We start from the raw sequence: 57,671 nt of genomic DNA, 5'->3' as shown, positions 1-57,671 counted from the left end.
AAACGTTTATAAAAGAGTGGATTCATTCTAACGCTATTCCTTATACTTTTGACGTTATCTGGAACTTACGCGAACAGTGTATTGCAAACCTTTCAGCATAAAAAAATCGGAAGCCTATATAACTTCCGATTTTTTCTATTAATCAATCTTTATCTATTCTATCGTAAACTAAATTCTGAAGTAGATATTAAGTCGTTTTTATTAAAAACATTAACCACATAACGTCCTTTTTCAAACTTTTCATCTTCATTTGGTGATACAAACTCGCAGATATTTAAGTTTCTGTTTTCGTAGTTAAACTTACTCACTAAGCTGTAGTTTAATACTTTTTGTTCAAATTGTATTTGCTCATTAGCACCCAACACATTATTGTTAGGATCTATTACTTGCACGTATAATTCTTTATCGCCAGATTGTACCAAACTATTTTTTGCAATAGTAAAGCATACTCTTATTTTATCACTTCTACTAGCACGTTCTGTAGGTATAAGTTTACCTGAACGTCTTTCTATAACACCAAAACCTTTTAAATCTACAGTCTGCAAAACAGCTGCATTTTCCATGACTTCGGCTAGTTCAGAATTCTGAACTAATAAAGAATCTGTAAACATAGTACGTTCTGCTAATTGTACTTGCGTACTATCCAATGACGTAGCTAGCAATTTATTCTCAACTTTTAAACTATCATTTTCTGCTAACAACACATCCATTTCTTCTTGTAATGCTAAAAATTTCTTTTTGTATCTCCATAGGCTATTAACACTGTTTTGAGATATTTTTAAAGAATCCATTAAACCTTGTATACGTTCTCTCGCTTCTACTAATTTACCATTAGCAACTTCGTTTTCGCCTATGGCTAAATCGTATTGTTTTGCCATATTACTGAGATCAGTCATCACTTCTTTCTTCTCACTAATTAATGTGGCTTCGTTCTCTTTTTTCTCTTTGTATAATTTTGATGTGTAAAATGCTGTACCTAGAAATAATACTAGTAAAATTCCTAAACCAACTTTTAGTCCTGTGTTATTACTGCTTGAATTTTCCATAAATTTGTTTTTAAGTAGTTGAACCGTTAATTCTTATTGTTTGAGTTAATTTGTTTTAATTTTAATTATTCTCAGTAAATGAACAACCTAAAATTATTAACGCATTCTGACGTCAAAAATACGATTAATAAACGAGCAGGTGAATCCAAATTTGGTGAACATATTAAACTTTGCTCTAATCTCAATTCTATATACGATGAATTATTAAATTTAGATGTTGACTATGTTATTTTTGGTATTTCTGAAGATGTTGGAGTGCTTGCAAACCACGGAAAACCAGGTACTTCAAAAGCTTGGAACGCAGTAATAAAAATTTTATTAAATATTCAAGCTAATGCATTTACCAAGGCAGAGCGTGTTGCAATACTTGGTCAACTACATTATCCAGCGTTCCAAGAGAAAGTAAACTTACTTAATCTAAGCAGAAAAAAAGATATTGCATTATCTAGACAATTAGTGCAAGATATTGATAAAGATGTTAGTTACTTGGTTAGCTTAATTATTAAATCTGGAAAAACACCAATAATAATTGGAGGTGGACATAACAACGCTTATGGCAATATTAAAGGAACTTCATTAGGATTAAGTAAACCTATAAACTGTATTAATTTTGATGCGCATTCCGATTTTAGAAAGGAAGAAGGTAGACATAGTGGAAATGGCTTTAGTTATGCTTATGCAGAAGGGTTTTTAAAAAAGTATTATGTGTTTGGACTGCATGAGAATTATACCTCTCAATTTATTTTTGATAGAATGAATAAGTTAAAAACTATAGATTATTGTACTTATGAATCTCTAGACGTTAGAAAAGATCAGAAATATAAATCTGCTTTAAAACATGCACTCAATCATGTAGATAGTGATCCTTTTGGTATTGAAATAGATTGTGATGCTATAGAAAATATTCAAAGCAGTGCACTAACACCTAGTGGTTTCTCTGCTGAAAAAGCTAGGCAATTTGTTCATTATTTTGGTATGCAACCAAATGCTAGCTATTTACATATTTGCGAGGCAGCACCAAAAAAGAAACAAGAAGTTAAGATTGGTAAACTCATAACTTATCTTATCACTGATTTTATTAGAGCTCATGATCGTTAATATTATAAACTATCACAAAGATTATAAGCAATATTTCTACGATTTTAACAAAGAATGGTTGCAAACTTATTTCTATGTAGAACCATTTGACGAAGAGGTTTTAAGTAAGCCAGAGACCTATATCATTAATAAAGGTGGTTATATTTTCTTTGCTAAGTTAAATGATCAAATCGTTGGTACAGTGGCTTTAATGCCTCTAGAAAAACCTAATGAATTTGAACTTACAAAAATGGCAGTACATACTGAATATAGAGGGAGACATATTGGACAACAATTACTTGAGCATTGTATAGAATTTGCTAAAAATAAAGGCTTACCAAAACTTTTACTCTACTCTAGCACTAAATTAAAAAACGCCATTTATATATACAGGAAATACGGTTTTGTAGAGTTACCACTAGAAACTAATTGTAAATATAAACGCAGCGATATTAAGATGGAATTAGTTTTTTAGTAAAAAAATAAATCTATTATTAATAACAACTTTATTTTCTTCTGGATTAAATACGAAACGATTACCACTTTCTAAATCGATAAAAATGTTTGGTTCTATTGGATAGAGCTTAGATTTAGAGTTTTCGTTAGGATCCTCTACAATTATCATCCCATCCTTTATGGTAAAACTTATGTCATAATTTCCAATACCAGGAATTTTATAATCTAATCTATAATCACCAACTAGTTTCTTTAAATCTTCTAATGAAACATCAATTGTTTTAATTAATCTTGGTTTCATTAAATTCCAGTTATAATACTCAGAAATACTGAGCATGACTTCATTAATTAATTCATTACCTCTATCTGCACTTGTCATTACAATTACAGCTCTTCCTAAATTGGCATAAGCTCTTAAATTATTTGTAAAACCATTATTCTTCCCTCCATGTTGAAATATTAATGAATCGCCCTCTTTTTCCAGAGAAGGTCCTAAACCCCATTCATTTAAATGCTTGGTTAACATGGTTTTTATAGTAGATGATTTTAATACTCCATCAACGTTTTGATTATAACCTTTTTGAACTTCGATACAGTACTTAGCAAGATCAGTTGGTGTTGTCCATAGACCGGCTGCTGCTTGCTCTGGATAATTATTCCACAACCCTTCTACTATTTCGCCATTACCATCATAGGCTGCACTTATATTATGATACTCATTAGTATCTATAGGTTGATCATAAGTACTTCTGGTCATGCTCAGAGGTTTAAATAAATTATCCATCATATAATCTTCAAGATACATATTAGAGACATCCTCAACAACTTTTTCCATTATAGTATAACCACCACCAGAATAACGCCATTTTGTTCCAGGAATAGTATCTAAAACAACTTTGTCTGTATTTCCTTTACCCTGAAGAACCTTAATTATTGAAGGGAACCTATCTTCTTGCTTATATCCAGGAAACCCATGAACTGTTGTTCCTGCAGAATGTGTAAGCAATAGTCTTAAAGTAACTTTTTGATCAACATCCCATTTATTTTTAGGAATTGACCAATCTTTTAAATAGGTATTAACGTCTTCATCTAAGTCTATTTTACCCTCTTCATAGAGTTTCATAACCGCAAGTGCAGCAACAGGTTTACTGATAGATCCTGCCTGAAATAATGTATTCTCATCTACCTTATCTCCTGTTTTGCTGTTTGCAATGCCATAACCTTTTGCCCAACGTAACTCACCATCTTCAACAACAGCAATACTCATTCCTGGAACATTATAGAGCTTCATACGTTCTTCTATGCTAAAAGTTTGTTTTGGTTGCCCAACTATTTGTAAAGTTCTTTCAAGGTTATTCTCAACCGATTTAATTTCATCTTTAATAGATCTATTGTTCTGAGCTAAAATAGTATACGTTGACAACAGAAAGGCTGTCATCATAAAATATTGCAGTAACTTCATATTTTAAAGAGTAAAAAATTAGTTTTCAAGCGCTTTGAGTGAATCTATCTGTCGTTGTAGTCGATAAATTACCTTCTGTTTATTATCTTTATCTATAATAGCTTTTAAAGAATCCATAACTCTATAAGCCTCGCTCACTCCAGATTTTGGTAAATCGTTTACAGGTTTAATCTCATTTATATAGTACTCACCTATACCTTCACTAGCACGCCAAGCTTCGTTTAATTGATTATAAATAGTCTTATCCCATTGACTTGGGTGTTTTACATCTATCCAAACCACATCTCTGTATTCGCTATCAATAAGTGCTAAGTCTGGTGTGGCAGAACCATCAAACTGACCTTGTTTATTTTTAGCAGAAACAGTCCCTAAAAAGAACAATCGTTTTCTACCTGCTATATCTTTTATATAAGGTCTAAACTCTACTGGTTTATTGGCATCCCAATCAAACTCTTTTCGAGATTCTATCATCTTTAATGGCATTGCAGTGACACCAGCATAACCTTGCTTTCTAGATGCATGATCGTAATAATACACTTTATCTGTTCCGTCCGCAGGTATAAAAACACTGAAGGTTAAACTTGTGCGCTCCTCACCTACTGGTTCTAAACCAAACCAATGATAAAGTCCACTAAACGTATCTATAGTTGTACCTTCAAAATCAAAGTCTGTAACAAAAGGTTGTTGATTACCATCGTTTGGCATATCTGGTATTTTTACAGCAGTTTCCATATTCCAAGGTAAAGGATCACTAAATCCACCTAGAAACTTTAAAGATTCTGCTTGTAAACGTGATACTTTTTCACTCAAAGTATTCTGTCGTTGAAGAAATGGGTAATTTTTCATTTCTTCAGGACTCACATAAGTACCTTTACCAATGGCAATACGCTCAAAATAGTCTTTAACATCGTGTTCTCCATTTTCAATGATCATAACACCACCAAAAGTTGGATACGGAAAAAAGAACCCTTTATAACGCGTTAAACTTACTACCTGTACCCATTGACCAGTATCATTTTTTAAATAGAATACATCGCCTGGTTCATAATTAATCAACATCCAAGGATTAAATCGCTGTACAACAGCATTGTAGGTATTTCTACTAAACTTTAACGACTCTCCTATAGAAAATGTTACAGGTATTCTATTTTCATTAGAAAACCTTGGAAATGGTGAGGTGCTTGATACTGAAAACACTTCTTCTGTATTATCACTAATACGTTGCCAAACGTAATTTTCTGAAGGCTGTATTGCCATAGTCCATTTATTCTCATCATCTACTCTAACGAGGTGAGGTATAGATACGTCTTTAGTTTCGCCAACACTTTCGTTGGCCATAGAGTGTATGTTTTTTAATGGTTGAATACGTTCGTTTTGTGTTAGTGGTAACTCGCTAATTTCTACCTTATTAAGATCTTTAAAGACATTGTATGTTCTCATATAGTCATACATTTTAAAATGCCAGCCAACGATATATAATATTCCAAAAAACAACACTAAAAGTGCCAAAATACCTAATCGTTTACCTGAAGATGCTGAATTCCTAAAACGCTTTAATCCAAAGATTAATACGATAACACTTAAAAGAATGGGGAAAATAAATTTCCTGATGAATAATAATGCAGGTTGATAATCGTCTCTAAGAAAAAATAACAAGGCTATTAGTACAATGACTAATAGTATTGTTATTACTTTTTGTTTTCGACCTTTTTGCCAATATGATTTTATCATTTTAATATTTTATTATTATTAATGGAGCTATAATTTACAGGAGACCTTTATCTTTTAATCGCTCTCTAGCGGTTTTTCCATCGTCTTCTTTTGCTTCTGGTTTATCTTCAACTACTTCATCTTCTATAGTTTCAGATTCTCCTTTAACATCGTCTACCAAATCACTAGCTTTTTCCTTGACATCTTCAACAATTTCTTTTCCTTTTTCAACAACATCCTTCACGATGCCTCCTAAATCTCCTGTTTTATCTTCAATAACTTCACCAGATTTTATCACAAAAGAAGCTATATAACTACCAATAAGTGTTCCGACAATCATAGAGGCAAAAGCAGATGTACCATTATAGCTGCCAAATATTTTAAAAGGTGTGAAAAATTGAACTACTACAGCCAATATGATAAAAAAAGCTGTGATGTAAACGATTCTGAGTAAGAGTTTTTGCTGATAAATAAACCCAGTTTTATCACCTGGTTTCATCTGTAACTCTTTTGAGTTTACAATTTTATTTAAAAAACGGTATACTCCATTACCATTGGATTCTCTCCAATATAAAAGAATACCAAATAAAATTGCTCCAACAAAAATGATAATTTCTAAGCCCATAATATAAGTATTACTGTTATAATGTTAGTCTAAATAAACTCGTATTTGTTACGTTATCTTCAAATATAAAAAAACTCTATCCTAATAAGAATAGAGTTTTAAGTTTATTACAATATTATCTTTTAATAATCTGAAATATTAAATACTTGGTATTCCATAATTCTGTCTACATCAGAAAATCCTTCATCATAATTTTCTGTATGAAATGAGGAATAAAACACAGCGCCTTCACCATGCAAAAATGTAAACATTAAGTCTTTGTTTTCCGTTACATCTCCATCATCTGTTCCATAAGTTACTTCACCATTAAACCATGGCAGTACTGTGTTTTCATCACTTGAATCTACGACTTGCCAAGCAGGTAAAAACTCATCAATTAGTACTGTACCATCAATAGAAATACCATAATTTTCCTCTAACCACTCTGTTAATACATTATCTAAAATAGTAGCTTCGGTTTGAAGAGATACACCAGATTTATAAGGTTCTAAAAATGTTATGTAATCTTCACCGTTATTAGTAACATCAAATAAATACTCATAAGCATAATCAGTAGCATATAAGATTCCTCCATTAGCCACATAATTAGTTAAATTACTACTTTGCTCTAAATGGTTAGTAGATAAGCCACAGTTTAAGAAGAGAATATCGTATTGTGCCATTAACTCTGGATTAGACATTAATTCTTCAAAACTAAAATCTACATTAGGCTCAAGAATACCGTCTCTTCTAGAATTTTCTACAGATACATTATGATTATGTCCATGAGGACTAGCTCCCAATCGATCTAAAGTTGAGAAACCATCTATTATATCAAAAAGTGGCTCTCCTGTTTCATCATCCACCAGACCAATATCAAATAATACTGATTCTATATTATCAAAACTACCTGTGACAACTCCTATATTAGGTAAATTGTCTAGTATGAAATTGATTAACTCTTCAATAGCATCACCATCAAAGGTTCTTTGTGTAGAAAATAATCCTTTTTCAATAGTGATGGTATGTTCTCCTTCAGTAATTCCGGTAATTGTAAATGTACCATCTATTTCTGTTAAGGTCTCAGATACCATGACATTACCTTTTGATAAGGCAACTCTGGCATTTGGAATAGGGTCTACTCCATTTGGAGCAAAAAGACGACTTGTTAAGGATTCGCCTTCATTAATTAGTTCTTCAGATTGGTTAGAATCTGAACATGTCCATAAGATTGCACATAGTGCAAAACAGGTGATTAATTTTTTCATGAGTTCAATTTTTTCTTAAAGTTAAGAAATTTTGTTTAACCCAAGCTAAATCTAAATATTACTCTTTATCGTTTCAATAACCCAGTCTCTAAAGGAATCATCCCAATTTTCGTATTGTTCATAGAACTCTTGCTTATCGTACCAATACATAAACAAAACGTCTTTAGCTGAAACGTTAACTAAGAGTTTCCAAATAAGATCTTGGTGTTTAGCTTCTAATGATGAGTGTGGTTGATGCAAAGCATGATACATTGATGTGTCTACCAAATCTGCAACTTTAAACGCATTACTACGCTCCATACGTTCTAAATAAATTTCTACACCATTAACACGTTTAAGAGCATTGACATCTATTTTATTAATATATCGTCTATACAATACTTTATCGGAGAGTATTGCAGCAATAGGATGCTCTGGCTTTTGGAGCTCGTTATAGAACATAAAACTTTTAATTCGCTGGTATTGCTTAGTTTTTACTACTTTTTCTAGATCTACATCTATAATTAAATGATCTTTTAACTTAGTCATTAACTCAGTCTGAGAAATATGGTAAATAAGCACATCGTGCATAGTGTCTTTAATAGCTTCCTTGTGTGCGTCTTCATCTTCAAAGACAACAATTGGTGTAATAAAATCTCTAAGAATATAAACACCACCAAAGGCTCTTGTGTAAAAAGAATCCGTTTTAAATTGAAGTGGTTTTAATACTAAATCTCTATGTCTTAAATCGCCATAAGTTTTAGCAGAATCTAGTAACTGATTATGAATAGTTTCATCGATGAAATTATTACCAGATCTAAAGGTGTCTATAAGCTCTAACTGTTGTTGCTGCTTTTTTTCTAAGTCATTAATTAATCTGAAATTAATAGAAATAGCATCATATTTAAGCAAATCTAAAGGTGCATAAAACATGTCTATATCTTGATCGAAATCTAAACATATAGCGCTATCTCTAGTGATATCATTTATCTTAGTTTCATAGGTTTTGAACACATACTTCATCATTTCTCTATCAAAAGTATGGTATGGAATATAAACAGGTTTTCCTTTTTGAAGTGGTGATATGATTATGCCATGCGGATTAGCATCACCATGATTTAGATAGTTGATGTTTTTCTTTTCTTCTGCAACCTCAGGACTCCAACCAATACCATCAATAGAAAACGTTTTTAGTTTAGTTTTCTTAAAGCCTAAGGTATCTAAACATGCGTTATAACGCTCCACGAGTTTTCCACTCACAGGAATTAGCTCACTTCTGTATAAATTTGCTGCTTTTAGTTTGTTCATTATCTATTCAGCTAATTTCTGAATTTTCATCACATTACCTTCAATTGGAGAAATGGAAACCGTCTTATCACCCTTTTGAATATAAAAAATATTAAGGCTATTTTTTCCAATAAGTTTCACATCTTTTGTTTCTCCATTAATATATTCCACTTTAATGTTATGTTCAATAGTATCGTTGGCAATGCTATCTTTTATTTTTCCACCATGACCAATTCCAAATCCAATAAAGTATCCAAAAATAAATAATGCCATCATTGTAAACAATGCATAATTACTTTTAGCCATACTCTCCAAAGTATTAATACTTTTTAATTTTTTACCCTCCTGATATTTTGGATTTTTCCGTCTCCATTTTACGACTAATGGAACAATAACTTTGGTGTATAAAATTGCTAAAACAATAATAAATATAAAGGCTAATAACGATTTCATATTAGATGTTATAACACTAACGGGACTAATTAAAACATCTAAAACTGAAGCATACTCTAAATAATTTACATCAATAAGATTAAAGTAAATAGCATTATGTATTATACCTAAAATAAGTATGTATATGTAGCCAATCGATAAAATCTCTTGTATAGAAGGTGAATTAGTATTTTTGGTTTTCTCTTCCATTGCTTGGTATTTAATCTCTACTTTTAAATTGTTCCCTAGCTTCAGTCTCAATATTTAACTGATTTATTCTAGCATCTACTTTACGTTTAAAGTCAGTGTCAGCAATAGTTGCTACATTATCCAAATATCTAATAACTTCTTGTTTTCTTATGTCTGCAAAATCTAAACCTTTCATATTTGCTCGCATCAACTCTTGGAGCATTCCAAATTTGGTGTCGTAATCTTTTTTGAAATACACCTCAGGATTTTCAAACCAATCTTGTTCTAAATCAAAATCTGTTAATCTCAAGGAAACGGCTTTTTGGATGTTTCTTACATCTCTAGATGAAAAGAATGGAAATACGTTTTGAATCTCTGTATATAAATGCGCATAGAACATATGCTCGTTGCCTTTATAGGTCTTAGACACTTTATCAAAGGTTTCTAAAACGCGTTCTTCTGTTGGCTTATTAAATTTATCTAAAATTTCGCCTAAACTTTTTACTGTTTTCTGATCGTCTAAATAGTTGTAATCTTTGGGATCACTCATATTTACAAAATCTGGCATCGTTTCATCAAGTTTTCGCCACCATAAATGATCCTGATCTACAAAATCGTGTTCATTACGTGCTCCATCAATTTTAAAGCGTCCTTGCACTCTAGAAATCACAGCTTTATCTAACATTTCTGGGAGGTTTGTAAACAAACCAACTGAGCTATTTCCGTAGTTAACCGCATAAGCACCTTCAGTGTATCTTAAAAATACTCCTATGACTTCTTTAACACCAGCAGAAACACCTTGTGCAGTACGCTCTTGTAAATTATTTTCTGCATCATCAATAGGCGCAAAAATGAGTCGTGTTGGGTCCTGTAAAGGTTTCATCCATTCTACCATTTTTTCAGCAGAGCCACCTTGAAATGTACTTACAATAGTATCTGGCATTGGGTGAAATAAAAATGGTATTTCTAAGTTCTCACTATGTTCTTTTAATCGTGTTGCTATAGCTGCAATCAACATACTTTTACCAGTTCCTGGAATACCATAACCCATAAAAACTGGCATAAATCCACCTAGTTCTTGAAATGGATTCATTTTAGCTTCAAAATCGTAACTTAATAATCGTTCTGTTAAACGTCTAGCAAAGTGCTTTGCATCCTTATTACCTACAATTTGTTCAAACTGAATTTTATTAAACTCCACACTAACTGCAGATCCTGAAAACACATTATTCCAGCCATCAACAGCAAAATCGGAGTTTTCAAGTTTATAGGCTCTATCTGTAATGGTATCAGTATATTCTAAAGAATTTTTTCGCAATTGAATTTCGTCTAAAAGCCCTTCAAAATAAACCACTGTAAAATCGATAACATCCTTGTCTTTTGTAATAATTTGCGGATGATCTAAGTATTTATCATAATAAAACAAGGCACAAGAAATTCCTTTTAAAGGTGATAAAAATGACACTTCAGGAATACCTGCAAACTTTTGCTTCATGACACTTAAATCGTCTGAGGCATGAGGTTTTAAATCATGTAAAACTTTATATGCTATTGCAAACAACATAAAAGCTGTAGCTGTAAGCATTTTACTTTCATATTCTTGCTTGCCTGAACTATCTAGAGCTGACTTATTTTCATTTAGTGTAGATAAACCAGAAGAATCATAATAACTATCCTTAATCCAAATGCCTAAAGTCAAAGCTTCCTGAACATAAAATAAGGTTTCATTTAAATAAGGCGGTAAGGCGACTGATTCTGGTAGTAAACGTTTTTTTAATCCTAAAACCGTTTTAGATACCGAAACCACATCTGATGCACCATTACCTTTAGCTCTTGATAGGTATAAAAGAATAGACTCATCTTTAACATCTTTGTCTCTATTTTTAGCGCGTTGGCCTTGCTCCCATTGCACGCTTTTAAGATAAGAGGTAGCTTCGTCTCTGAGCATGTCGAGCTCATTTTGTTTTATTGGAAATGTTGAGTTATGTTGCATGTCTTAGTATTCAATTAACAGTATTCAGTTAGCAGTATAGTTTAGTTTTGTAATAAAAATTAGTTCATTCGGTAATGATATAATTTAGCCTTTTCTTCTAATTCATCGTCTATGTTACCATCATACTGAAAACTTTGAATACGCCAAGTATCGTTTGGTCTATAAAACTGAAAAGTAAACCTAATAGGCTGCCTATTGTATTTAACAAGATAACTCATAAGCTTGTAAGAATTGTTTATATTCTTTTCTAGAATTAATTCGTATCCATAGTATTCACCTACAAAATCCTTATTAAGTCCTTCCATTTGACTTTTTAATTGGATAATTGCATCTGATGAGCGACTTATCCATTTATTTTGTTCATATAAATTATCTAAAGCAATTGCGATACTCTTCTCTTCGAATTCTTTAAAAAATTTTTCCACAATTTCCTTAGGCTCTTGTTGAGCAAATAAAGACGCATTAAACATCAGAATAACTATTGTAAATATTAGATTTATATTTTTCATAATAGAAATTTATTTCATTTTAAAATCAGCAACCTGAAATGGAGGTTTGGCTAATTTGTTCATTATTTCTGGTGCTTTATTATAAAGCATTTGTATAATTCTATGTGGTGCAAAAACATATTTTTGTTGAAATGGTGTACTCCAATTCTGTAACGTTTTTTTTGTAAAAAAGCCACCTTCTTTAAATTCACTTCCTGAGAATACTTCGTCTATAGTCATAGAAAACGCAAACGATTCTAAAGGCACTTCTTTTTTTGCAATGCTATCTAATATATTGTGCGTAATTGTATTTTCATCTTTGGCAAATACATTATGAAGTGGACCTACATCTATTCTTTTTATATGCTTTGGCAATACATCCTCAATTTTTCTGTCTATTGCATACGCCATAGCATCCATTTGCATATCTCTATCTGCTGACTGCTTTAATGCTTCGTAAATTTTGAGTCTGTCTTTATTAGGATCTTTACCATCGTAATCAAAATACATAAAGCAGAAAAATGGTCTGTTGTGTGCCACATCATAAAAACTCCAGCTGATCATATGTTCTCCTTGTGAATCTTCTGGAGCTTCAACTATCTTACCTTGTACAAAACGATTAAATATAAATTGTTGTTCTACTGAAGTATAATAGACTATAGATGCTGCTTGAAAAAGTTTACGTCTAGAAATTGGTACTTTCCTTCGCATTAGTGTATCCAAAAACTCATTTTGCAGCGCTTCTACATCTGTTAATTTGTTTTTATACTCTTCTCGCAATGCTAAATCATTAAACAAATACCTAAACTCTAAATAATTAGGAAAGCCAGATTCAGTGAGATCAATTTTCATATTATCTTCTTCGTCATACATGTATTTTACACGCATAGCTTCTATAGAATACAATAATAAATCGCAATATTGTTTAAAAAATACTAACTCAATCTCATTACAAAGTTGTTGTTTTTGTGTACTTACAATTAACTCCTTAAGTGCAAAGTCTACCATTTTATGATAGAATACATATTGCTCTTTAGAGTCTAATTGTGCTGAGTCTAATGGCGTTACAATCATATAATTATATGATAATGTCTAAATATTAGCGTTAAAAACCTGACGAGGTTATCGCCAGGTTATATGTTCAATATTGTAAATATATTATCCTAGTAAGTCATCATCTGAAGCCTCTGGTTCAGAATTTCCTTCAGGTTCTGCTCCTCCATCACCACTTGGTGCTGTAGCATCTGCTTTATAATATTCTTCAAATATCTCTTTCATGTCAATACCATAACGGTCTGCAAAATTCTTCTGAATTTCAACATCCTTATTCCTAATTTCTTGTAATGCTTCAGCATACGTACTGTAAACACCTTGCATTACTTTTTCGTGCACTGGAATATTATCCATCATTTCTTGACGTGCTTTAGCGCTGGCAGTATGCATTGCTGCTAAAGTTTCTCCGATATGCTCATCTGTTTTAACACCTAAATGCTCAAGTATTGCAGCGAATTCTTGATCTGTACGTGCTTTTAAAGCTACAACATAACCATCATAGTACTTAAGACGCTCATCTGTATCACTCTTTAATTTAGCACGATGTGTTTGTAAATTACTTCTTAGTGAGGTTAATACCTTTATAGTAAGATTATGCTTATGAACAAAACTATCTTTACTTGCAGCTAAAGTTGTATAAGCATTCTTTAAACCTTCTAACTCTTCTACAGCCTGTTCTAATTTTGTAACCTTTGATAATGCTTCTGAATACTCAGTGGATTGCTTATCAGCAACATCTTCAAGGGCTTGCCTAGCTTGTTTTAAAAGCGCATATTGCTCTTCTAATTTAGCTTCTACTTCATCTTTCTTTTCTAGAGCTTTTGTATGGTTTTTACTGGCTTCTACAATGGCATCTTGTAAACGATCTTCGACCTCTTTAATTTCTAGTTCACGATCTTTAAGACGTTTAATTGCTGCTTGACTTTTATATGATAATTCATTTAAAAGTGTTTGCACATCTGCCGTTTCAATACGTTGCTGAAACATTGCTTTAGCTTTATTATCTGCTGAAGCTCTTTGCTTTTCAGCATCTTTCAACTCTTGTTCAGCACTTCTAATTTTACCCTTTCTTCCCCAAAGGTTATTCCACCAAGTATCTGGTTTATTTTTTGCATCTTCAAGTTCAACCTTTGCACGCTCTAAACGTTTTATGGCATCATCAATAATTTTTTGTTCACTAGCATTTAATGCAGAAAACCCTTCAAACATTATCCCAACTTCATCTTGATAATCTGTTAGGTCTTTAATAGCATCTAATAAAGTAGTTCTATCTTTCTCAGCCATATGAACAACATCATCTAACGTAGCGTTTAGGATTTTCTGACGCATTTCTGGATCATCCTCCTGTGCTAATTTAGACTTCATTTGATCAATGGCTTTTCCCCAATTGACGTCTACTTTTTCTTGTTTTTCTTGTGAGTTCGTTTCTAGTAAATCAAAATCATCTGACATATATGATACAGTTAATAGTTATACAAATTATTAGGATAAGCAATTTCGGTAAAAAAAACCATTCCTTAAAATGATTTCTCAAATTATTAGTAGTGTTTTTGTTGAATTTGTTACAAGGTCTATTTTTACTTCAAAATCGAATAAAATGAAGTAGCTTTCTTACAAATTTGTGTGAATCTGATAAATTTTGTTTTTTTTAACAAAGTCTGACAATCAGTTAATTACTGAATTTATTGATATCTCAACGCATTGGTTGAGAATAGCCTTAATAAAATACGTAACAATAACTAAGTAACATAGTTACCAATTCAAATTAAATTGTATATTAGCCTCATAATCCAAATCTATTATGACAAAGCTTTTACCTAACATAAGCCTACTTGTTACGACTAAACAACTCACTATAATTCTTATTGTTACAGCTTCTGTATTTGCTGTTTTTATTGCTGCTGCAGTGATAAAAATGTACAAATTAAAAGCTGAAAACAGAAAGTTATTAGACTCTAACCCTTTTGAGGTTGATAGTGATAGTTCAGACTTCCAAGAAGGTCATCTTTACGAAAACTAAATACTAGAATATTTTTACTTCATCATTGAGCTAGTTTGCTACTCAAGTACTTTGTTGTGCACATACTATTCTAACCATTGTTATTAAAATCATTATTATTTTAATACTCTTTTAATTAATTAAACACACTATTCTAATACTTTGTGTTTAACAACTGAAATTTTATTTGTAATTTGAATTTTCAATTACAACTAAAATGGGCAAATCCTTATCACCATTCACCAAAGAGCAACTTCTACCACAAGAAGAAACCCTTGAAATTTTAAAGAAAAAAGGAGAGTTATTTATAGGTATTCCTAAAGAAACTCATTTTCAAGAAAAACGAGTTTGTTTAACACCAGATGCAGTTTCGGCTTTAGTTGCCAATGGTCATCGTGTTATGATAGAGTCTGGCGCAGGAAAAGGTGCTAACTTTAAAGATAAAAATTATAGTGAAGCTGGTGCAGAAGTTACAAAGGATACTGCAAAAGTATTTTCTTGTCCAATTATATTGAAAGTTGAACCACCATCGTTAGATGAGGTTAAACTTATAAATCCACAGACTATTCTGATCTCTGCGTTACAATTAAAAACACAGGATAAATCTTATTTTGAAGCCTTAGCATCAAAACGAATAACAGCTTTAGCTTTTGAATTTATTAGAGATGAAGATGGTGCGTATCCTGCAGTAAGGTCTTTAAGTGAAATTGCTGGCACTTCTGCCATACTAATTGCTTCAGAACTTTTGTCTAATGTTAATGGAGGTAATGGCCTAATGTTAGGTAATATAACTGGTGTGCCTCCTACTGAGGTTGTTATTATGGGAGCAGGAACTGTTGGAGAGTTTGCAGCGCGTTCTGCAATTGGTTTAGGTGCTAATGTTAAAGTTTTTGACAACTCTTTAACCAAGTTAAGATGCCTTCAAACTAACTTAGGAAAAACCATTTTTACATCTACGATGCAGCCAAAAAATTTAGTTAAAGCACTAAAACGATGTGATGTTGCTATTGGAGCAGTTAGAGGCAATAACAGAGCACCAATTATTGTTACTGAAGCTATGGTAGATGATATGAAAAGTGGTGCTGTAATTATTGATGTTAGTATTGATATGGGAGGATGTTTTGAAACTAGTGAAGTTACTACTCATGATAATCCAACATTTGAGCACAATGGTGTTATTCATTATTGCGTTCCTAATATTCCTGCTCGATATTCTCGAACTGCCTCTGTATCAATAAGTAATATCTTCACACCTTACCTACTAAAAATTGCAGAAGATGGTGGTATAGAAAATGCCTTACGATTTGATAAAGGTTTAAAAAACGGATTGTATTTTTACCACGGAATCTTAACAAGCAAATCTGTTGGTGAATGGTTCGATTTAAAACACAGTGATGTAAATCTTCTAATTTTTTAGACCTTAAATGAAATTTATACAAAAACTTGGCTACTACTTGGGTGGAGTTTCTATAGGAATCGTAATACTAATGTTTTTTTTAGGTGGAAAAAAAGCATCTTGTGATTATGGACCTAATGCCAGAACTGTAAAACACTTAGCAGGATTGAAAAAAGAATATTCTCAAGATGCTAAAAAAGTTATGTCCATTAAGGAATTAGATAGCACAATTGTTAAAAATATTATTCGATATGGAAATGTAGATTTCTCAGAAAGTGAAACCAGAACTGAACCCTGTAAATCTTACGTCATTGATAATACCTACAAAGAACAACCTGTTAAAATAACACTAAAAAAGTGTGATTCTTTGGTAACCATATTAACTATTAAATTATAACAAATACAACTTAAAACGTATTACAATGTCAGTAGCAAAAAAAGAATATAAGCGAATTACTACCAAATCATTAGTTGAAATGAAAAGCAATGGTGAAAAAATATCTATGCTTACTGCTTACGATTACACTATGGCTAAAATCGTTGATGGTTCTGGAATTGATGTTATTTTAGTTGGTGATTCTGCAAGTAACGTCATGGCTGGTCATGAAACTACATTACCTATTACTTTAGATCAAATGATTTACCATGCTTCTTCTGTAATTAGAGCTGTAGAACGAGCTTTAGTAGTTGTTGATTTGCCATTCGGATCATATCAAAGCGATCCAAAAGAAGCCTTACGCTCTGCCATTAGAATTATGAAAGAAAGTGGTGGTCATGCTGTTAAATTAGAAGGTGGTAAAGAAATCAAAGAATCTATTAAGCGTATTTTAAATGCAGGAATACCTGTTATGGGTCATTTAGGATTAACACCACAATCTATATATAAGTTTGGAACTTATACGGTTAGAGCAAAAGAAGAACAAGAAGCTTTACAACTTATAGAAGATGCTAAAATGTTAGAACGCATTGGATGTTTTGGAATCGTATTAGAAAAGATTCCTGCAAAGCTTGCTAAACAAGTAGCGCAAAGCGTAAGTATTCCTATCATTGGAATTGGAGCTGGAAATAGTGTTGATGGTCAGGTTTTAGTTTTACATGATATGATTGGTATGACTCATGAATTTAATCCAAGATTTCTTCGTCGTTATATGAATCTCTATGAAGAGATGACTGCTGCAATCTCAAAATATGTTGCTGACGTAAAAGCAGTTGATTTTCCTAATGACAAAGAGCAATATTAGTGTCTCAGAATACTAAAATCGTATCCAATAAAAAGAACCTTCAAGTCGTATACGAAGACAATCATATCATCGTAATAAACAAACGTGCTGGAGATATAGTTCAAGGTGATAGAACTGGAGATAAACCTTTAAGTGAAGTTGTTAAATCTTATATTAAGGATAAATATAATAAACCTAGAAATGTTTATTTGGGTGTTGTTCATCGTTTAGACAGACCAACCTCTGGTATTGTTTTATTTGCCAAAACTAGTAAAGCTTTACCAAGATTAAATAAACTCTTTGCAGAACAAAAAACTACTAAAACCTATTGGGCTATAGTTAAAAACAAACCTTCAAAAACTAAAGATCAATTAATTAATTGGCTAAAGAAAAATCCTAAAAACAATAAATCTTCTGTTTACTCTAAAGAAATTGAAGGGAGTAAAAAAGCAATTCTAAATTATGAGCTAATTAAGTCGTTAGATAATTACCATTTGCTAGAAATTAACCTAGAAACTGGACGCCATCACCAAATAAGAACACAATTATCACACATTGGTTCACCAATAAAAGGTGACCTAAAATATGGTTTTGATCGCAGTAATAAAGATGCAAGCATTCATTTACATGCCAGAAAACTTGAGTTTACTCATCCTGTAAAAAAAGAGCCTATTTCTATAGTAGCTCCATTACCAAATGATCCTACATGGAAAGCGTGTTTAGATTGATTTGAAAGGGTAATTTAAACTTAAAGAAGTACCTTCATTTAATTTTGATCTTATGTCTATCTCAGCTCCTATAAGTTCTGCTCTACTTTTCATATTAATCAGTCCTGATCCTATTTCTATAGACTCAAAATTGAAACCTTTTCCATTATCCAAAACTTCAATATTCAAACTATCTTTATTATAATTAAGACTAATTGAAATGGTTTCGGCTTCACTATATTTTATAGTATTAGAAAAAAACTCTTGAAGTATTCTGTAAATAAAAATTTCATCGTTCTGATTATTAATAGATTGTTGATTTCCAGATGACGTAAACTTAGCCTTGATTGAATTTAACCTGTTAATTCTATTCACTTCGTTTTTTAGAGAATCTACGAGCCCTAACTTTAATGAAACATCACTATTTAAAGTTTTTGAAAGCCCTCTTACTTCTTCAATACTTTCTTTTATAACAGATTGAATACTCTCAATATTTGGTTTAATTTCTTCATTAACAGTTGCGCCTAAAGCATTTAATTGCATATTAGAATAGGCTAACATTTGCCCAACATTATCATGTAATTCTCGTCCAACATTTTTAAGTGTTTGCTCCTGAATTTCTAATTGTGTTTTAGTGAGCTCTTCTTCAAAGGCACGTTGTTGCTCAAACTTACTCAAAAGAATCTTGTTTTTTCTTTTTTGAAAAACAACAAAAAAGGCTATAACCATAACAGTGATTATCATCATTGCAGAAATCATATACACAAGCATATAACGTTCTGCCTCGCTTGAAACTATTTGTTCTGTGGTTTGCAACATAGTAAAGCTATTGAGAAAGAGAGATACATAAACATATTTGCAATTAAATAAATTTGCCACTTTAAGAATACAAAATTCCAATCGGCTTTATCAAAATAGATTTCATAAAACACTAAAGAAGTCGTGGATAAATACCAAATAAATAAAATTGATGATATATAAAAATTAATGTCTTTAAAAAAAATCAGTATTTTATCACTCAACAAGAAGTCTAAAAACAATAAAAATGCTGAAAATACTACAACTATTGAACCAGTTACTCCAATAAAACTTGAATCTGGATAAAAAATGGCAGTCCAATCTTTAAACAAATATATTATAGTTACAACTATGAATACATAACGAATATATTTAATAACGTTCTTGTAGTAAGCTATTGAATTAACTTGCTGTAAATACCAAGATAAAAATATTGTGGCACCTAAAGACCATAATAACTCAAACCACCAATAATTCTCTTCAATTAGTGTGTTTTCAATTATATGATATAAATCCCATTTTATAAAATATTTAGGATAACTTCCAATAAGTTCAATTAAAGCTACTGCACATAAAAACCAAATAAAGTATTTTACATAACTACCTCTGAACTTTTTATACATAGAAAGTCCAACAATAGCAGATGTTAATTCAACACCATGAGTTAGTAAACCATAATTAGCTCTTAGAAATTCTTCCAATTTTATTGTGGGTAATTAGCTCCAGGTGGTACTCCTCCACTTCCTTTATTTAAACCATCACCTCCAGGGATATCCCCTACACCTTGCCTTGTGCTAAAAGGCAACAAATTACCTTCGGCTGTTGTTCTATAACCTGTTGGTATAAAAAACATAGTTGTAAGACCAACCTCTTTAGGAGTACTAGCATGAGCTCCAGCATAAATCCTTAAACCATCTAAGGTGTAACCTAGGCTAGTCGCTTGACTGTCTGCATACTTAATATAGTTATTAATGTCTTCTAAAGCATACCAAGACGATCTATTGTCTCCATTTGTCTTTTTAACAATAGAGTCACTTATTAATTGATGTCGAGTATTAAAAGCTTGATCTAAAGTTTTAGCTTCTTTTGGTGTGATAAGACCTTTTGGTTTAACTAAGGATTCTAAACTTTCAGTATTATCTGTTTTACAGCAATAAAAATACATAGCGAGTGCTCCTATTACTAAGCCTAGTAATAATGTTCCGAAATTTTTCATAAGAATTTAAGTTAGTTGAATTAATTAATGTTTACCTCTAAAGTATTGAATATAAAACTTAGAAAAAAAAGAATTTAACAAAAAGACCATATTTTTCTTACATCATTGCGCTTTTAGTCTAAATTTTATGCTATTCCCTGCACTTCTTTGTGAAAGTTTATTTATACTTTCTTCAGAAAGTTGTAAAACTCTAGGATAACCACCTGTTACTTGGCAATCTCTCATTAGAATAATTAACTGACCTGAAGGTGTTAATTGCACAGTTCCTGGTATTACAACTGAGGTTAATATTGAATTTAGTGAATTCTCAATGCTTTCATTTAGGCTGTAAGCCATTCTATTACTTGAGTTTGATATTTTAAACTCCTTTTCTAGCAATTTTTTAATTGTAGAAATATTAAGCAAATCGAACTCAGGACCTTTAAAAACATTTATGACTTTACTCTCATAATCTATATTAGGAACTTTGAGCTTTGCTAAGTTAGGTTCTAATAACACATCACAGTCAGCAATTGGTAAATAATCTCCTCGCTTAATTGTTGATTCTTTCGTGATTTTAGAATACATACTCCTACTACCTAAAACCGCTTTAGTTTTAAATCCACCTTTAACTGCAATATAACTTCTCAGACCATAAACTCGTTTACCAAAAGATAATATATCATTACCCTTAATATTTATAACAGAATCATTTAAAACTGAATTATCATTGATCATTGGCAACATATTTGCTCCAGTAATCACAATGTTGGTATTTGACGTAAATTCTAATTTTGGACCATTACCTGTTAATTCTAAAACTGCACAATTTGCATCATTAGCTAATAATAAATTTGCCATACGTGCTGAGTGTTGGTCCATAACACCTGAACAAGGAACTCCAAGGTGTTGAAATCCAAATCTTCCAAGATCTTGAATTGTTGAATATAATCCAGACTGTAAAACTTTAACCATTATATAAATGGTTTTTAATTTTATAACTACCAGATGCTATTTGCTTAGTAATAAGCTCGTGTTCATTATGATCTATAGCTACAAATTTTATTTTATCTCCAGCAGATACAAAACAAGGACTGTCCTTTGTTACATCAAAAAAAAGAATAGGTGTATTACCAATAATATTCCATCCACCTGGACTTGAAGTTGGGTAAACTCCAGTTTGCATTCCACCTATAGCAACAGAACCTTTAGCTATATATTGTCTTGGTGATGCTTTTCTAGGAAAATAAAGATCGCTATTAAGTCCTCCCAAATACATAAATCCAGGAAGAAAACCTATAAAATAAACAGTATATAAACTAGACGTATGCTTTGAAACCATATCATTAATAGACATTTGTTTTTCTCTAGAAAGTAGTTCTAAATCAACTCCAAATGAAACATCATAGCACACAGGAATTTCCCATAATTTATATTGAAAATTACTTAAATTTAAAGATGAAGAATATAATGACTCCATGCTTTTAATTTCTTCTTTAAAATTAAATTCACATTCTTTATAAACAATTAATAATGAATTGTATGCATTATTAATGTAAAGTATTTTTTTAAATAAATTATCTCGAAGTATTTGATTAAAATTTAGTATATCTGATAGTATATTCTCATCAATTAAAGAAGGCCATTGAATTAGAATAGAATTCTCGTTATAGGGTTTATATTGAAGTTGATATTTCAAATGATATTATTGTATTCTAATGTTAGCATTTAATGCTCTAGAATGAATATATTTTAAAATTTCTAGAGCATTATTAGTATCTCCATGAATACAGTACGTTTCAGCATTAATTACTTGTTCTAATCCTAATATTGTTTTTACTTTATTCGCTTTAACCATTCTAAGCAAATGATTAAACGAGTCTTCTTTATTTGTAATAACTGCATTAATATTAGACCGTTCTACCAATGACAAATCATCATTATATGTTCTATCTATAAATGCTTCATAAGTTACAGAAATGTTCTCCTTTAAGGCTAATTTGGAAATCTCTGAATTGTAAGGTGCATATAGCTTTATTGGCATGGCAATACTCTTAATAACTTCAATAATCACAAGAGCAATTTTTTCATCTTTAGCTGCTAAATTATAAAGTGCACCATGAGGTTTTATATGATGAAGATTCAAATTTTCATCGTTTAGAATCTTAATTAAATTTCTAGTTTGTTGTTTTAAACTTGTGTATAAATTTGCACAAGATATATCCATAATAACCCTTCCAAAATTAGCTTTGTCAGGAAATGAAGGATGTGCACCAATTTTTACATGATGACGTTTTGCTAACTCTACAGTCTCTCGCATAGACTCTTCATTCCCTGCGTGTCCACCACAAGCAATATTACATGATGAAATTAATGGTATTAGCAAAGCATCGTCACCTACACCTTCACCAACATCAGCATTAATATCTATAATTTTCATATTAAGCTCAACACCTTTAAAATTCCTTTTAATCCTACAAAAACAGTCATAATTACAATAATAAAGCTAATACTATTATTAAATAGTGTGTTCTTATGTTTTCCTAATATTGACGATTTATTCATAATCCATAGTAACAGAATAGCAACTATTGGCAATAATAGTCCATTGGCTATCTGTGCAAATTTTATAATCAAAATTGGTTTTATACTTGTGCTAGAGAATATGACACCCAATAATAAAACGACGATCCAAATTAGTCTAAAACGTTTCGTATTTAAATTTGTAGACCATCCTAAACATCCTGTAGCTACATAAGCTGCAGCTAGAGGTGCAGTAACAGCACTTGTAATTCCTGCAGAAAACAATCCAATAGATAATAAGTACTTTGCGTTATCGCCAAATAAAGGTTCTAAGGCTAAGGCTAAATCAGATGCTGAATTAAGTTCGTTAACATTAATCGTAGCTGCACATATAATAATAGACATAGATACAAAGCCTCCTAAAACAATAGCAATAATAGTATCGCGTCGAGCTAATTTAAGATCTTTTGCATTTTTCCATTTCTCTTTTACCAATGCAGAATGCAAGAAAATATTATATGGTACAACTGTTGTGCCTATTAACGCAATAATGGTTAACAAGCTACCTTTTGGTGCTTTAAAACTAAAGATACCTTTAGCTATAGATGTCAAATCTGGTTTAGTTATGATGGCAGTAGATACAAAAGCAATACTCATTAAAATAACTAAGCTAATCAGTACTTTTTCGAGCATTTTATAATTTCCAAAATACAAAAGTAAAAAGGCCAAAAAACCTATGAATACTGAAAAATAATTTAATGACACTGAACCTAACTCAAAAATATGATTACCAAAAATAGATTCTAAGCCTAAAACAGCACCTGTAATATTACCAGCTTCATAAGCAGCATTACCAATAACAATAGCAGATATAATTAGGAGTATTGTTATTCGCTTAAAAAACGTATTTTTTATTTCAGATTTAATGACTTCTGAAAGTCCTCTTTGAGATACAATACCTAATCGTGCAGACATTTCTTGCAATACAACAGTAGCTACCACAGAAATTAACATAGCCCAAATTAAGGCATATCCAAAATCGGCTCCTGCCAATGTGCAAACTGTTACTGTTCCTGGACCAATAAAAGCCGCTGCAATTAAAGGACCTGGACCTATGGATTGCATCCACTTTTTAATCATGGTTAACGGAGTTTAACGCATATATAGCAAAACTTCCAAGCCAATGACCACCTTCATAATTATCATCTACAATACTTGGTAACGAGTAGTTAATATGAAGATTTGCAATATCTCTAAGATGCTCATATTCTGGTAAATTTTTGGTTATAATATTAAGACTCCATGCTCTAGAAAAATTAACTCCATCTAAATGCACTAATTTACCATCTTTACGATCAGACACTTTACCAGTATCTAAATTAAAGTCTGGATTAATCGCATTTGGCAGGAAATCTTTAAACCACTTTTTAAATTCAGATGTAGACAATACTCGTTTCATTATTGCTGCTTCTTCCATACAAGGCGATAAAAAATCAAAACCACTTGGCTCGTAATTTAAAGGACAATTACGATCATTACTATAAAATTCTTTGGCTCGTTTTTCTATTAAACTCTGTAGCTCTTTATGTCCAACAGCTATAGCATAATCATGAGCAAAGGTAAGCCCAAAAGCTGTGTTAGGATGCTCTCCTACTCTAATTGGGTAATTTAATTTTGGTAAAAATTCTATGTATTTACCAACAATTAAATCTGTTAATGGCTGAAGGTTGGTTTCTAATTCTCTTGCAGTGTCGTCATTCCAAGTATGCAATTCTTCAGCGAGTTTTAACAACCAAGCCCAACCATAAGTACGCTCAAAAGTACTATTATGTTTATCATCAAAATATGCAATTTCTAGCTCAATATTCTCTTTAGAAATATTGGTTAAAAGTCTAGTTCTTATATTTTCAGAATCATCAAGTTTTGGAAACTGCTTCAATAAACTTACTAAACTCCAATGACCATGAACGGCAGAATGCCAATCAAAACATCCATAAAAGGCAGGATGCAAAGCCTTGGGCGATTTTAAGTATGAAGAATCTCCTAGGGTTTGCCCTAAACGGTTAGGATATTCGGTATCCATACAGTGCAAAGGTAATTTAGCTAAACGATTAGCTTCAGTTAAATCTAATTTTGGAACTTCGGCTAATGTTCTTGTTACTATATGTTTTTCCTTATTACAAGAAATAATTGTAAGTAGTAAAAAGCAGATAACAGATAATTTCTTCATGGTTTTGTAAAAGTTAGTGTCATAAAAATACAATTAATATCACTTTAACATATAACTTTAATAGCATAACTATAACAAATCACAAATTGTCATTATATTCGTAATGAATTCAGCTTAATTAAAATGAATAAGAAAAAGTGGTTTAATACTTTTAAGTTTTTAGCAGCTTATCTGGTCGCTGCTTGGACTTTTTTACAGTTTGTAGACTGGACACTAAACAGATATAGTATTTCACCATATTGGGTAGATGTTCTTTTATGGATATTCATTGGTATTATACCTTCCTTACTAATTTATTTTTTCCACAGAGAACGCATAAATAATCGTATCTTAAAATTAAGGGAGAAGATAATTTTTCCACTCAATATTTTCATCGTTGCAGTTGGATTATACTTTGGTTTTGGAAGTACTGATTTAGGTGCCACCACAAAAGAAATTAATTACACTGATGATCAAGGAAGTGCTCAAAAAGCCATCATTACAAAAGAAGAATTTAGAATAGGCATTCCTATCTATGGCTTTAAAAACGATACCAAAATAGACTCCTTAGATTGGATGCGTTATGGTATTGGTCAGTTATTAGTTGAAGATTTAAAGCAAAATAAAAGTATAAGTCCAGACTTTGCATTCTATACAGATACATCCACAAAAATTGAAGAATCATCACTCTTTAACGATTTCTATATTGATGGCACTTATAAGAAGGAAGATGATATCTATACTATAAAAGCGTATAAACGAAAAGCAACTAACGGAAAAATACTTAAAGAGAAAGTTGTCTCAGGAGATAACTTCTTAGCACTTATAGACGAACTTACTGTATTTATTATTGAGAACTCAGGTTTTGTAGAAACTAAGACCTTGCGTTATTTAGATTACCCTATCAATGAATTTATGAGTAACTCCCTTAATGCTGTTAGTGAGTATATTGAAGGAAATTATTCCAAAGCAATAGAATTAGACAACCAATTTGCCTTAGCTTATCTAGAATTTGCAAAGAGAAGGTTGCGTTTTAGTCAAGGCAAACTAGAAGTCCAAGATTTAACTGATAAAGCTTTTGAATATAGACAACGTCTTCCATTACAAAAACAGTTAGAAGTCAATATTCAACGTAACCTTGCTTATGAGAATTTTGAGGATGCCGAAGAACAAGTACAATTGCAATTAGAGGTTGATCCTCACAACGCATTTTACAACGATGTATTATTTAGTATCTATGGAGAAACACGAGAAACTGAGAAGTTTTTTGGCTCTTCTGAGCGTTTATTTGATATAGATCCAAAGCCAGAGACTGGAACCAATTTAGCTGTAGCAGCCATGGTAAGTGGTCATGATGATATGCTTATAAATGAGATTAAAAAGTATGAACTTATTAGCCCTAATTTAAAAATATTTAGAATACAGCCTTTGTTATTTAAAGGTGAAATTGAAGAAGTAAAAGAACTTCTTGAGGATGTAAAAACACTCTATCCTAGCTACAATAACAAGCGACATGTTTATGACTCTGCTGTAGCTTATATAAAAGAAAATGGTTATGATATTTCTAAATTTAAGCATTTTGAAGGTCGTTATCGATCTGGTTTTAACGAACAAGTTTTTACCTTTTGGATCGATAATAACCGATTAATTAAGCATGTAAAAAATCAAGCTATGGATGCACTGCTTCCAGCAGGTCCTAATACAGTAGTAAATGGTTTTTTAAATAATGTAACTTATAAATATAATCTTGCATTAAACGATAATGGAAAAGTCATTGGTATAAAAAGTACTGTATTTAATTATAAAGAATCATCATCTTTTTGGTACTGGAAAGAAGATGAAACTATACAAAAAGCTCATGAGGCCTTTGATAAAAAAGACTTTGCTAGTGCCGAAGAACTCTACAAGACTGCTATTGAAGAAAACCCTAAACATGATTATTTAAAAAATTATTTAAAGCATATTCAATATCTAAAAGAAAGAGATATTGATTCCTTAGTACAACAGCATCAAAAATATGTTGGTACCTATGGTCCAAGAGAATTTTGGATTGAAAACAACGCCTTTTTTTACAAGCGTAAAAGTGAAACAACAGAGTTACCAAAATACGAGTTACTTCCAATAGATGATAATCGTTATATGGATATATCTAGAGCCGGAACCATTATGGCTTTTGAAATTAATGATAAAGGACAATTAGCCTCCGCATCTTACTCATTCAATACAGAAACCTTTAAATGGGAGCTTACTGCTGTCGGCGAGAATTATTTTTTGAAAGATTAATAATATTAACCCAACCAACCTTCTCTATCCAAACTTCTATATTGTATTGCCTCACTAATATGATTGCCTGTAATATCATTGGAATGTTCTAAATCAGCGATCGTACGTGCTACTTTAAGAATACGATCATAGGCTCTTGCTGATAAGTTGAGTCGTTCCATAGCTGATTTAAGTAGTTCTAAGGATGAAGGTTCTAACTTACAATACGCTCTAATTTGTTTAGTGTTCATCTGTGCATTGTAATGTACATTCTCTAAATCTGAAAACCGTTCAGTTTGTAGTTCCCTTGCTTTGGTAACACGTTTCCTAATATCTACTGAAGATTCACCTTTGCGCTCATCAGATAGTTTTTCAAAAGGTACAGGAGTTACTTCTATATGTATGTCTATACGATCTAATAATGGTCCTGAAATTTTACTTAAATAACGTTGCATTTCAGCTGGACTAGATGTTACAGGAGCATCAGGGTCATTAAAATAACCACCTGGACTCGGATTCATACTAGCTACTAGCATAAACGAACTTGGATAGGTTACTGTAAACTTAGCTCTAGAAATGGTGACTTCCCTATCCTCTAATGGTTGACGCATCACTTCTAAAACACTACGTTTAAACTCTGGTAGTTCATCTAAAAATAAAACGCCGTTATGAGATAAAGAGATTTCTCCTGGCTGAGGATAGGCTCCTCCTCCAACTAAAGCCACATCACTAATGGTATGGTGTGGACTGCGAAATGGTCGTTGCGCCATAAGTCCTGCATGTTCTTTAATTCTCCCAACTACAGAATGAATTTTTGTAGTCTCTAAGGCTTCATGCAAGGTCATTGGTGGCAAAATACTAGGCAATCGTTTTGCTAACATCGTTTTACCAGATCCTGGAGGACCAATTAAAATAATGTTATGTCCACCAGCTGCTGCAATTTCCATACAGCGTTTAATACTTTCCTGTCCTTTTACATCCGAAAAATCAAACTCAGGAAAATCTAAGCTTTTATAAAATTCTTTCCGAGTATCTATAATGGTTTGTTCTAAAGCATCACCTTTATCAAAATAATTAATGACTTGCTTAATATTATCAACACCATAAACTTTTAAATCACTAACTATAGCAGCTTCTTTAGCATTCTGACTTGGCAGAATAAAACCTTTAAAGCCCTCTTCTCTGGCTTTGATAGCTATTGGTAAAGCACCTTTAATGGGTTGCAAGCTTCCATCAAGAGATAACTCTCCCATGATAAGATAATCTTCTAAGTTTTCAGCTTGTATTTGTTTAGATGCTGTAAGAATACCAATTGCAAGAGTAAGATCATAAGCACTACCTTCTTTACGTAAATCAGCTGGAGCCATATTTATCGTAATCTTTTTGCCAGGAATTTTATAGCCATTATTCTGTAGCGCAGCAGCAATACGATAGTTGCTTTCTTTGATAGCGTTATCTGGAAGACCAACTAAATGATAACCAATACCAGAATCGACATTAACTTCTACAGTAATTGTAGAGGCTTCAACGCCGAAAACAGCACTTGCATAAACCTTTTTAAGCATAAGTTGTTGATTTGCTTAAATGTAGGGAAAATGAATTGAATATGAAATTGTATTAATTTTTAATTATTCGTTTAATAATTGATGAATTCTCATTACTAAACTTTATGAAATATACACCTTGGGAGAATTCAGATACATCAATTTTAAAATTAAGATTCTCCTCTACAAGAGTTTTATTGCCTAAGAGGCTTCCTTTTAAATCATATATCGAATAGGCTTCTATAAAGGTGTTGGCTTTTACAAATAAATTATTGCTTGTTGGATTAGGATATATAGATACTTCTTGAATTACTAAATTTTTTTGCACTCCTAAGTTATAATCACAATCCACGTTTAAAACTGTAATAGTTTTAGTTAGTAATGCAGTACAACCCTCGTCATTAGTAATTATTAAATGTACTAACTTATCACCTAATGAATCCCAAGTAATATTCACAAACTGATCGCCTTGGTTATTAATGATTCCTCCACCATTAGGTAACGACCATTGATATTCTGAGAAATTAAGTGGTCCATTTAAAATAGTATCAGATTCACAAGCTTCATCTGGTCCAAGAACTTCTAGTCCTGTTGTATCAAAACCTATAGTAATGGTTTTAGTTACCGTTACTTCTACTCCAGAAACCACAGACGTTAAACTCACTTCGTAATCTCCTGTACCACTAAAGGTATGTTCTGGATTTTGTTGATTACTTAAGTTACTATCTCCAAAATCCCAATTGTAATAAGGTCTACAGCCAGATGAATTGAATGCAACATTAAAACAACCATTTTCACCATAACTAAAATCTAGTGGAACCACGTCTACTTTTTCGGCTTCAGAAAAACTTGGGAAAACAAAAAAGAAACCTGGAGTAAATCTATAAGCAATTGGATTTACTGCAACTGAATTATTAACTTGCTTAATATCTGGTTTATTAATTACTCCAACATACCTTACAGGTAAACTAATAGCCTCTTCTTCAAGCCTATGACTGAAATAGACTTTATTATCAGGACCTAACTTAATATCTAAAACAGACACTGGAGCTTCTAATTCATAAATCAAAGATTGAGAACTTAGGATATCATTGCTTAAAACATCATATTGATAGATTTTATCTCCTTCTTCTAAATATAAAAACCTTGAATTTGGTCCAAAACTAGTATATCGAGAAGGAAAATCTTCAAAAGGAATTTCTACTAAAAAGTCTAATTCTCCTGTTTGTCTATTAAACTCAAATAATTTATTTAATGCAAAAATATAGTTGCCATTTGGTGAAACCTCAAAGCTAAAAATTGATGGATTAGAAACGTTTAATTCGTTATTATAAGCTTGTTCAAAAATTAAATCTCCTTGAATATTAGAGGTGAAATCAAGTTTATAGACCAAGGTTCGTCTTGGACTTCTACTTTGACCTATTATCCAAAAAATGTTTTCATTACATGAAGGAATGGATATCAATGATTCCTTCAACCATATAGCACCATCATCATTTAATTGATATCCGCTAGGAAAACCAACAGGTGCCAATCCTAAATTAACTTCTGGTGAAGGGTTGGTGACGTCTACAATTAATCTATATAACCCAACTGCTGAATTCTCAATTCCATTAGCCATAAGCACATTAACTAAATTACCTTGAGGGTTAGAAACTGCTGTGCCAAGTTGCAATGAAGAAAGATTAATAGGATCTAAACTTGTGACTACAGAATTATTTGTTGGATCAATTAATCCTGATTCTGAAGTATTATCTAAGTCTATATCTGCAATATAAAATTTTACCGTTCCTTGATCGTCAGAATAGACTATAGTACTTTCACTTGTTTGATAAGGATAGTTGGTTTTTTCTGCAATACCTGTTGAAAAATCAAAGCCAAAACCATTTCCAAAATACCATTTGTTTTTATGAGATTGTATTGGTGAGCATTCTGTTATGTAAACTTCAATTTCATCAGTAGCAATACCTCCATTTGGATAAGTATTAGTTAATGTTACAGCATGAAAGCCTTCATCTAAAAATGATATTATATTAGAGTCTTGTGGTACTCCATTTAAAGACCAAGATGACACACCTTCAAAACCAACAGCACCTGTAAATTCTATATTAGAACCTATACAAAATTGAGTAACATCCAGCATGTCTATCTGTGCAATTAAAGAACAAGATTCATTATAATTACCCACACCAACTGCTTCCCAAGCTTTTATGACTTCCTGAACTACAGAACACTCATAATTTAAGCCAGCAACAAACTCTGTAACGCTCCTCCAATCTTCATAACTTGAGGTATAAATTAAATAGTTATAAGCATCTAAAGCAATTTCAAAAGCAAGATCAATGCCTAAACCATTTACGCTATAACTGAATCCTGAATCATTGGTGCCAGAACCACCATTGGCTAATAAATAAAACCAAAAATTACCAACACCACTATTAATGTGAACTCCTCCATTGTCGAAGTTGCTAGACGTATCTGCCCAAAAATCACCTTCATATGTATCTGGTTTATCATTAGTGTTTGGATTACTCAAATCTCTAATGCCATCTCCATTTAAATCCGATATGAGCCATTCGTTTAACATTAAACCATTATAATTTCCAGACGTGTTAATATAATGCTCTACAGCTGCAGCAATGATATCTGAATACGACTCATTCATAGCTCCAGATTCGCCAAAATATAACAAACCATTTCCATAATTCTCAGTAACTGCATGTCCTATTTCGTGTGCTACAACATCCATGGATGTTAATGGTCCAGGAAACACATTTCCTCCTCCACTTCCGTAGGTAAGAAATGTACCATTCCAGAAAGCATTGTTTTTTGACCCGTTTGAATTGCCATAATTGACATAACTAATGATAGGTGCATTTTGTCCATCATAGCCTTGAATTCCGTTTAAGCTTAAGTAATCATATACTACTTGCGAGCTCCATTGCACATCTAGTGCATTATTGTTACTAATATCACTCCAATCTATAAAGCTGCTCGTGGGTATTGTTGCAGAATTATAATCAATACTGTTGTCTGGTAATAGATAGGTTTGAATATTTCTTGTAGCATCTGTTAACTGATATTGTCCAGGACTAGTTTCATCGAAATCAATATCTTGAACACCATGATAGTTGGTTTCACAAGTTCCTGTAACATGAGTTGAGATATTAATAGTATTTAACACCTCACCTGTATTAGCATCAACATAGGCTAAATAACGACCTTGAGGCTCTAGAGCTAAAACCTCTACTTTAAAACAAAGCTTAAATTCGGAACCAACCTCATAATATACCAATTCAGGTATTGGCTCTGAGGAAAAGCGTTTAGATTTCTCACTTTCTATTACATTAAATAAACTCGGGTTTTGCCAACTGTATTGCTTTGCACTAATACTATTAACAGCTATATTTAATGCAAAATTTGGTGAAATAGTTGGATTAATAGTATTGGATGAAATTTCATTTTTTAATGATCCATTACAAGCAACCATAAATCCATTTTTAGAATGAAAACTATAAAACGCATTTTCTATTGGAATGCCTTTGTAATACTGTTGTGTATAGGCATGAGAAATTCCATTTCTATCAGTTTTATCAGATAATACTACAAACTCATATTCATCAGACAAGTCATTGCTCTGTTTAAGTTCTGTAATAAAAGTTCCCATAGTTACTCTTTGAGTAGATTGAAACGTTTTAAAATTAGATTGACTAAAACTTAAAAAAGGAAATAGCAATAAGAGTAATTGTAGCTTCTTATTCATAAACAGATGTTTACTTAAATATAAGAAAATTATCGAACATGATTACTAACAAACTCCAAAGCTCGTTTCTCATTATAATACACATTATTTTTATCTATAAATCCAACATGACCTCCATACTTTGGCATTTCTAAGAATAAGTGCTCATTAGCTTTAGCTTCTTTAACAGGATAACAGCCATTGGATAAAAACGTATCGTTTAAGGCATTTATAATCAAAGCTGGGACTTTTATATGAGGTAGAAATTGTAAACTACTGCATTTGGTGTAATAATCTATAGCATCATTAAAACCATGTGCTCTAGACGTATAAATCTCGTCAAAATCTCTTAATGTTTTAATATTCTTAATTGCTTCTTTATTGATTTGATCTGGGAAGTGGTCTAATTTTTTAACTAGTTTTTTCACTAAATGCTGCCTAAAATTGATAGCATATGGTAAATTCTTTAGTTTATGCAATTCTTTTGAAGAACCAATAAGATCACAAGGCACAGAAATTGCGATTCCGGCTTTTACTTCTTTTGGAATGTCTCTGGTTTCTCCTAAATATTTTAATGTAATATTAGCTCCTAAACTAATGCCTTTAATGTAAATCTTAGAATAGCCTTTATTAGTAATACAATGTTGTATAACATCATCTAAATCTTCCGTAGCTCCTGAGTGATAGCTATGATAAAATTTATTATCCTCACCACTACATCCTCTAAAATTAACGCAGACAGCATCGATCTCGTTGCCATTAAACAATTTTGCTGTTCCTGTTAAATATGGTCTTTGACCATGGCCTTCTAAACCATGAAGGAGAATAATTACTGCATCCGATTTGGTAATGGCATAACTCCAATCTAAATCTAAAAAATCGCCATCTTTTGTATCTATACGCTCACGTTGTTGTACAACACCTTTAACTTTCCTAACTAATCCTGAATAGACTGTAGATAGGTTACCGTTCTTCAGATAGAATTTTGGTTTATATGTAGATTCTAGTATTGGCATGTAAGACCTCTCGAGTTGCTATGCAAGGTGCATTCTTACAAAATATATTTTGCACTCTGCAATGCTCGAGGTGACATTATTGATTAAATTTCGAGGTTAGTAAATTTAAATGTGTTACCATCAAACAAACCCTTGTCACTTAGCTTTAATGATGGAATGACTAACAAAGCCATAAACGATAAGGTCATGTATGGTGCGTGTAATTTACTGCCGAGTTGTTTAGCAATAGCATCAAGTTCTGCATAGTCTTTACCTATAGTTTCTCCGTCTTTATCACTCATTATTCCTGCAACAGGTAGAGGAACAATGTTGTCGTTAGTATTAGATACAGCACAAATTCCACCTTTATTCTCTATGATTAGATTTACAGCTTTAGCTATCATCTCATCAGATACACCAACCGCAATAATATTATGGGAATCATGACCTACAGAACTTGCAATTGCGCCTTCTTTTAAGCCAAAATTTTTGATAAACGCAATTGCAGGCTTTTGATCTTGGTAACGATTTACAACTGTCATTTTCAGAATATCCATATCAACATTAGAAACCAAATTATCATCTTCTATCAAAGCATTTTCAATTAAAGCATTAGTAATTAATTGTCCTTCTAGGGCTTCAATTACTCTTATTTTCTTAGAGTTAGATGGTATTTTAAAATCCTCAATTGTCTTCTTTGACGTATTAAAATTATTTAGAACTTCAAAATCGACAGACCTAATTAATGATTGTCCTTTTTCATAAACCAACTCGCCATCAATGTAATTGTTTAGCACATTAAAATCCTTTAAATCCTCGACTATAATAAAATCTGCTGCGTCACCTTCTTGCAATAAACCAACGTCTAAATTGTAATGCTTTACTGGATTTACACAAGCTGCTTGCAATACTTTAAACATATCAATGCCTTTGGCTACAGCTCGTGCACAAAGTTCATTTATATGCCCAAGTATTAAATCGTCTGGATGCTTATCATCACTACAGAACATCATATTTTGAAAATAATCTGGTAGTAAATCAATTAATGCTTCAAAATTTTTGGCTGCACTTCCCTCTCTAATAATCACCTTCATACCTTTTTGAAGCTTTTCTAGAGCTTCGTTGTAAGTAAAACATTCATGGTCTGTTGAAATTCCTGCTGAAATATATTTTGTTAAATCATCACCTCGCAATCCTGGTGCATGACCATCAACAGGTTTATTATAATGTTTCGCCCACTGTATTTTTTTAAACACTTCTACATCATCATAAATAACTCCCGGATAATTCATCATTTCTGCTAAATACTTAATGTCTGAATTTGACATCAAATCTCTTATGGTCTCAGAATCTATTACAGCTCCTGCAGATTCAAAAGCTGTAGCTGGGACACATGATGGTGCTCCAAAATTGAATTTAAAAGGTGTTTGCTTACCATTCTCTATCATAAACTCAACACCTTTTACACCAAGTACATTAGCAATTTCATGAGGATCTGAAACTGTAGCTATTGTGCCATGCTTAACTGCTATTTTAGCAAACTCAGACGGTACAAGCATAGAACTCTCAATATGAATATGTGCATCAATGAAACCTGGAAGAATATAGTGGTTCTCTTCACAATCTTTTTCCTCAATGGATACAATCTTAGCATTCGCAATAGTAATTTCGCCTTTGAAAATTCTTCGGTTAAGTATGTCAACTATGTTTCCTTTTAGTTTCAATATTTATATTTCAATGTGGATTCCGCATCAAGTGCGGAATGACAGTTCAATTTTTATTTTCCTTTTACAATCATTTTTTCAGTTCAATTTCAAGGATGTCTGTTGTGCTGTCCTCTACTCTAAATCGATTATCTAGTCGTTTTCCAATAACCCAAACAATATTGTCATCAGAGCATAGAACAAGCTGTTTTTCCTTATCTATAAGTGAATATTTTTCATCTTTAAAAAACTTACTCAATTTCTTTTGACCTTTCATACCAAAAGGTGAAAAGCGATCGCCTTCTTTCCAATGCCTAACTATAAGTGGAAACTTCAATTTTGTTTTATCGACATAAATCTTAGTATCTGAATGTTGTTTTAACTCCTCTGAGTCATTAAAAATTAAAAGCCCTAGAGAAGTTTGGGCTTTTCTAGTGTTGCTATCAATAAAAAGAGATTCTTCGCTACGCTCTGAATGACAGCTCGTTAAGATTAAGACATCACCATGCTTAATTAATCGATGTGTGTTTGACTTTACATGTTTACCTGTTTCTGCGTCTAATAAATCAACGACATCATTCCATTCCGTAAAGCCATAATTCTTAAACATTTCAAACAAATAAGCTTTTGGATTATTCACCTTTTTAAATTCTGAAACTTTATACGTTATTCCTGTATCATCAATATTTACAATGGCGCGTTTAGCAACTGCATTAAGGCTTTCTTCAATGATATCTGCTGTATCATTGAGATTATTAATTGTACTCTGAAAACTATCTAATAATTGTGGATTAATCTCCTTAAGAATTGGCACTACTTCATGTCGTAATTTATTTCTTAAGTATTTTCGAGATGAGTTACTACTGTCTTCTCTCCATTTAATATTATTACCTTTAGCATAGTCTTCAATCTGTTCTCTTGAAAATTGCAATAATGGTCTAACAATATTATCATTAATTTCAGGAATACCTGTTATGCCATTTAAGCCAGTGCCACGTGTAAAGTTGATTAAAAATGTTTCGAGATTATCATCAGCATGATGTGCTGTAAGGATATAATCAAAATGTAATTGCTCAGCTAACTCTTTAAACCAATCGTAACGCAATTCTCGTGCTGCCATTTGAATAGAGCGTTTTTGTGCTTTAGCGTAAGCTTCAGTATCAAAATTCTGAATAAAAACTTCTACATCTAAGACCTCACCTAAATCTAAAACAAAATTTTCATCTGCATCACTTTCTTCACCTCTAAGATTAAAATTGCAGTGTGCTAAAGAAAAATTGAGGCTAAGGCTTTTGCATAAATATGCTAATACCACACTATCTATACCACCAGAAATAGCAACAACAATTTTACTATCATATAGGAAAGCATAATTTTGGTCAATATGTATCTGAAAATCCTCTAACATTAACGATTTACGAATATAACAACTGTGTACTTAAAACAGCGCCTGAAAACTAGTTTTCAAGAACTTCTCGCATTGCTTTTGCTTTAATTAAGCATTCTTCATATTCTTTTAAAGGATCACTTTTAGCAGTTATAGCACTACCTACAGAATATGACACATACTTTTTACTAGCATTATAAATAATACTTCTTATCACAACATTAAAATCAAAATCTCCTTCAGGCGTAAAATAACCTACTGCTCCAGAATATAGGCCACGCTTAGTATCTTCTAAGTCTTCAATAATTTTCATTGCAGAAATTTTAGGAGCTCCTGTCATACTTCCCATAGGAAACGTAGTCTTTATAACATCTACTGGATGAGTTGTTATATCAATTTCAGAAGTTATGGTTGAAATCATTTGATGAACTTGAGGGAATGTATACACCTTACATAGCTCTTTAACCGTAACGCTTCCTTTTTTTGCTGTTAATGATAGATCATTTCTAACCAAATCAACAATCATTATATTTTCACTACGCTCCTTTTTATTCTTAACTAAGTTATTTTTTAAAATAAGATCATAATTAGAATCCAATGAGCGCTTAGCAGTTCCCTTAATAGGTTGCGATACAATACTATGCCCACTTTTTTTCAAATAACGCTCTGGAGAAGCTGACATTAAATAGTTTTTTCCTTGTTTTAAGAAAGTGGCAAAAGGAGGTTTAGAAATTTTATTGAGTTTATTGTAAATAGTCAGAGGGTTAATAACTTTATTTTCAGCATAAAATTCTTGACAAAAATTAGCTTCATAGATATCTCCTCTTTGAATATGGTCTAAGACCTTATCTAGTTTTTTGAAATAGGCTTCTTTATGTGTGCGTAATTTTATTTTAACGGGTTCACTAACTTTAAATGTTATTGCTTTATTTAAGCTAATATCTTTAAAATCAGAATCCAATGTATCATCCACACAGTTTAAATAATGTAGTTCAACATTATTATCTTTGAGTAGAAATAGTTTTTTTGGTTGAAAAAAATAAAGCTCTGGTAATTTTAAGCCATCAAAGTTTTTTGAGTGCAGATTTTCAACATCATTTTTTAGATCGTAAGATAAATATCCGAAAATCCAATCCTTAGTTATGGTTTGGTATTCCTTTAAATTTTCAAAAGCATTATAATAATCTGTAGTAATCCCAGTAAAGGCTTCTACAGCCAATATAGCATCAAAGTTTGATATTTCGACACCATTCAACACAGGTAAATTTTGTGGATAATTATTAGAATCTAACCAGACAATATCATCAAATTGCTGAGCCCAATGCAATAATTGGGTCTTAAAAATTTCAGAGTTTTTAAGCGAATGTTTTAATGTTGTTCTCAATAGCTTGTAATAATATTGCAAAAATAATTAGAATACTTTTTAATTGCGTAAGAATTGTATATTTCGATAAAATAAAAGCAATGTATAGCCTAAAAAATGACCAACTTAAAATAAACATAAAGCACAAAGGTGCCGAACTTTGCAATATTATTGGAGTAAAGTCTTGTGTTGAATTTTTATGGCAAGCAAATCCTAATATTTGGGGAAGTCATGCACCCAATTTGTTTCCAATTATAGGTGCTATGAAAGATGACACTTACTTTTTCGATGATAAAAAATACAACATGCCAAAACATGGGTTTGTGAGACACAATAATGATTTTAAAGTGGTCTCACAATCTGAAACAAAAATCACGTTTAAGATAGATTCTAACATATCATTAAAAGCTATATATCCATTTGAATTTGAGTTTTTAATAACTTATGAACTGATTAATAATGTATTACGAGTTCATCATATCGTAAACAATACAGATACAAAATCAATCTTTTTTTCACTTGGTGGTCATCCAGCTTTTAATTGCCCATTGTATGAAAACGAAAATTATACAGATTATTTTCTCAAATTCGAAAATCATGAAAATAGCAAATCGTATCTATTAAACATGAAAAATGGTCTAATCACTGAAAAAACTAAACGTGTTATTAAGGATGGTAATATTATACAGTTACGACCCAATTTATTCGATAATGATGCGCTTATTTTTAAAGATCTATCATCAAGAAAAGTCACATTAACACACAAAACTAATGGCGATATTTTGTCAGTTATGTTCAAAGATTTTCCTTATTTAGGAATATGGGCAAAACCAAAAGCACCTTATGTTTGTATAGAGCCTTGGATTGGTATTGCAGATTTAGAAAACACAAATCAACACATAATTGAAAAAGAAGGTATTATTTCCTTAGCAGATAGTTCTTCTTTTAGTGCTACATATAGTGTAGAAATTGACAAAAGCCATTTAGTCTAATATAGATTATTAATAGTAGCTTTGCACAAAAGCTAAAATTTTGACCTTTCAAGATCTAAATTTAAACACACCTCTCTACAATGCTATTGATGATTTAGGGTTTACAACACCTACGCCAATACAAGCCCAATCTTTTAATGTAGTTGCGTCTGGTAAAGATGTTGTAGGTATAGCCCAAACTGGTACAGGAAAAACATTTGCATATATGTTGCCTATACTAAGAAATCTAAAATACTCTACTCAAGATAATCCAAGAGTTTTGGTTTTAGTACCAACGCGAGAACTTGTAGTGCAAGTGGTTGAAGAAATTGAAAAATTATCTAAATATATTAATAATCGTGTGTTAGGTGTTTATGGTGGCACTAACATTAATACCCAAAAACGAACTGTAGCTCAAGGTTTAGATATTTTAGTGGCCACTCCTGGACGTTTATACGATTTAGCGGTAAGTAGAGTTTTGCAACTAAAATCAATTCAAAAATTAGTGATTGATGAAGTCGATGTTATGCTCGATTTAGGGTTTAGACATCAACTAATGAATATTTTTGATATTCTACCTCAAAGGCGTCAAAACATCATGTTTTCGGCAACAATGACTGATGATGTTGATGCTTTGATTACAGATTTCTTTATCAATCCAACTAAGGTTTCTATTGCTGTTTCTGGAACACCATTAGAAAATATATCACAGGAACGCTACTCTATACCTAATTTTTACACCAAAGTAAATTTATTAGAGAACTTACTTAAGGATAAAGAAACCTATTCAAAAGTACTCATTTTTGTAGCTTATAAACGCATGGCAGATCGCTTATTTGATGAATTAGAAGAACGTTTCTATGGTGAAAGTTGTGTTATTCATTCTAATAAAACTCAAAACTATAGGCTGCGAAGTATAGAACAATTTGAAAGTGGTGAACATCGTATTCTTATTGCTACAGACGTTATGGCAAGAGGCTTAGATATAGATAACATTACTCATGTTATAAATTTTGACACACCACTGTATCCTGAAAACTATATGCATCGTATTGGTAGAACAGGTCGTGCAGAGAAAGAAGGACATGCTATTGTGTTCTCTACAGAAATGGAACAAGAGCCATTAGAAGCTATTGAACATTTAATGCAAATGAAAATATCGCTTCTGCAGATTCCAGATAGTGTTTTAATCTCAAATGAACTTATCGAAGAAGAACGACCACAATTAAAAGAACGCTATAATCCACTAAAGCGTAAAGATGAAGATGCTCCAGGACCTGCATTTCATGAAAAGAAAGACAAGAATAAAAAGAGTAATCAGGGTGGATCTTACAGACGTGAAGTGGCAAAAAAATATAAAAAACCTAGGACTCGAGGTGACAAGAACTATAATAAACGTAATAAAAGAAAGTAAGGATACGTTATAGTACTAAACAAAAAAACCTTCCCATTTCTGGGAAGGTATAGTAAAGAATGGTTAAAAAAAGTGGCATTTGGAATTCTCCAAATCATCATAAATCTATAACCCTAAATTTAATTACTCCTTAACTCTAACCTGATTCTCTACCAAGTCCTTAATAGGTACCACAAGTTTACCATCAGCTGTTTTAAGTACTATTGAAATATTATCTATTGCTTCTACTTCGCCTGTAATACCATTAAATTCTAGTTTTTGCCCTATTTCATAAGTCTTTCTGGCATAGAAAGTCCTCAATAAATCACCAACTACTTTTTGTGCACCAAATCCAAAAGCTAAAGCAAAAGCTAAAAGAAAAGCTGCCATAATCATGGTAAGATTACTAGTGATAATTTCTGTATTAACACCAGCTTGATTTAATGCTGTAATTGAGATGAATATCAATAAGAGCATAAACACAATCTGGCTAATAATCTTTGCGCCAGAAAGTTCCATAGATTCAAAAAAGGACCTAATACCATTTTTAATAGCATTTGCCAATAAAAGTCCTAAAGTAAAAATGACTAATGCAGTAAATAACTTAGGTAAATAATGTAATATGTTAGATATCTCTTCAGAAATTATTTTTAGACCTAAAACGTCAGATACTACGATGATAATAATAATGTAGAATAACCACTTTACAAATTTGGTGATAATATTTATAACATTGAAGTTGAGCTTTTTACCCTCTACTAACTCTATCTCATTAATTTTATCATCTATTTTATCGGCTTTAGCAAGAGTTAGTGCTTTACGAATAAGTTTTACTACTATTTTAGTAACTAACCATCCTATGATAAGAATAACTATAGCTGCAAGTAAATTGGGTATAAAACCACCAAACTCGCTTCCAATCCCATTTAATGATTGGGTAATCATGTTTTTAAAACTGTTTACTGTGTCCATAATATTTAGCTAATTATTTTTTTCGTTTACTAATTGTTGTCTCTATAATTTTTACTACATCTACAGAGAAAAGACTTGCCAACTCCATTAGAAGTTTTGCAGTGGCAACATCACTCATAACCTTGGCCTTCAGTTCCTCTGGAACTGGCTTAAGCGGCTTATCTATGTGCTCAAAAGGATTATCCATTTTCATAGTGTTTTTGGTATACCGTTATTAGTTTCTCTTTAGCGCGTTTAAGACGCATTTTTACTGCACTTTCTCCTAAATCTAAAGCTTCAGAAATTTCTCTAATTGAAAGATTATCCTGATATTTTAAGAGTAAAATCATTTTTTCATTTGGAGAGATTAGGTTCAATACTTTTTTTAGTTTTTCAACTTTTAGTTGATGGATACTATGATCTGCTTCTTTTTCAGATAAATTTTCAATATCCTTAGCTTCAATGGTTTTCTTCTGTATTTTCTTTTCTTTATTTCTTGTTACATAATTAACACAATGGTTATATGTAAAGGCATACAACCAAGTAGAAAATTTAGATTTGCCTTTAAAACTGGCTAGTTTAACAAATAATTTTAAAAATACATCTTGTGTGAGATCTTGAGCTTCCTCATAATCTTTAGCAAAACCTAGACATTTATTAAAAACCATACCAGCGTAACGATCGTAAAGTATTTCAAATAACAAGGTGTTATTGGTCTTTACAATTGCACTAATTAGGTCTTCATCTGAAATGTCTTTTACTGTACTTTGACTATTCAAATTAGTGTTGTTGTGGGTTATATAAAGCTTAAGACACTTATGTGACAATTAGGTCACATAATATTACATTAAAATACAATTAAACTTTTGATTGGAGTATAACGATATCCTATTTTTGTAAAAAAAAGTGATGGATAGAAAACTTAAACTTATTTGGGATTTTAGAGGTCCTGTAGCTAGTAAAACTGCTGAACATCATTGTATTCACTTAAAAGAATTTGCACAACGAGAAAACTTACCATTTCACAATATTAATAATGAAACAATTAGCGAGCTTTATAGCATTGCATATATAACGGTAGACGAAGTAGATATGCCAGTTTATAGAGATGCTTTAAAACCACACAGAGGACAATTGGCAAAATAAAGAAGTTGATTATAGCCCTAATTATAAGAGTTCAGCATTTTTTAATTCTGTATTTATTTGACTGTGAAGTTTTTCTATGTGTGGAATAATACTTTTTAGAATATTTAAAGTACTACTCGTTCTTCTTTTAAAATCACGAATAAGTAAAAGAAAATCTGGATTGCTAAAAATATCTTTTTGATATTTTCTACGAATATATATTGTTCCATCTTTGTTTAACGTTGTAAAAGGGTTGCCTCTAAAAGTTCTTAATTTATTTAAATCAGTATCATAATTTTTATCTGACCATTTTATTAATTCTAAATTTCTTGGGTATTCAAAATCATAAAATTGTACCAAAGACTTTCTTAAACTATCATTTGATATTTTATTAATTCCTGAAGATTTTATACCTTCATAAGGGCCATAATTTTGTTGCCATTGAATTCCTGTATTTAATTTACTTATAAGAGGATATAAGCTATCATGAAAAGAATGTTTATAATGTATATGTTCTATAACTTTTGCAACGCTACTATCAGCAGAAGTAACTCTTTTAATCATTCTCTTATAATGATTTAAGTCGTTTTCTAAAGCTATTTTCACCTCAGTTAACATTTTTAACTCAAAGTTTCTATCTCTTTTATTCTCATTCCAATTGTTAATCTGTAAGGCAATGAGAATCCCAATCACCACAAGGATAATCTCGCCTATGGCGTATTTGAAGTATTTACCCACTTTATTTTCTTGGATTAGTGAACGACGTATATGTCTAAAGAATTTAATCATTACTACAATCTATTTTAATTCATTATTAAGCATTTGTATTAATTCTGAATTATCTTTTATCGAAAGTTCTAAAGCGGTAAGGTAAAATCCCATAGACATTCTAAGCTCAGAGATTATTGGAGTAAAGTACTTATTACTAAAAGATTTGCGTAATTGAATTGTATCTATAACTGAAACACCCTTGAGAGGAGGGAATCTTTTGTCATCATTTTCAAATACAGCACTATTATTAAAAATATTATGCTCTTCTATAAAAAAAGGCCTACTTGTTTCATTAATAAGTTTATTATATTCACCTGAGGCCTGATGTACAAGGTTTAGTCTCCTAAAATAGTTATTTATCCTATCTCTAACGTCTTGATTTCTAAGTTTTTCAATGATTGGTAAATTATTTTTTTGAACTGAAGGATTAAATTCGGCATTACTACAAATGTGATCAGTAAAAATACTATCTAGTGAACTATTGTTTTTTTTAACTGCATTTAATTTAAAAAAAGTGTCTAAATAGGCACTGTAACCCTTATTATATCTCTGAAATAATATCGAGTCTCTTTTTAAATCCTTTATAATTAAATCATATGCTTCTAGCTCTTGGCTATACAAGGTGTTATCTCTATTCCAATTATTAATTTGGATAGCAACTAAAATTCCAATAACAACAAGAGCTATCTCTCCAAATGCATATAATATGTACCTTGAAAATTTATTTTTAAACAAAAGTCGGTGCCTTAGTTTACGAAAAATTCTAATCATTCATTTTATTTGTTAGAACGTAAATTAGGTTGATGGCTTGTAGATGAGGTTGGCTAACTATTTGTGTTTAAAGATAGTAATATGTTACAGATAATCTTTTATAAAAAAAGCGAACCTTTTGGGCTCGCTTTTAAGATTTTAAAACAACACTTCGATAAACTCAGTATGAAGGTGTATAATAATATATTTATATATGTAATGCTCTATCTTCTGTAGCTGCTAATGCTGCTTCTTTGACAGCTTCTGCAAATGTTGGGTGTGCATGCGACATACGCGAAATATCTTCAGCACTTGCTCTGTATTCCATAGCTACAACTGCCTCGGCAATTAAATCTGCCGCTCGAGCTCCAATCATATGAACACCTAAAATTTCGTCTGTATTTGCATCTGCTAGGATTTTTACAAAACCATCTAAATCCATACTCGCACGACTACGTCCTAAGGCACGCATAGGAAATTGTCCTGTTTTGTACGCGACTCCTGCTTCTTTTAATTCTTCTTCTGTTTTACCAACTGCTGCCACTTCTGGCCACGTGTAAACCACTCCTGGTATTAAGTTATAATCTATGTGTGGTTTTTGCCCAGCAATAGTTTCTGCAACAAAAACACCTTCTTCTTCTGCTTTGTGCGCTAACATTGCACCTTTTATAACATCACCAATAGCATAGATATTAGATGCACTTGTCTGTAAATGATCATTGACTTCTACTTGTCCTCTATCATTTATGTTTACACCTGCTGCTCCTGCATTGAGGCCATCTGTATATGGTCTACGACCTACTGAGACTAAACAATAGTCACCTCTAAATTCTACTTCTTCACCTTTTTTATTATCTGCTTTAACCACAACTTCATCTCCAATACGCTCTACTGATTTAACTTTATGAGAGGTGTTCATCTTAAACTTAGCCTTCTTAAAAACTTTATTTAGCTCTTTAGATAAGCCTGCATCCATACCAGCAATAATACGATCCATGTACTCAACAACTGTGACTTCTGCTCCTAAGCGTCTGTAGACCTGTCCTAGCTCTAATCCTATTACGCCTCCTCCAATAACTATCATATGCTTTGGAATCTCCTTTAATTTTAAGGCTTCTGTAGAAGTAATAACACGTTCTTTATCTAACGTTATAAAAGGCAGGTTAGAAGGCTTACTTCCTGTTGCAATAATGGAATGTTTTGCTTCTATCTCTGTAGATTCATCACCTTTAATAGTAATATGAGTTGCATCTTTAAAACTACCTAAACCTTGGTATACATCGATATTATTTTTCTTCATTAAGAAATCAATTCCTCCTGTAGTTTGGTCTACAACAGCTTGCTTACGTGCAATCATTTTTTCTAGATTCACTTTTACTTCTCCTGGTATATCTATACCATGGTCGCTAAAGTGCTTTATAGCGTCTTCATAATGATGTGAAGAATCTAAAAGTGCTTTACTCGGAATACAACCAACATTAAGGCAAGTTCCACCTAGTGTAGAGTATTTCTCTATTATCGCTGTTTTCATGCCTAATTGTGCACAGCGAATAGCTGCTACATAACCTCCTGGACCAGATCCGATAACTGCAACGTCGTATGTGTTCATAGTGTGATTTTTATCGTATGTTTAAAACGAAATACAAAAGTACAACTTACAATAAATATTTACGAATTTTTGAAACGCATTATTATTACGAAATAAAATTAATTTTTCTTTTCTATAGCATTTAAAACCCATTCTAATTCTGGATCTTTATTATTGAGTCTGTCTTGGTAGGTAGGTGTAATCTCCACATCTGGCTTTACTCCATAACCATCTGGTGCTATTTTATGTTTTGAATCGATATGCATTAAACCAATCCTGGCACGAAGTTTAGTATTTGGCAATTCATAAATCTTATAATAACCAGCTACAGTTCCATTGTATGCTCCTCCAGTTTCTTCTCCTATAAACATTGCGCGTTTATCTCCTTTTAGTTGTGTTGAAATAATTGAAGAAGCAGAAAACGAATTTCCGTTTATTAGCACATATATATTGCCTTTAAAGTTTAATGGATTAGGTTCTGTTTCTTTTGCAGCTTTATACCTGTAATACAATTGACCATCTTTTTTACTTGTTCTCAATAAATCATATGTAAGTATAATTGGAGACAAGACACCTACGAATAATTTTCTGCCAAAAGTAGTAGTATTACTCATAGCGGTTTTTAATATTGGAATACGACTATTTGTTTCACTTTTGTTTATAAGCGTGAAATTTTTATCTGTTAAATAGGAATACAGGGCTAAAATCTCATTTAATCGACCACCAAAATTATTTCTAAGATCAATGACTAAGTCTTTTGTTCCTAGTGAGTCTAATGTAGCAAAAGTTTCTTCGTAAAAATCTTTGTACTTAGAGCCTCTGGTAAAACTCGTTATTTTTAATAAGGCAACTGTACTATCCTTACCAATAAACGATAGGTTTCTATTGTATTGCTTAGTAACATAATTATAGCCATACTTTTTATATTTTTTAAATCTTTCTTTAGACTTTAATTTTCTGGCTTTCTTTTTGGCTTTTCGTTCTGCTCTGGTTAGTGTGTCCTTAAATTTAATTTTAGCCACAGAATCAGCTTTAATAGAATCACTAGCTATTCTTTTCTTTACTTTAGAGACACGTTTATACGTTTTATAAAATGTTGAATCTGGATTTCGTAACTTAAATGTAATACTATCGAAACGACCATTATCTTGTTGGTAATATCCTAAAAATCTGTAGCCTACTACTCTATCATGAAACGTTGTATTATAACCATCTGAAGCTACAGTTGTCTTATATTTTTTTAGCAATCCTAAAGCATTTTCTCCATTGACTTCTAACACTTCGGCATTTACTAAAAGAGAATCGTTTCCTCTCGCACTTCTTATAATAATCTTATCTTCAACATATTCAAAGTTTAGATTATTAACATCGAATTTTAATTTAAGGCGCTCTTTTTGTTCTTTCCTAGTAAACTTAGTGTTAGGTATAGATACTGACATGTGACCTTGTCCAACAAACTTGGTGACTTTTGCTAATTCCTTATGAAATGTACGACTTGTCATGGGTCTATTAATTGCAGATTTTAAGCTATCAAATTTATAGTCTAATGTTTCTTTTGGTGTAAACTGATATAATCGAGGATGTAATCGCTTTAATTGTTTGTATACTTTGTCTATATCTTCATGCAAATCTTCAACAGGATGCATTTTGGTAACTGCCTCATTATAATGTTCAATACTACCACAAGAAAGCACTACAATGGATAAGGTTAATAGGATTAACAGTTTCTTCATTTTTAAATATAATAGTTGTGATTTGAAATAGCCTCTTTCTATTAAAGACGTAAAATAATTGCAAATAGTTGCCTCAATTAAAAATTATGATGGAAAACCAAGCATATCTCCCATTCCAACTGTATATAACCAACAACCATAAAGTGCATGTTCAATAAAAACTAATAGTGTTGACTTTGTATTTTTAAAGGTTAATGCAAATAGAAGTCCGCCTACAAATGTAATAACCATAACTATAGCATTTTTAAAGAAAATATGCGCTAAAGAAAATAGTGCTGCGTTTACAAGAATAAATAAGTTTTCGCTTTTAAATAAATGCTTATATCGCTTAAAAAAAAAGGTTCTATAGATGAGTTCTTGAATATAAACTGACATAAATGTATATATACATAAAAACAATAACCAAACACGATAGTCATCTTTAACTGGTTTAAATAAGTGCTCTGGTTTTGCAATTAAAACATATATATAAGTAATTATAGCTATGACTAGAAACTTGATAAATGTATATTTCCAAAATCGTTTCCAATCTATATTTTTCTTTATATGAATTTTAACAGTCTCAACACCTATTAAAATAAACATAACATAAAGAAATGCTAGTATTGAAATTCCTATTTGAACTAGTATAGAAATATCAATTACCAAACTAATTGGTACTAAAACAAAAAGGATAAATAACTCTGTTAGTCTGTATTGTGCTGTCTTCATATTATTTTATTCCTTTAATCCTATTTATAAATAGTTTTAAATCATCCTCTTTAGGAGGAGTAGGTTCAAAAGGCAATATATCCCAACGCTCTTTTTTCTTATATAATTTTAAACTAAATACTGAAGAACTTGGATCGTCTGCATTAAGTAATGGATATCTTAAATCATTAAACCGAACTCTACCACTATCTAATTCAAATAAATTATAATAACCATTACTAAACCAGTCTAAGGTTTTAATTTCTGCAACTGTTTTTGGCAACACTTCATGATTCTTTGGTAAAATTTGCCAATTACTAAACTTAGGTTCTTTATCTAACAATGAGTAGAATGCTACTCTATAATCACTTTTTGTTTCTGCAATACCATACCATAATATGTTATTTAGTATAGTGGGTTGAGCACTAAAACGCTCATAGACAATCGCATCTGATTTTAAAGACGATTTAAACACAGAGTCTATATAAAACTTATTTCCAATAGTAAGCAACATATAAAACGAACTGATACCTAATGCAAATTTTAACCACATTTGACGTCTAGTAGATGTTCTGTTAAAGAACATTAGTACAATCATACAAAGTAGAAATGGAACTGTGTAAAGAGGATCTGCTACAGAAATATTGTTAAATGCTACTCTATACTCTGAAAATGGTAAAAACCATTGTGTACCATAAGGTGTAAAGGCATCTAAAATAATATGCGTAAATAAGGACCAAAAGAATAACTTAATCCAATCGTTCCTAGATGTTGTCCAACGACGCTTACTACTTTTATCATAAAGTTTATGTACTAACCAACCAAACAAATAAGCGCCAAGTATTGAAAACACAATAGAATGACTAAAACCTCTGTGAGCAGCCATAATATCAATTTCATTACTGTAGAAGATACGTGAAGTAAAAACATCTAAATCTGGTATTGTTCCGCCAATAGCACCAAACAACAAGGCTTTGTTTCCTATTTTCTTACCAAGTAAAGCTTCGCCACAAGCAGCACCTAAAACGATTTGAGTTAGTGAATCCATATACTACTTGGCTAAAATAGCCAATAAAAATCTCAAATCACAAAACCTAAATTCCAAAAGAAAAACGATTCAATAAATCAACAACGCAATACATCAACAAATTTTTCAATTTGCAAATCGTATCACAAAATCGTAACATTACAAAACTAAACTAACTAAGATGCAAGACGACGACAAGGATATCATTACCGAATTTAAAGCTGATAAACAAAATATAGTTGACAATAAGGAGCTTAATATCTATGAAGCACTTGTTCCTGTTATTATTTTAATGGGCTTATTAGCATATAATATCTTTTTTGTAGAAGATCAAGAGTGGCTTGGTGCATATACCAATCAACTTATACTACTTATGGGAGGAGGAGTTGCTATGCTTGGTGGTTTTATGAACAAAGTCCATCCTATTACTATGCTAGAGGAAATTTGGGAGAATTTAAAAAGTGTATTTGTACCGATAATGATATTATTTTTAGTTGGTGCCTTAGCAGGTACTTGGTTAGTAAGTGGTGTGATTCCTGCCATGGTTTATTATGGATTACAGGTACTAAGTCCTGAAATATTTTTACCAGCTTCTGTAGTCATTTCGGCTATTATATCTATAGCTACAGGTAGCTCTTGGACAACCTCAGCTACCGTTGGTATTGCTCTAGTTGGTATAGGTACAGCATTAGGTATTCATCCAGGAATGATTGCTGGTGCAGTAATCTCTGGCGCCTATTTTGGTGATAAAATGTCGCCTTTAAGTGATACGACTAATCTAGCTCCTGCAATGGCAGGAACCGATTTGTTTACTCATATAAGATACATGACTATTACCACTGTTCCGACGATAATAATTGCTTTAATAGCTTTTGCTATTATGAGTTCTACAATAGAAACAACCGGAAGTACAGATGTGAGTTATTTATTAGAGACCATTAATACTACGTTTAATATTTCGCCATGGTTATTTTTGGTTCCAGCAGCAGTGATTGCTCTAATTTTAATGAAAACTAAACCGCTTATAGCTTTAGCTAGTGGTGTTATTTTGGCAGCAGTTTTTGCTTTTATTTTTCAACCAGATATCTTAGATGGATTAGCAGACTCTAAAACTGGAGCTATTGTATATTCGGTTTTTACAGACACTGCTATTGAAACTGATAATGAAAAACTTAACGATTTATTTTCAGCTGGTGGCATGAAAGGTATGCTTTGGACTATTTACCTCATTCTTTGTGCTATGGTTTTTGGTGGTATTATGGATGCTATTGGAGCCTTATCAAGGATTACAAAAGCACTTTTATCTGTAGCTACCTCTATTTTTGGTCTTTTCGCCGCAACTGTTGCTAGTTGTTTAGGCTTAAATGCTATAGCTTCTGATCAATACTTGGCCATTGTTATTCCTGGTAAAATGTTTAAACAAGCCTATGAAGATAAAGGTTTAGCTCCTGAAAACTTAAGTAGAACTTTAGAAGATTCTGGTACAGTAACTAGCGTATTAATCCCTTGGAATACTTGTGGTGCTTATCAATCTGGAGTTCTTGGTGTAGGCGTAGGCGAATATTTTATGTATGCTATATTCAATTGGCTAAGTCCTTTTACGACCTTGTTATTTGCCGCATTTAAAATTAAAATAAGACAACTTTCTGGTAAAACCGTTTAATCACCTAATAATTCTGTAATCTTTATTAGTCCTTTTTCTTTAGCATAATCTAATGCAGATTTATTGTCTTTATCTTTTATGTTTTTATCAGCATTATATTCAATAAGTTTTGAAACAACAGCTTCTTGATTATACTGTGTTGCAAAAATTAAAGGTGTAGTACCATTATTATTTTGAATGTTAATATTTGCACCATTATCAATTAACAATTGTACTAGCTTTAAATTACCTTTAAAAGAAACTCCTAGTAATGCAGTATTACCTGATGCATCTGTACCATCTATATTAGCCTTATGCTCTATTAGCAATTTGGCAACATCTTGCTTATCAAAATATGTAGCAAAAATCAATGGTGTAAATCCTCGAGCATCCTCACTATTAACCAAATGTGGATTATTTTGAAGTTGAAGTTTTATATTTTCAATAGTTCCAGATTGTATTGTACTAAAAAATAACTCTTGTGCATTCATAATTTTTGGTCTCCTCGAGCGCAGTCGAGAGGTTTTAATTTTTATTTCTAAAAGGTCTCGACTGCGCTCGACCTGACAAAATTAAAAAAGGAATGTGTATTAAATTACACATTCCTTTTAAGTGTTGGTTTGCTATTAACCAAATATTATTGATTTAAATCAAAGCGATCTAAATTCATCACTTTAGTCCAAGCTGCAACAAAGTCATTTACAAAACGAGCTTCACCATCATTAGCGCCATAAACTTCGCATACTGCTCTTAGCTCTGTATTAGAGCCAAAAATTAAATCGGCTCTGGTTCCTTTAAATTTAATAGCACCTGTTCTTCTGTCACGTCCTTCAAAAATAGTTTCGTCTTCAGAAGTAGCACTCCAAGTATATGTAAATTCTAAGATATTGGTAAAGAAATCATTGGTTAAACTACCAACATTAGATGTAAAAACTCCATAGTCAGATCCATCATAATTTGCACCAAGTACGCGAAGTCCGCCAACTAAAGCTGTCATTTCTGGTATTGAAAGCGTCAATAAATTTGCACGATCAATCAATAGGTCTTCGCCAGCAACTTCTAATTTAGAATTCATGTAATTTCTAAATCCATCTGCTAAAGGTTCTAAATGACTAAACGATTCTAAATCGGTTTGCTCTTGTGAAGCATCGCCTCTTCCTTGAGTAAAAGGCACATTGATAGTATGTCCTGCATTACGAGCAGCTTCTTCAATAGCAGCTGTTCCAGCTAAAACAATTAAATCTGCCATAGAGATAGTTCCACTAAATTCATTTTGGATACCTTCAAGAACATTAAGTACTTTATTTAATTCTACTGGGTTATTAACTTCCCAACTGCGTTGAGGTTCCAAACGAATGCGAGCTCCATTAGCACCTCCTCGTTTATCTGAACCTCTAAATGTAGATGCAGATGCCCAAGCCGTTTTAACTAATTCTGAAATGGATAATCCAGAAGCTAGTATCATTTTCTTTAGAGATACAATATCGGAGTCATTTAACGAATAATTTACTTTAGGTATTGGATCTTGCCAAATTAATGTTTCACTTGGAACTTCAGGACCTAAATAACGATCAATTGGTCCCATATCTCTATGCGTTAACTTAAACCATGCTCTTGCAAATGCATCTTCAAAAGCAGCATGATCTTTATGGAAACGCTCAGAGATTTCTCTAAAACCAGGATCCATCTTTAATGCCATATCTGCAGTAGACATCATTAAGGCTTGTTCTCCATTACCTCCAGCTTTTGGTGCTTTTTTAGCATCTGGATTTGTTGGAGTCCATTGGTGTGCACCAGCAGGACTTTTAGTTAATTCCCAATTATAATTTAAGAGGACATCAAAGTAATCATGATCCCATTGAATGGGGTTCGGTGTCCATGCACCTTCTAATCCACTTGTAATTGTATCATCTAATACACCAGTCTGGAATGTATTTTTCCAACCTGTACTCATTTCCTCAATAGAAGCACCATGAGGCTCAACACCTACATATTGATCTGGATCTGCCGCACCATGTGCTTTACCAAACGTATGACCACCAGCAACTAAAGCTACTGTTTCTTCATCATTCATAGCCATACGACCGAATGTGATTCTAATATCATGCGCAGATTTTAAAGGATCTGGTTGTCCATTTGGCCCTTCAGGATTTACGTAGATTAAGCCCATATGTACTGCACCTAAATGCCCTTCTAAATCGCCATCACTTGTATCATAACGATCATCATTATCTAACCAACCTGTTTCACTTCCCCAATATATATCTTGTTCTGGTTCCCAAACATCTTCTCTTCCTCCTGCAAAACCAAACGTTTTGAATCCCATTGATTCCAATGCGCAATTTCCTGCAAGGATCATTAAATCTGCCCAAGAAATTTTGTTGCCATATTTCTTTTTTACTGGCCATAATAGTAAACGTGCCTTGTCTAAGTTGCCATTATCTGGCCAGCTATTCAATGGTGCAAAACGATGTGTACCAGAACCTGCTCCACCTCTACCATCACCTACTCTGTACGTCCCTGCACTATGCCAAGCCATACGAATCATAAATCCTCCATAATGTCCATAATCTGCTGGCCACCAATCTTGACTGTCTGTCATTAAGTCTATGACATCTTGTTTAAGAGCAGTGTAATCCACACTTTTGAATGCTTTTGCATAATCAAAGTGCTCTCCCATAGGATTGTTCTTTGAAGCATTTTGGCGTAAAATATTAAGTTTTAATTCATTTGGCCACCAGTCTCTATTCGACGTTCCTCCACCTGCTGATCTTTTTTGAGTACTGTGGAAAGGACATTTACTGATATCACCATTCATATTATGTTCCATTTTAAAGTTGTTGTTTGAATTTATGTTGAAAACATAAAATTAAGAAAAATAGAAGCTAGCTGTAATAGGCTGTATATATTTTAAACTTATTTTGTAATAGGAATTATTTATAATAGCAAAGCCTAATAAATTTAGCCTACCAAAGCAGTAATAATATCTTTAACTGGAAGAATTGCTTTTGTATGCTCAATACTTGGACCTGCAACCCAAACTGTTTTATAGGTTGCTTTTTTAGCTGCCTTTTCAGTCGCTTTCATACCTATAGAAAACCGAATCATTTTAACCCATTTTTTAAGCTTACGATTTTTATTAAGAAGATTTTCAATCCAAGTAGATTTAGTTCCTATTTTTTGAACATAAGGTGTGTTAATTACAGTACAAGGTGTACCTGAAATACGTTCAGTCATTACTATATCATCTGCACCATAATCTACACAAGCTTGCTTGTATTCATTAGTCACACCAGCTTCTAATGAAGCTATAAAAGGGCTTCCAACAGAGACTCCTTCTGCTCCATAGCTTAACATATCATCGATATCTGCCTTACAACCAACTCCTCCTGCTGATATAACAGGAATAGAGCAATTGTCTTTTAAAAGTTTTATTAATGCTTCAGGTGATAGGCTTCCTCTATGACCTCCTGCTTCATTATTAACTGCAATGATGGCATCTGCACCTAAACTCTCAACTTTTTTTGCAAACTTCAAATCAGTTACATCACAAAATACTTTTATACCTGCTTTATGGGCTTGATTAATAGTTTCCTCTGGGCTTCCTAATGATGTAATAATAAAATCACAGCCTTCTTCGCATAATACTTCAAGTTGACCTTTGTATTTTATGTTAGACTTATTTACTATTAAATTAAAACCAAACGATCCACCTTCTACCTTATTATTTTTTAGGTCTTTGATAGCTGTTCTTAATTCTTCTAAAGTTCTATAATTAAGCGCTGGTATACAGCCAGCTATACCGCCTTTCATAGCCTCAGTAACCATAACAACATTAGATACTAAGAACATTGGTGCTTGAATGATTGGGTATTTTATATTTAAAAGTTTGGTAAGTTTGGTTTGCATTGTGTTAGTTTTTAAGCAAATATACTTAAATTTATTATGCATGCATAACAATAATGACTCATGCAGATATTAATGGCTTTTTAACCATAAAATACTAGTAATTACTATCTGTGTTATACTTTAGTAGTCTTAAATCTAATATGCAAGATTTTTTAAAATAAACACTCCAAATCAATGTTTTTAAATAGTTTAAGACACTTCAGTTTTTGGTTACTTGATACTCTAAAAGGAGGTCATGTTAAAAAACATTACACAGAGGTAACTTCAATTTTAAAAGCACCTAACTCAAAAAATGCTGAAGCTATAACATCAAAACATATTGGTAGTTTACTTAAACATGCCACAGAAACAACTGCATTTTACAAGCCATATACAGGAAAAACCAAAATTGAAGATTTTCCTGTAATCAGAAAAACTGTAATCCAACAGAATTTTGAACAGTTTGAATCCTCAATTCATAGAGGTAAAAACAATTATAAAGTATCTACTAGTGGATCTACTGGTGTTCCATTTTTCTTATTTCAGAATGCACAGAAACGACATAGAAATCATGCTGATGTTATGTATTATTACAACAGCTGTAACTTTAAAATTGGAAATAGACTCTATGAGCTAGAAGTTTGGCGTGATCATAATAAAAAGGGTAAACTTATATCTTGGTTACAAAACGTTTGTCAATTTGATATCTCAAGATTAACAGACAACAGAATTGAAACTTTTTTGAATTTACTTAAAACTGATAATCAAAAAGGTAAAACATTATTGGGTTTTGCATCAGCTTTTGAGCTAATTGCACAGTATTTAGAACGGAATAATTTAAACGATCACAATCTAGGTATCAATTGTATTATAGCAAATTCGGAGTATTTGAATGCTTACACCAAAAATACTTTAAATAAGCATTTAGATATTCCTGTATTATCTAGATACTCAAGTGAGGAGATTGGAATGATAGCGCAACAAACCTTAAGTTCAACAGAAAGTTTCAAGGTTAATCATGCTAGTTATCATTTAGAAATATTAGCTATGGATAGCGATAACCATGTTGCGCCAGGAGAATTTGGACGTATTGTAGTTACGGATTTATTTAATTATGCAATGCCAATTATTAGATATGATACAGGAGATATTGCAAGATATAAATTAGACGATGATGGTGTTATGGAATTTGATCAAATTGAAGGTCGTAAAATGGACTTGATATATGATACAAAAGGCAATATTATTTCTTCATTTGTTGTTTATACTAAATTTTACAAGTATTATAAGCTATTACAGCAATATCAGTTTATTCAACAAGGTCAAAAATCTTATGAAATTAAACTAAACATCCATGACGATGATTTTCCTTTTGAAAAGGATTTGATTGCCGATATAAAATCTGATTTCGGAGATGATGCCGAAATTACCTTGACTTATGTGGATGAAATTCCGCCATTATCATCAGGAAAAAGAAGAAAGGTGGTTAATAATTATAAACTGCTTAATTAGACTTTAATGCTAAGGCTAATATTTCATTGGTAAACTCTCCAAATAAAGGTCCATTTGTGATTTGATGAATTATACTACTTTGATTATAAGTATTATACTCAATAAAAATTGGTTCATTAGATTTATCTAAACCTATATCCCAAGAAATGAATTTAAAATATGGAACTTTAATATGCATATTTTTAGCCATCTCAATAACTCTATTGTAGTTAGGAATACTTAGTCCTTTTAAAACAACTCCAGTATGAGTTTGGTTGTAAACCTTTCCGTATTTAGTATATCCTATTTCTTTAAATTTACCATCACTTTTAACACCAACAATAATACCACCTGCAGAAAAATTATCAGTAACCGAATCAGGATTTCCTATTCTTGCAACAGTTGATAATACATGTACTTTATCTTGTCTGATATAAGTCATAACTCGTAATGTATTAAGTGAGGAAGGATTTAATTGTTTCATTATAGGACTCTGATCCACTAACTCTTGAATAATAAAGTCCTTAACATACAGTTTAAGCAAATCAATAACTGACAGATTATTAATACTTGTTTTATTGTCGTTTAGAGTAAAAACCTTAACCATATTACCTTGACCAGTCTCTATTGTAGGTTTAATAATCATTGGTTTATTTAGACGCTTAACAATTTTAATAGCAGCATCTCTACTTATTATTTTATCATTATGATAATAAAATCCATTGATGTTTTGAATAACTCTAATTGGTTGGTTAAACTCATTAAATAACTTATAAGTAATATTCTTATCAACTAAAGCTGGCCATTGCTTAGATTGATTAAATTTTGGACATATAACTGCTTTAAATATATCATCAGGAATATATTTTACATTAAATACTCCATTAATAGTCTTAAAATAACGATGCCAATTTGTTGTATGTAATTTGTATCCTTTTGCTTTATAATAAGCGTAAGCCTTTTTAGATTCTTCTTTACTTAATTTTGGAGCATTAATTTTAAAAACCAACTCATTAATTTCTTTTCTAGTATTCATTTTAGTATTAAACTCAAGAAGCTTTTTCTTAAAATTTAATATAAAGTTTAATGCTATTTTCTTGAGAAAATGATACATACTATAATTAATATTTTTTAAGCGTATAATTAAAAGTCCATCTTTTAAATAAAATGATACTTAAATAGAGTGCTGCTTTTTTTGCTGCGGCCTTATACTGAATTTTTAAAGCAGATTTGTTGAAAGATTCTACAATAGCATGATGATACTTTACACCTTCCTTTTCAAACATTTCAAAGCGTTTATATTTCATGTATGGTGCTATATTCTTCCCTCTGTATTTATCAAATACATAAAGGCTATGTAAATAAATATCTTCCTTACCAAGATGAAAATAACGCTTTCTAAAATAAAAAGGTTTTCGCTTTATTAAGGTATATCCAACAATCTCTTCATTATATTTTAAACCAATACATATATCACCATCTTTTAAATCTGATAAGAAATCTTTTTGTTCTATTCCTATGATAGAGGATTTAATTAAATTCATATCCTCTTCATTGAATCTGG

Annotated in this window: 53 protein-coding genes (2 of these 53 running past the window's edge); 14 read left to right on the top strand and 39 right to left on the bottom strand. The window is 31.8% G+C overall.

Annotated features, from left to right (window positions below):
- Window positions 1-101, top strand: partial view of a hypothetical protein gene (locus tag RM697_RS09035; RefSeq protein ID WP_311427556.1) — the final stretch only. 469 nt of this gene lie to the left of the window's left edge; 101 of the gene's 570 nt are visible here — the last part of the coding sequence; the start codon falls outside the window, past its left edge; the stop codon is at window positions 99-101.
- A gap of 57 nt (window positions 102-158) precedes the next feature.
- On the opposite strand, the gene RM697_RS09030 is transcribed toward RM697_RS09035, so the two are convergent.
- Window positions 159-1,046: a DUF8428 domain-containing protein gene (locus RM697_RS09030; RefSeq protein WP_311427555.1), complete on the bottom strand. Its 888-nt coding sequence runs from the start codon at window positions 1,044-1,046 to the stop codon at window positions 159-161.
- A gap of 78 nt (window positions 1,047-1,124) precedes the next feature.
- On the opposite strand from RM697_RS09030, the gene RM697_RS09025 reads away from it, so the two are divergent.
- Entirely contained in the window at window positions 1,125-2,144 is a 1,020-nt protein-coding gene (locus tag RM697_RS09025; protein WP_311427554.1) for a formimidoylglutamase, read from the top strand.
- Window positions 2,134-2,598: a GNAT family N-acetyltransferase gene (locus tag RM697_RS09020; RefSeq protein ID WP_311427553.1), complete on the top strand. Its 465-nt coding sequence runs from the start codon at window positions 2,134-2,136 to the stop codon at window positions 2,596-2,598. The genes RM697_RS09025 and RM697_RS09020 overlap by 11 nt, the downstream gene beginning before the upstream one ends.
- On the opposite strand, the gene RM697_RS09015 is transcribed toward RM697_RS09020, so the two are convergent.
- The 10 genes from RM697_RS09015 to RM697_RS08970 form a co-directional block, all read right to left on the bottom strand.
- Window positions 2,587-4,041: a serine hydrolase domain-containing protein gene (locus RM697_RS09015; protein WP_311427552.1), complete on the bottom strand. Its 1,455-nt coding sequence runs from the start codon at window positions 4,039-4,041 to the stop codon at window positions 2,587-2,589. The genes RM697_RS09020 and RM697_RS09015 overlap by 12 nt on opposite strands.
- 18 nt (window positions 4,042-4,059) lie before the next feature.
- Window positions 4,060-5,772, bottom strand: a complete 1,713-nt coding sequence (locus RM697_RS09010) for a hypothetical protein (RefSeq protein WP_311427551.1) — start codon at window positions 5,770-5,772, stop codon at window positions 4,060-4,062.
- 34 nt (window positions 5,773-5,806) lie between these two features.
- Window positions 5,807-6,376 carry a hypothetical protein gene (locus RM697_RS09005; protein WP_311427550.1) on the bottom strand — a complete coding sequence of 190 codons (570 nt, stop codon included), beginning with the start codon at window positions 6,374-6,376 and terminating at the stop codon, window positions 5,807-5,809.
- Between the two features lie 122 nt (window positions 6,377-6,498).
- Window positions 6,499-7,623, bottom strand: a complete 1,125-nt coding sequence (locus RM697_RS09000) for a hypothetical protein (RefSeq protein WP_311427549.1) — start codon at window positions 7,621-7,623, stop codon at window positions 6,499-6,501.
- Window positions 7,624-7,674: 51 nt separating this feature from the next.
- The gene (locus tag RM697_RS08995; protein ID WP_311427548.1) at window positions 7,675-8,910 is read right to left on the bottom strand and encodes a DUF6638 family protein; all 1,236 of its coding nucleotides are present in this window, start codon (window positions 8,908-8,910) and stop codon (window positions 7,675-7,677) included.
- A 3-nt stretch (window positions 8,911-8,913) separates the two neighbouring features.
- On the bottom strand, window positions 8,914-9,531 hold the full coding sequence (locus RM697_RS08990; protein WP_311427547.1) for a hypothetical protein: 618 nt from the start codon (window positions 9,529-9,531) through the stop codon (window positions 8,914-8,916).
- Window positions 9,532-9,541: 10 nt separating this feature from the next.
- Window positions 9,542-11,503 (bottom strand): AAA family ATPase, encoded by a 1,962-nt coding sequence (locus tag RM697_RS08985; protein ID WP_311427546.1) that lies wholly within the window; start codon window positions 11,501-11,503, stop codon window positions 9,542-9,544.
- A 59-nt stretch (window positions 11,504-11,562) separates the two neighbouring features.
- Window positions 11,563-12,012 (bottom strand): hypothetical protein, encoded by a 450-nt coding sequence (locus RM697_RS08980; protein ID WP_311427545.1) that lies wholly within the window; start codon window positions 12,010-12,012, stop codon window positions 11,563-11,565.
- A gap of 9 nt (window positions 12,013-12,021) precedes the next feature.
- Window positions 12,022-13,065, bottom strand: a complete 1,044-nt coding sequence (locus RM697_RS08975) for a hypothetical protein (RefSeq protein WP_311427544.1) — start codon at window positions 13,063-13,065, stop codon at window positions 12,022-12,024.
- An 84-nt stretch (window positions 13,066-13,149) separates the two neighbouring features.
- The gene (locus RM697_RS08970; protein ID WP_311427543.1) at window positions 13,150-14,496 is read right to left on the bottom strand and encodes a coiled-coil domain-containing protein; all 1,347 of its coding nucleotides are present in this window, start codon (window positions 14,494-14,496) and stop codon (window positions 13,150-13,152) included.
- A 349-nt stretch (window positions 14,497-14,845) separates the two neighbouring features.
- Here RM697_RS08970 and RM697_RS08965 point away from each other — a divergent pair, with 349 nt between their 5' ends.
- From RM697_RS08965 to RM697_RS08945, 5 genes are all read left to right on the top strand, one after another.
- Window positions 14,846-15,064 carry a hypothetical protein gene (locus RM697_RS08965; RefSeq protein ID WP_311427542.1) on the top strand — a complete coding sequence of 73 codons (219 nt, stop codon included), beginning with the start codon at window positions 14,846-14,848 and terminating at the stop codon, window positions 15,062-15,064.
- A 196-nt stretch (window positions 15,065-15,260) separates the two neighbouring features.
- Window positions 15,261-16,460 (top strand): alanine dehydrogenase, encoded by a 1,200-nt coding sequence (locus RM697_RS08960; RefSeq protein ID WP_311427541.1) that lies wholly within the window; start codon window positions 15,261-15,263, stop codon window positions 16,458-16,460.
- A gap of 7 nt (window positions 16,461-16,467) precedes the next feature.
- A complete protein-coding gene (locus tag RM697_RS08955; RefSeq protein WP_311427540.1) occupies window positions 16,468-16,836 on the top strand; it encodes a hypothetical protein in 369 nt (122 codons plus the stop codon).
- A gap of 25 nt (window positions 16,837-16,861) precedes the next feature.
- Entirely contained in the window at window positions 16,862-17,680 is an 819-nt protein-coding gene (gene panB / locus RM697_RS08950) for a 3-methyl-2-oxobutanoate hydroxymethyltransferase (RefSeq protein ID WP_311427539.1), read from the top strand.
- Window positions 17,680-18,387 (top strand): RluA family pseudouridine synthase, encoded by a 708-nt coding sequence (locus RM697_RS08945; protein WP_311427538.1) that lies wholly within the window; start codon window positions 17,680-17,682, stop codon window positions 18,385-18,387. Before panB ends, RM697_RS08945 begins: the two co-directional genes overlap by 1 nt.
- On the opposite strand, the gene RM697_RS08940 is transcribed toward RM697_RS08945, so the two are convergent.
- The 8 genes from RM697_RS08940 to RM697_RS08905 all read right to left on the bottom strand — a co-directional run bounded on the left by RM697_RS08940 (window position 18,379) and on the right by RM697_RS08905 (window position 25,112).
- The gene (locus RM697_RS08940; protein ID WP_311427537.1) at window positions 18,379-19,185 is read right to left on the bottom strand and encodes a sensor histidine kinase; all 807 of its coding nucleotides are present in this window, start codon (window positions 19,183-19,185) and stop codon (window positions 18,379-18,381) included. The genes RM697_RS08945 and RM697_RS08940 overlap by 9 nt on opposite strands.
- Window positions 19,161-19,865 carry a hypothetical protein gene (locus RM697_RS08935; protein ID WP_311427536.1) on the bottom strand — a complete coding sequence of 235 codons (705 nt, stop codon included), beginning with the start codon at window positions 19,863-19,865 and terminating at the stop codon, window positions 19,161-19,163. The genes RM697_RS08940 and RM697_RS08935 overlap by 25 nt, the downstream gene beginning before the upstream one ends.
- Before the next feature lie 2 nt (window positions 19,866-19,867).
- The gene (locus tag RM697_RS08930) at window positions 19,868-20,380 is read right to left on the bottom strand and encodes a hypothetical protein (protein ID WP_311427535.1); all 513 of its coding nucleotides are present in this window, start codon (window positions 20,378-20,380) and stop codon (window positions 19,868-19,870) included.
- Between the two features lie 102 nt (window positions 20,381-20,482).
- The gene (locus tag RM697_RS08925; protein WP_311427534.1) at window positions 20,483-21,334 is read right to left on the bottom strand and encodes a 5-oxoprolinase subunit C family protein; all 852 of its coding nucleotides are present in this window, start codon (window positions 21,332-21,334) and stop codon (window positions 20,483-20,485) included.
- The gene (gene pxpB / locus RM697_RS08920; RefSeq protein WP_311427533.1) at window positions 21,327-22,058 is read right to left on the bottom strand and encodes a 5-oxoprolinase subunit PxpB; all 732 of its coding nucleotides are present in this window, start codon (window positions 22,056-22,058) and stop codon (window positions 21,327-21,329) included. The genes RM697_RS08925 and pxpB overlap by 8 nt, the downstream gene beginning before the upstream one ends.
- Before the next feature lie 6 nt (window positions 22,059-22,064).
- Window positions 22,065-22,799 (bottom strand): 5-oxoprolinase subunit PxpA, encoded by a 735-nt coding sequence (gene pxpA, locus RM697_RS08915; RefSeq protein WP_311427532.1) that lies wholly within the window; start codon window positions 22,797-22,799, stop codon window positions 22,065-22,067.
- Window positions 22,796-24,022 carry an Nramp family divalent metal transporter gene (locus RM697_RS08910; RefSeq protein WP_311427531.1) on the bottom strand — a complete coding sequence of 409 codons (1,227 nt, stop codon included), beginning with the start codon at window positions 24,020-24,022 and terminating at the stop codon, window positions 22,796-22,798. The genes pxpA and RM697_RS08910 overlap by 4 nt, the downstream gene beginning before the upstream one ends.
- Window positions 24,015-25,112: a DUF2891 domain-containing protein gene (locus tag RM697_RS08905; RefSeq protein WP_311427530.1), complete on the bottom strand. Its 1,098-nt coding sequence runs from the start codon at window positions 25,110-25,112 to the stop codon at window positions 24,015-24,017. The genes RM697_RS08910 and RM697_RS08905 overlap by 8 nt, the downstream gene beginning before the upstream one ends.
- A 123-nt stretch (window positions 25,113-25,235) precedes the next feature.
- On the opposite strand from RM697_RS08905, the gene RM697_RS08900 reads away from it, so the two are divergent.
- On the top strand, window positions 25,236-27,374 hold the full coding sequence (locus tag RM697_RS08900) for a tetratricopeptide repeat protein (protein WP_311427529.1): 2,139 nt from the start codon (window positions 25,236-25,238) through the stop codon (window positions 27,372-27,374).
- 5 nt (window positions 27,375-27,379) lie between these two features.
- Here the strand turns inward: RM697_RS08900 and RM697_RS08895 are convergent, their stop codons facing one another.
- The 6 genes from RM697_RS08895 to RM697_RS08870 all read right to left on the bottom strand — a co-directional run bounded on the left by RM697_RS08895 (window position 27,380) and on the right by RM697_RS08870 (window position 38,108).
- Window positions 27,380-28,918 carry a YifB family Mg chelatase-like AAA ATPase gene (locus RM697_RS08895; RefSeq protein ID WP_311427528.1) on the bottom strand — a complete coding sequence of 513 codons (1,539 nt, stop codon included), beginning with the start codon at window positions 28,916-28,918 and terminating at the stop codon, window positions 27,380-27,382.
- Window positions 28,919-28,970: 52 nt separating this feature from the next.
- The gene (locus tag RM697_RS08890) at window positions 28,971-32,660 is read right to left on the bottom strand and encodes a M4 family metallopeptidase (protein WP_311427527.1); all 3,690 of its coding nucleotides are present in this window, start codon (window positions 32,658-32,660) and stop codon (window positions 28,971-28,973) included.
- A gap of 29 nt (window positions 32,661-32,689) precedes the next feature.
- Window positions 32,690-33,655 (bottom strand): YheT family hydrolase, encoded by a 966-nt coding sequence (locus RM697_RS08885; protein ID WP_311427526.1) that lies wholly within the window; start codon window positions 33,653-33,655, stop codon window positions 32,690-32,692.
- Between the two features lie 83 nt (window positions 33,656-33,738).
- A complete protein-coding gene (ade, locus tag RM697_RS08880; RefSeq protein ID WP_311427525.1) occupies window positions 33,739-35,358 on the bottom strand; it encodes an adenine deaminase in 1,620 nt (539 codons plus the stop codon).
- Between the two features lie 70 nt (window positions 35,359-35,428).
- A complete protein-coding gene (gene tilS / locus RM697_RS08875; protein WP_311427524.1) occupies window positions 35,429-36,745 on the bottom strand; it encodes a tRNA lysidine(34) synthetase TilS in 1,317 nt (438 codons plus the stop codon).
- Between the two features lie 49 nt (window positions 36,746-36,794).
- The gene (locus RM697_RS08870) at window positions 36,795-38,108 is read right to left on the bottom strand and encodes an anthranilate synthase component I family protein (protein ID WP_311427523.1); all 1,314 of its coding nucleotides are present in this window, start codon (window positions 38,106-38,108) and stop codon (window positions 36,795-36,797) included.
- 80 nt (window positions 38,109-38,188) lie between these two features.
- On the opposite strand from RM697_RS08870, the gene RM697_RS08865 reads away from it, so the two are divergent.
- Complete coding sequence (locus RM697_RS08865; RefSeq protein ID WP_311427522.1) at window positions 38,189-39,079, top strand: aldose 1-epimerase family protein; 891 nt, start codon at window positions 38,189-38,191, stop codon at window positions 39,077-39,079.
- 40 nt (window positions 39,080-39,119) lie between these two features.
- The gene (locus RM697_RS08860; protein WP_311427521.1) at window positions 39,120-40,472 is read left to right on the top strand and encodes a DEAD/DEAH box helicase; all 1,353 of its coding nucleotides are present in this window, start codon (window positions 39,120-39,122) and stop codon (window positions 40,470-40,472) included.
- 123 nt (window positions 40,473-40,595) lie between these two features.
- Here the strand turns inward: RM697_RS08860 and RM697_RS08855 are convergent, their stop codons facing one another.
- Genes RM697_RS08855 through RM697_RS08845 form a run of 3 tightly spaced genes read right to left on the bottom strand, consistent with a single transcriptional unit; the run spans window position 40,596 to window position 42,181 of the window.
- A complete protein-coding gene (locus tag RM697_RS08855; RefSeq protein WP_311427520.1) occupies window positions 40,596-41,423 on the bottom strand; it encodes a mechanosensitive ion channel family protein in 828 nt (275 codons plus the stop codon).
- A gap of 13 nt (window positions 41,424-41,436) precedes the next feature.
- Window positions 41,437-41,610, bottom strand: a complete 174-nt coding sequence (locus RM697_RS08850; RefSeq protein ID WP_311427519.1) for a hypothetical protein — start codon at window positions 41,608-41,610, stop codon at window positions 41,437-41,439.
- A complete protein-coding gene (locus tag RM697_RS08845; RefSeq protein WP_311427518.1) occupies window positions 41,603-42,181 on the bottom strand; it encodes an RNA polymerase sigma factor in 579 nt (192 codons plus the stop codon). Before RM697_RS08845 ends, RM697_RS08850 begins: the two co-directional genes overlap by 8 nt.
- A 130-nt stretch (window positions 42,182-42,311) precedes the next feature.
- On the opposite strand from RM697_RS08845, the gene RM697_RS08840 reads away from it, so the two are divergent.
- Entirely contained in the window at window positions 42,312-42,548 is a 237-nt protein-coding gene (locus RM697_RS08840) for a hypothetical protein (RefSeq protein ID WP_311427517.1), read from the top strand.
- Window positions 42,549-42,569: 21 nt separating this feature from the next.
- Here RM697_RS08840 and RM697_RS08835 read toward each other — a convergent pair whose 3' ends face one another.
- The 6 genes from RM697_RS08835 to RM697_RS08810 all read right to left on the bottom strand — a co-directional run bounded on the left by RM697_RS08835 (window position 42,570) and on the right by RM697_RS08810 (window position 49,107).
- Window positions 42,570-43,316: a DUF6090 family protein gene (locus tag RM697_RS08835; protein ID WP_311427516.1), complete on the bottom strand. Its 747-nt coding sequence runs from the start codon at window positions 43,314-43,316 to the stop codon at window positions 42,570-42,572.
- Window positions 43,317-43,325: 9 nt separating this feature from the next.
- Window positions 43,326-44,069, bottom strand: coding sequence for a DUF6090 family protein (locus RM697_RS08830; RefSeq protein ID WP_311427515.1), 744 nt, complete (start codon window positions 44,067-44,069; stop codon window positions 43,326-43,328).
- A gap of 187 nt (window positions 44,070-44,256) precedes the next feature.
- The gene (gene lpdA / locus RM697_RS08825; protein ID WP_311427514.1) at window positions 44,257-45,657 is read right to left on the bottom strand and encodes a dihydrolipoyl dehydrogenase; all 1,401 of its coding nucleotides are present in this window, start codon (window positions 45,655-45,657) and stop codon (window positions 44,257-44,259) included.
- Between the two features lie 98 nt (window positions 45,658-45,755).
- A complete protein-coding gene (locus tag RM697_RS08820; RefSeq protein WP_311427513.1) occupies window positions 45,756-47,369 on the bottom strand; it encodes a S41 family peptidase in 1,614 nt (537 codons plus the stop codon).
- 84 nt (window positions 47,370-47,453) lie between these two features.
- The gene (locus RM697_RS08815) at window positions 47,454-48,080 is read right to left on the bottom strand and encodes a CPBP family intramembrane glutamic endopeptidase (protein ID WP_311427512.1); all 627 of its coding nucleotides are present in this window, start codon (window positions 48,078-48,080) and stop codon (window positions 47,454-47,456) included.
- 1 nt (window position 48,081) lies between these two features.
- The gene (locus RM697_RS08810) at window positions 48,082-49,107 is read right to left on the bottom strand and encodes a metal-dependent hydrolase (protein ID WP_311427511.1); all 1,026 of its coding nucleotides are present in this window, start codon (window positions 49,105-49,107) and stop codon (window positions 48,082-48,084) included.
- A 160-nt stretch (window positions 49,108-49,267) separates the two neighbouring features.
- Here RM697_RS08810 and RM697_RS08805 point away from each other — a divergent pair, with 160 nt between their 5' ends.
- Window positions 49,268-50,749, top strand: coding sequence for a Na+/H+ antiporter NhaC family protein (locus RM697_RS08805; protein WP_311427510.1), 1,482 nt, complete (start codon window positions 49,268-49,270; stop codon window positions 50,747-50,749).
- Here RM697_RS08805 and RM697_RS08800 read toward each other — a convergent pair.
- The 3 genes from RM697_RS08800 to RM697_RS08790 form a co-directional block, all read right to left on the bottom strand.
- Complete coding sequence (locus RM697_RS08800) at window positions 50,746-51,219, bottom strand: ankyrin repeat domain-containing protein (protein ID WP_311427509.1); 474 nt, start codon at window positions 51,217-51,219, stop codon at window positions 50,746-50,748. The genes RM697_RS08805 and RM697_RS08800 overlap by 4 nt on opposite strands.
- Window positions 51,220-51,365: 146 nt before the next feature.
- Complete coding sequence (gene katG / locus RM697_RS08795) at window positions 51,366-53,558, bottom strand: catalase/peroxidase HPI (protein WP_311427508.1); 2,193 nt, start codon at window positions 53,556-53,558, stop codon at window positions 51,366-51,368.
- 131 nt (window positions 53,559-53,689) lie between these two features.
- Entirely contained in the window at window positions 53,690-54,679 is a 990-nt protein-coding gene (locus tag RM697_RS08790) for an NAD(P)H-dependent flavin oxidoreductase (protein WP_311427507.1), read from the bottom strand.
- A 132-nt stretch (window positions 54,680-54,811) separates the two neighbouring features.
- Here RM697_RS08790 and RM697_RS08785 point away from each other — a divergent pair, with 132 nt between their 5' ends.
- Entirely contained in the window at window positions 54,812-56,128 is a 1,317-nt protein-coding gene (locus RM697_RS08785; protein ID WP_311427506.1) for a phenylacetate--CoA ligase family protein, read from the top strand.
- Here the strand turns inward: RM697_RS08785 and RM697_RS08780 are convergent.
- Both RM697_RS08780 and RM697_RS08775 read right to left on the bottom strand, forming a co-directional pair.
- A complete protein-coding gene (locus RM697_RS08780) occupies window positions 56,121-57,143 on the bottom strand; it encodes a sugar-transfer associated ATP-grasp domain-containing protein (RefSeq protein WP_311427505.1) in 1,023 nt (340 codons plus the stop codon). The two genes, RM697_RS08785 and RM697_RS08780, sit on opposite strands and share 8 nt — an antisense overlap.
- Before the next feature lie 85 nt (window positions 57,144-57,228).
- Window positions 57,229-57,671 carry the 3' portion of a GNAT family N-acetyltransferase gene (locus tag RM697_RS08775; RefSeq protein WP_311427504.1) on the bottom strand. The gene runs 199 nt beyond the window's last position, so 443 of the gene's 642 nt are visible here — the last part of the coding sequence; its start codon lies beyond the right edge, outside the window; the stop codon is at window positions 57,229-57,231.

The sequence above is a fragment of the Microcosmobacter mediterraneus genome (assembly GCF_031846265.1).
Lineage (GTDB): Bacteria > Bacteroidota > Bacteroidia > Flavobacteriales > Flavobacteriaceae > Microcosmobacter > Microcosmobacter mediterraneus.
The sequence above is the reverse complement of the archived record's forward strand: the minus strand, read 5'-3'. Positions and strand labels throughout refer to the sequence as shown.

Bases quoted from the DNA above. Each gene is read 5' to 3' on its own strand.
- RM697_RS09010 (WP_311427551.1), bottom strand. From the start codon at position 5,772: ATGATAAAATCATATTGGCAAAAAGGTCGAAAACAAAAAGTAATAACA.
- RM697_RS08910 (WP_311427531.1), bottom strand. From the start codon at position 24,022: ATGATTAAAAAGTGGATGCAATCCATAGGTCCAGGTCCTTTAATTGCA.
- RM697_RS08925 (WP_311427534.1), bottom strand. From the start codon at position 21,334: ATGGTTAAAGTTTTACAGTCTGGATTATATTCAACAATTCAAGATCTT.
- RM697_RS09030 (WP_311427555.1), bottom strand. From the start codon at position 1,046: ATGGAAAATTCAAGCAGTAATAACACAGGACTAAAAGTTGGTTTAGGA.
- RM697_RS08960 (WP_311427541.1), top strand. From the start codon at position 15,261: ATGGGCAAATCCTTATCACCATTCACCAAAGAGCAACTTCTACCACAA.
- RM697_RS08810 (WP_311427511.1), bottom strand. From the start codon at position 49,107: ATGGATTCACTAACTCAAATCGTTTTAGGTGCTGCTTGTGGCGAAGCT.
- pxpA (WP_311427532.1), bottom strand. From the start codon at position 22,799: ATGAAAATTATAGATATTAATGCTGATGTTGGTGAAGGTGTAGGTGAC.
- RM697_RS08980 (WP_311427545.1), bottom strand. From the start codon at position 12,012: ATGAAAAATATAAATCTAATATTTACAATAGTTATTCTGATGTTTAAT.
- RM697_RS08890 (WP_311427527.1), bottom strand. From the start codon at position 32,660: ATGAATAAGAAGCTACAATTACTCTTATTGCTATTTCCTTTTTTAAGT.
- RM697_RS08985 (WP_311427546.1), bottom strand. From the start codon at position 11,503: ATGCAACATAACTCAACATTTCCAATAAAACAAAATGAGCTCGACATG.
- RM697_RS08970 (WP_311427543.1), bottom strand. From the start codon at position 14,496: ATGTCAGATGATTTTGATTTACTAGAAACGAACTCACAAGAAAAACAA.
- RM697_RS08840 (WP_311427517.1), top strand. From the start codon at position 42,312: ATGGATAGAAAACTTAAACTTATTTGGGATTTTAGAGGTCCTGTAGCT.
- katG (WP_311427508.1), bottom strand. From the start codon at position 53,558: ATGGAACATAATATGAATGGTGATATCAGTAAATGTCCTTTCCACAGT.
- RM697_RS08930 (WP_311427535.1), bottom strand. From the start codon at position 20,380: ATGAAAAATTTCGGAACATTATTACTAGGCTTAGTAATAGGAGCACTC.
- RM697_RS08805 (WP_311427510.1), top strand. From the start codon at position 49,268: ATGCAAGACGACGACAAGGATATCATTACCGAATTTAAAGCTGATAAA.
- RM697_RS08830 (WP_311427515.1), bottom strand. From the start codon at position 44,069: ATGATTAGAATTTTTCGTAAACTAAGGCACCGACTTTTGTTTAAAAAT.
- lpdA (WP_311427514.1), bottom strand. From the start codon at position 45,657: ATGAACACATACGACGTTGCAGTTATCGGATCTGGTCCAGGAGGTTAT.
- RM697_RS08995 (WP_311427548.1), bottom strand. From the start codon at position 8,910: ATGAACAAACTAAAAGCAGCAAATTTATACAGAAGTGAGCTAATTCCT.
- RM697_RS08900 (WP_311427529.1), top strand. From the start codon at position 25,236: ATGAATAAGAAAAAGTGGTTTAATACTTTTAAGTTTTTAGCAGCTTAT.
- RM697_RS08955 (WP_311427540.1), top strand. From the start codon at position 16,468: ATGAAATTTATACAAAAACTTGGCTACTACTTGGGTGGAGTTTCTATA.
- tilS (WP_311427524.1), bottom strand. From the start codon at position 36,745: ATGTTAGAGGATTTTCAGATACATATTGACCAAAATTATGCTTTCCTA.
- RM697_RS08790 (WP_311427507.1), bottom strand. From the start codon at position 54,679: ATGCATAATAAATTTAAGTATATTTGCTTAAAAACTAACACAATGCAA.
- panB (WP_311427539.1), top strand. From the start codon at position 16,862: ATGTCAGTAGCAAAAAAAGAATATAAGCGAATTACTACCAAATCATTA.
- RM697_RS08865 (WP_311427522.1), top strand. From the start codon at position 38,189: ATGTATAGCCTAAAAAATGACCAACTTAAAATAAACATAAAGCACAAA.
- RM697_RS08855 (WP_311427520.1), bottom strand. From the start codon at position 41,423: ATGGACACAGTAAACAGTTTTAAAAACATGATTACCCAATCATTAAAT.
- RM697_RS09015 (WP_311427552.1), bottom strand. From the start codon at position 4,041: ATGAAGTTACTGCAATATTTTATGATGACAGCCTTTCTGTTGTCAACG.
- RM697_RS09000 (WP_311427549.1), bottom strand. From the start codon at position 7,623: ATGAAAAAATTAATCACCTGTTTTGCACTATGTGCAATCTTATGGACA.
- RM697_RS08965 (WP_311427542.1), top strand. From the start codon at position 14,846: ATGACAAAGCTTTTACCTAACATAAGCCTACTTGTTACGACTAAACAA.
- RM697_RS08850 (WP_311427519.1), bottom strand. From the start codon at position 41,610: ATGGATAATCCTTTTGAGCACATAGATAAGCCGCTTAAGCCAGTTCCA.
- RM697_RS08885 (WP_311427526.1), bottom strand. From the start codon at position 33,655: ATGCCAATACTAGAATCTACATATAAACCAAAATTCTATCTGAAGAAC.
- RM697_RS09005 (WP_311427550.1), bottom strand. From the start codon at position 6,376: ATGGGCTTAGAAATTATCATTTTTGTTGGAGCAATTTTATTTGGTATT.
- RM697_RS08990 (WP_311427547.1), bottom strand. From the start codon at position 9,531: ATGGAAGAGAAAACCAAAAATACTAATTCACCTTCTATACAAGAGATT.
- RM697_RS08820 (WP_311427513.1), bottom strand. From the start codon at position 47,369: ATGAAGAAACTGTTAATCCTATTAACCTTATCCATTGTAGTGCTTTCT.
- RM697_RS08815 (WP_311427512.1), bottom strand. From the start codon at position 48,080: ATGAAGACAGCACAATACAGACTAACAGAGTTATTTATCCTTTTTGTT.
- RM697_RS08785 (WP_311427506.1), top strand. From the start codon at position 54,812: ATGTTTTTAAATAGTTTAAGACACTTCAGTTTTTGGTTACTTGATACT.
- RM697_RS08940 (WP_311427537.1), bottom strand. From the start codon at position 19,185: ATGTTGCAAACCACAGAACAAATAGTTTCAAGCGAGGCAGAACGTTAT.
- RM697_RS09020 (WP_311427553.1), top strand. From the start codon at position 2,134: ATGATCGTTAATATTATAAACTATCACAAAGATTATAAGCAATATTTC.
- RM697_RS09025 (WP_311427554.1), top strand. From the start codon at position 1,125: ATGAACAACCTAAAATTATTAACGCATTCTGACGTCAAAAATACGATT.
- RM697_RS08905 (WP_311427530.1), bottom strand. From the start codon at position 25,112: ATGAAGAAATTATCTGTTATCTGCTTTTTACTACTTACAATTATTTCT.
- RM697_RS08800 (WP_311427509.1), bottom strand. From the start codon at position 51,219: ATGAATGCACAAGAGTTATTTTTTAGTACAATACAATCTGGAACTATT.
- RM697_RS08975 (WP_311427544.1), bottom strand. From the start codon at position 13,065: ATGATTGTAACGCCATTAGACTCAGCACAATTAGACTCTAAAGAGCAA.
- RM697_RS08895 (WP_311427528.1), bottom strand. From the start codon at position 28,918: ATGCTTAAAAAGGTTTATGCAAGTGCTGTTTTCGGCGTTGAAGCCTCT.
- RM697_RS08835 (WP_311427516.1), bottom strand. From the start codon at position 43,316: ATGATTAAATTCTTTAGACATATACGTCGTTCACTAATCCAAGAAAAT.
- RM697_RS08780 (WP_311427505.1), bottom strand. From the start codon at position 57,143: ATGAATACTAGAAAAGAAATTAATGAGTTGGTTTTTAAAATTAATGCT.